At 48.1% G+C, this 57671-nt stretch carries 45 protein-coding genes and 3 pseudogenes (2 of these 48 only partly in view); 35 read left to right on the forward strand and 13 right to left on the reverse strand.

The features are described 5' to 3' along the window. Positions 1 to 444, reverse strand: the 5' portion of a protein-coding gene (locus tag PRU_RS13135) for an RNA polymerase sigma factor (RefSeq protein ID WP_013063272.1). Its footprint begins 105 nt before the window's first position; 444 of the gene's 549 nt are visible here — the first part of the coding sequence; the start codon lies at positions 442 to 444; its stop codon lies off the left edge, out of view. A gap of 149 nt (positions 445 to 593) precedes the next feature. Here PRU_RS13135 and PRU_RS13140 point away from each other — a divergent pair, with 149 nt between their 5' ends. Further along, complete coding sequence (locus PRU_RS13140; protein WP_041386877.1) at positions 594 to 1931, forward strand: serpin family protein; 1338 nt, start codon at positions 594 to 596, stop codon at positions 1929 to 1931. A 4-nt stretch (positions 1932 to 1935) separates the two neighbouring features. Here PRU_RS13140 and rnc read toward each other — a convergent pair whose 3' ends face one another. The 3 genes from rnc to PRU_RS13155 all read right to left on the reverse strand — a co-directional run bounded on the left by rnc (position 1936) and on the right by PRU_RS13155 (position 4522). Beyond that, a complete protein-coding gene (gene rnc, locus PRU_RS13145; protein ID WP_013064022.1) occupies positions 1936 to 2964 on the reverse strand; it encodes a ribonuclease III in 1029 nt (342 codons plus the stop codon). Further along, on the reverse strand, positions 2954 to 4216 hold the full coding sequence (fabF, locus tag PRU_RS13150; RefSeq protein ID WP_013064787.1) for a beta-ketoacyl-ACP synthase II: 1263 nt from the start codon (positions 4214 to 4216) through the stop codon (positions 2954 to 2956). Before fabF ends, rnc begins: the two co-directional genes overlap by 11 nt. A gap of 69 nt (positions 4217 to 4285) precedes the next feature. Beyond that, the gene (locus PRU_RS13155) at positions 4286 to 4522 is read right to left on the reverse strand and encodes an acyl carrier protein (RefSeq protein ID WP_013065488.1); all 237 of its coding nucleotides are present in this window, start codon (positions 4520 to 4522) and stop codon (positions 4286 to 4288) included. A 280-nt stretch (positions 4523 to 4802) separates the two neighbouring features. Between PRU_RS13155 and PRU_RS13160 the strand changes: the two genes are divergently transcribed. From PRU_RS13160 to PRU_RS13180, 5 genes are read left to right on the forward strand one after another with little or no spacing between them, the layout of a single operon-like run. Then, the gene (locus PRU_RS13160; RefSeq protein WP_013063500.1) at positions 4803 to 5408 is read left to right on the forward strand and encodes a DUF4254 domain-containing protein; all 606 of its coding nucleotides are present in this window, start codon (positions 4803 to 4805) and stop codon (positions 5406 to 5408) included. A 12-nt stretch (positions 5409 to 5420) separates the two neighbouring features. Then, the gene (locus PRU_RS13165; protein ID WP_013063497.1) at positions 5421 to 6473 is read left to right on the forward strand and encodes a glycosyltransferase family 9 protein; all 1053 of its coding nucleotides are present in this window, start codon (positions 5421 to 5423) and stop codon (positions 6471 to 6473) included. Between the two features lie 14 nt (positions 6474 to 6487). Then, positions 6488 to 6643: a rubredoxin gene (rd, locus tag PRU_RS13170; protein WP_013063931.1), complete on the forward strand. Its 156-nt coding sequence runs from the start codon at positions 6488 to 6490 to the stop codon at positions 6641 to 6643. Between the two features lie 5 nt (positions 6644 to 6648). Further along, entirely contained in the window at positions 6649 to 8331 is a 1683-nt protein-coding gene (locus PRU_RS13175) for an ATP-binding protein (protein WP_013064655.1), read from the forward strand. Next, on the forward strand, positions 8328 to 9779 hold the full coding sequence (locus PRU_RS13180) for a PD-(D/E)XK nuclease family protein (protein WP_013064071.1): 1452 nt from the start codon (positions 8328 to 8330) through the stop codon (positions 9777 to 9779). The genes PRU_RS13175 and PRU_RS13180 overlap by 4 nt, the downstream gene beginning before the upstream one ends. A 365-nt stretch (positions 9780 to 10144) precedes the next feature. Here the strand turns inward: PRU_RS13180 and PRU_RS13185 are convergent, their stop codons facing one another. Next, positions 10145 to 11155 (reverse strand): iron ABC transporter permease, encoded by a 1011-nt coding sequence (locus PRU_RS13185; RefSeq protein ID WP_013063449.1) that lies wholly within the window; start codon positions 11153 to 11155, stop codon positions 10145 to 10147. A gap of 208 nt (positions 11156 to 11363) precedes the next feature. Here PRU_RS13185 and PRU_RS13190 point away from each other — a divergent pair, with 208 nt between their 5' ends. The 5 genes from PRU_RS13190 to PRU_RS13210 all read left to right on the forward strand — a co-directional run bounded on the left by PRU_RS13190 (position 11364) and on the right by PRU_RS13210 (position 21110). Beyond that, positions 11364 to 13739: an outer membrane beta-barrel family protein gene (locus PRU_RS13190; protein ID WP_013063604.1), complete on the forward strand. Its 2376-nt coding sequence runs from the start codon at positions 11364 to 11366 to the stop codon at positions 13737 to 13739. 49 nt (positions 13740 to 13788) lie between these two features. Next, the gene (locus PRU_RS13195; protein ID WP_041386274.1) at positions 13789 to 16140 is read left to right on the forward strand and encodes a TonB-dependent receptor; all 2352 of its coding nucleotides are present in this window, start codon (positions 13789 to 13791) and stop codon (positions 16138 to 16140) included. A 129-nt stretch (positions 16141 to 16269) separates the two neighbouring features. Next, complete coding sequence (locus tag PRU_RS13200; protein ID WP_013065255.1) at positions 16270 to 16830, forward strand: LiaF domain-containing protein; 561 nt, start codon at positions 16270 to 16272, stop codon at positions 16828 to 16830. A gap of 126 nt (positions 16831 to 16956) precedes the next feature. Then, positions 16957 to 18969, forward strand: a complete 2013-nt coding sequence (locus tag PRU_RS13205; protein WP_041386276.1) for a M13 family metallopeptidase — start codon at positions 16957 to 16959, stop codon at positions 18967 to 18969. Next, complete coding sequence (locus PRU_RS13210; protein WP_013063378.1) at positions 18963 to 21110, forward strand: outer membrane beta-barrel family protein; 2148 nt, start codon at positions 18963 to 18965, stop codon at positions 21108 to 21110. Before PRU_RS13205 ends, PRU_RS13210 begins: the two co-directional genes overlap by 7 nt. Here the strand turns inward: PRU_RS13210 and PRU_RS13215 are convergent. Further along, entirely contained in the window at positions 21105 to 22709 is a 1605-nt protein-coding gene (locus PRU_RS13215) for a LytTR family DNA-binding domain-containing protein (protein WP_041386278.1), read from the reverse strand. The genes PRU_RS13210 and PRU_RS13215 overlap by 6 nt on opposite strands. Before the next feature lie 132 nt (positions 22710 to 22841). Here PRU_RS13215 and PRU_RS13220 point away from each other — a divergent pair, with 132 nt between their 5' ends. From PRU_RS13220 to PRU_RS13285, 17 genes and pseudogenes are all read left to right on the forward strand, one after another. Continuing rightward, a complete protein-coding gene (locus tag PRU_RS13220) occupies positions 22842 to 24056 on the forward strand; it encodes a transglutaminase-like domain-containing protein (protein WP_013063313.1) in 1215 nt (404 codons plus the stop codon). Between the two features lie 9 nt (positions 24057 to 24065). Beyond that, entirely contained in the window at positions 24066 to 24587 is a 522-nt protein-coding gene (locus PRU_RS13225; RefSeq protein WP_013065429.1) for a hypothetical protein, read from the forward strand. Between the two features lie 27 nt (positions 24588 to 24614). Continuing rightward, positions 24615 to 25184: a flavodoxin family protein gene (locus tag PRU_RS13230; RefSeq protein WP_013063986.1), complete on the forward strand. Its 570-nt coding sequence runs from the start codon at positions 24615 to 24617 to the stop codon at positions 25182 to 25184. A gap of 22 nt (positions 25185 to 25206) precedes the next feature. Further along, positions 25207 to 25593: pseudogene (locus PRU_RS16345) on the forward strand (GNAT family N-acetyltransferase); the annotation flags it as partial. Between the two features lie 234 nt (positions 25594 to 25827). After that, positions 25828 to 26097 (forward strand): zinc ribbon domain-containing protein, encoded by a 270-nt coding sequence (locus tag PRU_RS16350; RefSeq protein ID WP_224083058.1) that lies wholly within the window; start codon positions 25828 to 25830, stop codon positions 26095 to 26097. 157 nt (positions 26098 to 26254) lie between these two features. Beyond that, positions 26255 to 26428, forward strand: a pseudogene (locus PRU_RS16355) (zinc ribbon domain-containing protein); the annotation flags it as partial. 90 nt (positions 26429 to 26518) lie between these two features. Beyond that, the gene (locus PRU_RS16360) at positions 26519 to 26956 is read left to right on the forward strand and encodes a pyridoxamine 5'-phosphate oxidase family protein (RefSeq protein WP_036908274.1); all 438 of its coding nucleotides are present in this window, start codon (positions 26519 to 26521) and stop codon (positions 26954 to 26956) included. A 17-nt stretch (positions 26957 to 26973) separates the two neighbouring features. Then, the gene (locus tag PRU_RS13245) at positions 26974 to 27594 is read left to right on the forward strand and encodes an alpha/beta hydrolase (protein ID WP_013065217.1); all 621 of its coding nucleotides are present in this window, start codon (positions 26974 to 26976) and stop codon (positions 27592 to 27594) included. Then, positions 27591 to 28202 (forward strand): annotated as a pseudogene (locus tag PRU_RS16365) (DJ-1/PfpI family protein); the annotation flags it as partial. The gene PRU_RS13245 and the pseudogene PRU_RS16365, both read left to right, overlap by 4 nt. Continuing rightward, the gene (locus tag PRU_RS16370; protein ID WP_224083059.1) at positions 28185 to 28610 is read left to right on the forward strand and encodes a VOC family protein; all 426 of its coding nucleotides are present in this window, start codon (positions 28185 to 28187) and stop codon (positions 28608 to 28610) included. The pseudogene PRU_RS16365 and the gene PRU_RS16370, both read left to right, overlap by 18 nt. 9 nt (positions 28611 to 28619) lie before the next feature. After that, complete coding sequence (locus PRU_RS13255; RefSeq protein ID WP_041386281.1) at positions 28620 to 29003, forward strand: hypothetical protein; 384 nt, start codon at positions 28620 to 28622, stop codon at positions 29001 to 29003. After that, complete coding sequence (locus tag PRU_RS13260; protein ID WP_224082990.1) at positions 28996 to 29550, forward strand: GNAT family N-acetyltransferase; 555 nt, start codon at positions 28996 to 28998, stop codon at positions 29548 to 29550. The genes PRU_RS13255 and PRU_RS13260 overlap by 8 nt, the downstream gene beginning before the upstream one ends. A gap of 132 nt (positions 29551 to 29682) precedes the next feature. After that, complete coding sequence (locus tag PRU_RS13265) at positions 29683 to 30384, forward strand: flavodoxin family protein (RefSeq protein ID WP_013063243.1); 702 nt, start codon at positions 29683 to 29685, stop codon at positions 30382 to 30384. Between the two features lie 22 nt (positions 30385 to 30406). After that, positions 30407 to 31126 (forward strand): alpha/beta hydrolase, encoded by a 720-nt coding sequence (locus PRU_RS13270; RefSeq protein ID WP_049769174.1) that lies wholly within the window; start codon positions 30407 to 30409, stop codon positions 31124 to 31126. 27 nt (positions 31127 to 31153) lie between these two features. Beyond that, entirely contained in the window at positions 31154 to 31615 is a 462-nt protein-coding gene (locus PRU_RS13275) for a GNAT family N-acetyltransferase (RefSeq protein WP_218140788.1), read from the forward strand. Positions 31616 to 31875: 260 nt separating this feature from the next. Then, the gene (locus tag PRU_RS13280; RefSeq protein ID WP_080517210.1) at positions 31876 to 32412 is read left to right on the forward strand and encodes a GNAT family N-acetyltransferase; all 537 of its coding nucleotides are present in this window, start codon (positions 31876 to 31878) and stop codon (positions 32410 to 32412) included. Positions 32413 to 32423: 11 nt separating this feature from the next. Then, positions 32424 to 33545 carry a DUF418 domain-containing protein gene (locus PRU_RS13285; RefSeq protein ID WP_013063645.1) on the forward strand — a complete coding sequence of 374 codons (1122 nt, stop codon included), beginning with the start codon at positions 32424 to 32426 and terminating at the stop codon, positions 33543 to 33545. Positions 33546 to 33703: 158 nt separating this feature from the next. Here PRU_RS13285 and PRU_RS13290 read toward each other — a convergent pair whose 3' ends face one another. Then, positions 33704 to 34603 carry a LytR/AlgR family response regulator transcription factor gene (locus PRU_RS13290; protein WP_041386283.1) on the reverse strand — a complete coding sequence of 300 codons (900 nt, stop codon included), beginning with the start codon at positions 34601 to 34603 and terminating at the stop codon, positions 33704 to 33706. A gap of 206 nt (positions 34604 to 34809) precedes the next feature. Here PRU_RS13290 and PRU_RS13295 point away from each other — a divergent pair, with 206 nt between their 5' ends. Together PRU_RS13295 and PRU_RS13300 are read left to right on the forward strand one after the other, a co-directional pair. After that, on the forward strand, positions 34810 to 37179 hold the full coding sequence (locus tag PRU_RS13295; protein ID WP_041386285.1) for a TonB-dependent receptor domain-containing protein: 2370 nt from the start codon (positions 34810 to 34812) through the stop codon (positions 37177 to 37179). Positions 37180 to 37297: 118 nt separating this feature from the next. Continuing rightward, a complete protein-coding gene (locus tag PRU_RS13300) occupies positions 37298 to 39769 on the forward strand; it encodes a glycoside hydrolase family 3 N-terminal domain-containing protein (RefSeq protein WP_013063319.1) in 2472 nt (823 codons plus the stop codon). Here the strand turns inward: PRU_RS13300 and PRU_RS13305 are convergent. The 3 genes from PRU_RS13305 to PRU_RS13315 are packed head-to-tail and all read right to left on the reverse strand — an operon-like array spanning position 39759 to position 47446. Further along, positions 39759 to 42983, reverse strand: a complete 3225-nt coding sequence (locus tag PRU_RS13305) for a GH92 family glycosyl hydrolase (protein WP_013064126.1) — start codon at positions 42981 to 42983, stop codon at positions 39759 to 39761. The two genes, PRU_RS13300 and PRU_RS13305, sit on opposite strands and share 11 nt — an antisense overlap. 12 nt (positions 42984 to 42995) lie before the next feature. Next, positions 42996 to 44837 (reverse strand): sensor histidine kinase, encoded by a 1842-nt coding sequence (locus PRU_RS13310; protein ID WP_013064990.1) that lies wholly within the window; start codon positions 44835 to 44837, stop codon positions 42996 to 42998. After that, the gene (locus PRU_RS13315; RefSeq protein WP_013063824.1) at positions 44834 to 47446 is read right to left on the reverse strand and encodes a GH92 family glycosyl hydrolase; all 2613 of its coding nucleotides are present in this window, start codon (positions 47444 to 47446) and stop codon (positions 44834 to 44836) included. The genes PRU_RS13310 and PRU_RS13315 overlap by 4 nt, the downstream gene beginning before the upstream one ends. An 83-nt stretch (positions 47447 to 47529) precedes the next feature. On the opposite strand from PRU_RS13315, the gene queC reads away from it, so the two are divergent. Further along, positions 47530 to 48183, forward strand: coding sequence for a 7-cyano-7-deazaguanine synthase QueC (gene queC, locus PRU_RS13320; RefSeq protein ID WP_013063020.1), 654 nt, complete (start codon positions 47530 to 47532; stop codon positions 48181 to 48183). A gap of 1 nt (position 48184) precedes the next feature. Then, positions 48185 to 49414 carry a M16 family metallopeptidase gene (locus PRU_RS13325; protein ID WP_013064976.1) on the forward strand — a complete coding sequence of 410 codons (1230 nt, stop codon included), beginning with the start codon at positions 48185 to 48187 and terminating at the stop codon, positions 49412 to 49414. Here the strand turns inward: PRU_RS13325 and PRU_RS13330 are convergent. Genes PRU_RS13330 through PRU_RS13340 form a run of 3 tightly spaced genes read right to left on the reverse strand, consistent with a single transcriptional unit; the run spans position 49407 to position 52361 of the window. Continuing rightward, complete coding sequence (locus tag PRU_RS13330; RefSeq protein ID WP_013064192.1) at positions 49407 to 49901, reverse strand: RNA polymerase sigma factor; 495 nt, start codon at positions 49899 to 49901, stop codon at positions 49407 to 49409. The two genes, PRU_RS13325 and PRU_RS13330, sit on opposite strands and share 8 nt — an antisense overlap. Beyond that, a complete protein-coding gene (locus PRU_RS13335) occupies positions 49894 to 50895 on the reverse strand; it encodes a glycoside hydrolase family 43 protein (protein WP_013063388.1) in 1002 nt (333 codons plus the stop codon). Before PRU_RS13335 ends, PRU_RS13330 begins: the two co-directional genes overlap by 8 nt. Positions 50896 to 50912: 17 nt before the next feature. Then, complete coding sequence (locus PRU_RS13340; protein ID WP_013064130.1) at positions 50913 to 52361, reverse strand: MFS transporter; 1449 nt, start codon at positions 52359 to 52361, stop codon at positions 50913 to 50915. 164 nt (positions 52362 to 52525) lie between these two features. Here PRU_RS13340 and PRU_RS13345 point away from each other — a divergent pair, with 164 nt between their 5' ends. The 3 genes from PRU_RS13345 to PRU_RS15475 all read left to right on the forward strand — a co-directional run. After that, a complete protein-coding gene (locus tag PRU_RS13345; protein ID WP_013063474.1) occupies positions 52526 to 54478 on the forward strand; it encodes a sialate O-acetylesterase in 1953 nt (650 codons plus the stop codon). 8 nt (positions 54479 to 54486) lie between these two features. Further along, positions 54487 to 55878, forward strand: coding sequence for an MFS transporter (locus tag PRU_RS13350; protein ID WP_013065204.1), 1392 nt, complete (start codon positions 54487 to 54489; stop codon positions 55876 to 55878). A gap of 94 nt (positions 55879 to 55972) precedes the next feature. Continuing rightward, positions 55973 to 57671: the 5' portion of a PP2C family protein-serine/threonine phosphatase gene (locus tag PRU_RS15475; protein WP_049769176.1), read on the forward strand. 365 nt of this gene lie beyond the right edge of the window; only the first 1699 of its 2064 coding nucleotides appear in the window; it begins with the start codon at positions 55973 to 55975; the stop codon falls past the right edge of the window.

Here is a 57671-nt window from a genome sequence, read left to right on the forward strand (position 1 = left end):
TATTTGCCGATGCGAGTAGTCTTCAAATACATACAGATTCAGTACCGTTCTGTATCCATCAGGCAGTTCGCTTATCAGCTGGTGCAGCTGGTCGGCCGAAATCTGTTCTGTTGCAGGGGTGTCGTCTGCTATATCCGCTTGCTTCTGTTTTATCTCGTCCTGCTCTACAAACAGCAGTTTCTTCTTGGTCCTTAGGAACATCAGCGCCTCGTTTGCTACAACCCTCATCAGCCAGCCTTTGAACGCCTCTTCGCCGCGATACTCAAGCGATGGGATGGCGGTGAATATCTTTATAAAACTGTTCTGCAGCACATCCTTCGCATCGTCGCTATTGGGTATATAGCGGTAGCAGACCGATGATAGCTCACCAATATACATCTGGTAGAGCTCGCTCATCGCCCGTTGGTCTTTATTCCGTATTCGCTCAACGAGTTGATTGACCATTTTCTGCTTACGTTCTATGATTAAGAATTCAAAAGTACTGAAATCTTGTATGAGAACAGAAAGTTTTTAGTTTCTTTAACATTTTTCTATACAAGAATCGCTTAAATACTGCATTATTATAGCGAAATGAACCTAAAATACGTATGAATATGAAGAAAAAGTTTTTTTTATTATCAGCCATTATGCTGAGTGGAGTCATCCTTTCGAGCCTCCTTTCATGCAGCTCGTCAGAAGAGATTGAGCAGCTCGAACCCAAGCAAGTTGTAAACATGCTGGGTGAATCAAAGCCTATACAGCTAACTCAGGAGCAGAGTGTGTTTGTAAACGACAACAACCAGTTTACGCTGAACTTCCTGAAAGCAGTAAACAAGGCTGAACAAAACGGCCAGAGCTTTATCTATTCGCCATTGAGCATTACCTATGTATTAGGCATGGTGAACGATGCTGCCACAGGACAGACGGAACAGGAGCTGGAACAAGTCATGGGTTTCCATCAGGGTGGTATCAAGGCTGTCAACGACTACTGCAAGAAATTGATTGACGGTCTGCCAAAAGTGGATGACAAGGTAACGCTGAACATCGCTAATGCCCTGTTTGTCAATAAGAACAGGGGCACGCTGCAGCAGCAGTATCAGCAGGACATGAAGCAGTATTATGATGCTCAGGCAGAGAACCTGGACTTCAAGTTGCCATCAACGCTCAAGACCATCAACGACTGGGCCAGCGATCATACCAATGGCATGATTCCAACCATTCTCGATAAGATAGATGAGAAAGTGGTGACCTATCTGCTGAATGCCATCTATTTTAAAGCCGACTGGGCATCTAAGTTCGAGGCAAAGAATACCGAGGAAGAGAAGTTTACTGCGACAAATGGTACCATCAAGCTGCCATTGATGCACCAGAATGTGCTTATCCAATATCTGAAGAATGAGGATTATAGTGCCATCGAGATACCTTATGGTAATGGTTTATGGAAGATGACGGTAATGCTGCCTGAGGAAGGAAAGACCACCGACGACATAATCGAGCGTATAGGACAACTCGGTTTTTTAGAGGGAAATGGATTCTGCGGCACCATGGGCGACACATACATGGCACACGAAGTTGACCTGAAACTGCCACGCTTTGAAACCAGTTCGGATACAGATAAACTGACATTGAAAGGCGGTCTTGTCGCCCTACTGCAACAGCTGGGGATTAATCTGGTATTTAATCAATCCTTATCTGAGGTGCCCAATATGTGCGAAAAAGAGAATATGTATATTAGTATGATGCGCCAGAAGGCAAAGATTAAGGTGAATGAGGAAGGTTCTGAGGCGGCTGCCGTAACCATTGGTGGGGCAAACTGTACGGCTTTCACCCCTAATCCTCAACCTGTGGAATATCCTAAGGCCATATTCCATGCTAATCGCCCCTTTGTGTATACCATCAGCGAGGCCTCATCGGGTGTTATCGTGTTTGTAGGAAAATTTTCTAGGGAGTAGAACTTTACTCCCCAGAAAATGCTGCAGCTTCAGCTTCGGCTATGATTTCCTCGCGCGATTTCTCTTTATGAGAGATGTCCGAGAGGTCGAATTCCTTATCTGAAAAATCTATTGCTGGCTTCTTCGAAGGTTGTGGGGCTGGTTGTTTTACCAACTGCTCTTCAACCTGTTCTGTTTCTGCTGGCTGCTCGATGATAAAGCTCTGTTGCTCCTTTTCAGGATCGGGCACAGCCATTGCTGGCTCTTCTTCCATCTGGGTGCGGGCTGTCTTGGCAGCAAACACAGCATCTACAAACTGTGGTTCGCGCTTCAGGCGCTGCAGCGTGTCTTTCGACGCTTTCTGCTGGGCCTCTTTCTTTGAGTAGCCCGAACCGCTTTCGCCGTTAACGCCCTCGATAATTACCATATAGGTGAAAACGGGACTTCCGTTCTCATCTTTCTTCTGCTTTGTGAGCTTGTACTCCAAACGCACACGATTTTTCTGGCTCCATTCAAGCAGTTTCGACTTGAAGTTTACCTCCTTGAATGCAACCTTATCGATGTCAATGAACTTGCCCAGAACCTGATTCTCGAAGAACCACAGGCAAGCCTCGTAGCCACGATCCAGATAAATGGCACCTACCAGCGCCTCGAAAGCATTACCCTCAACATAGCTGTTGTGCGAGGTTGAATGACCTGCTGATATCAGCAGATTGCTCAATCGCATCTCGGTAGCTAACTTTCCAAGCGTTTCGCGGCTTACGAGTTTTGATCGTGTATTGGTGAGGAATCCTTCGCGCTTACCTTCGTAATGACGGTAAACGATGTAACCCACAGCAGCGTCGAGTATAGCATCACCCAGGAACTCCAGTCGCTCGTTGTTCAGCGGCTTGCCCTTGTCGTTGCGCTTGCGGATGCTCTTGTGCATCAGCGCCATCTTGTAATACTCGATATTGTGGGGGTAGAATCCCAATATCTCATAAAGAGAAGAAAAAAGCTCCTTCTCCTGACGGAAAGGGAGCTTTATTCTATCTATGATGTTATTAGGCCTCATACTTCTTGAATACTACACATGCGTTGTGACCACCAAAGCCGAAGGTGTTGCTGAGTCCAGCACGTACCTCGCGCTTCTGAGCCTTGTTGAATGTGAAGTTCAGGTTGTAATCAATCTCAGGATCCTCGTCGCCCTCCTCGTGGTTAATTGTTGGAGGAACGATATCGTTCTTAATAGCAAGAACGGTAGCCATTGCCTCTACAGCACCAGCAGCACCCAGCAGGTGACCAGTCATCGACTTGGTAGAAGAGATGTTGAGCTTGTAGGCAGCATCGCCGAATACCTCCTTGATGGCCTTAGCCTCAGAGATATCACCAACGTGGGTAGAAGTACCGTGTACGTTGATGTAGTCGATGTCCTCAGGCTTCATGCCAGCATCCTCGAGAGCGTTCTGCATCATGAGCTTAGCACCCAGACCCTCGGGGTGAGAGGCTGTGATGTGGTGAGCATCAGCGCTCATACCAGCACCTACCATCTCAGCGTAGATCTTAGCACCACGAGCCTTAGCGTGCTCCAGTTCCTCGAGAATCAAGCAACCTGAACCCTCGCCCATGATGAATCCATCGCGGCTTGCGCTGAATGGACGGCTGGCCTTCTCTGGCTCGTCGTTACGAGTAGAGAGAGCGTGCATGGCATTGAAACCACCTACACCAGTAGCGCAGATAGCTGCCTCGGCACCACCAGCAACGATAGCGTTTGCCTTACCCAAACGGATCAGGTTGAAGGCGTCGGCCAGCGCATTAGATGAAGATGTACAAGCTGAAGCGGTGATATAGTTGGGGCCATGGAAGCCATACAAAATCGAAATCTGACCTGCTGCGATATTAGCAATCATCTTGGGGATGAAGAAGGGGTTGAACTTAGGACCATCGGCCTCGTGAACACCATAGTACTTTACCTCGTCCTCGAAGGTCTTAATTCCACCAATACCTACGCCATAAACCACGCCGATACGGTTCTTGTCTTCAGTCTCCAGATCCATACCGCTATCCTCAACGGCCTGCTTGGCAGCAATCATGGCCAGCTGTGTGTAGCGGTCCATCTTACGTGCCTCTTTGCGATCCAGGAAATCGTTCACGTTGAGGTTCTTTACCTCGCATGCAAACTTTGTTTTGAAATTTGTTGTATCGAAACTTGTAATAGGTGCTGCGCCGCTAACTCCGTTGAGCAGGTTCTTCCACATCTCATCGGGAGTGTTGCCCACTGGCGTAACTGCGCCAAGACCTGTTACAACTACTCTTTTTAATTCCATAAGCTTAAATTAAAAGCATAATGGTTGCCTCTTAAAATAAGGAAACAACCATTATGTAGTAAACAAATATTATTTTGCGTTCTCCTCGATGTAAGCGATGGCGTCGCCAACGGTACCGATCTTCTCAGCCTTATCATCGGGAATTGAGATACCAAACTCCTTCTCGAACTCCATGATCAGCTCAACAGTATCCAGTGAGTCTGCACCCAGGTCGTTTGTGAAGCTAGCCTCAGCCTTTACTTCAGCCTCATCTACACCGAGTTTGTCTACGATAATTGCCTTTACTTTGCTTTCAATTTCTGACATAATTGTAATAATTTAATTGTTAATAATGATGTTGCTATCTTGAAATTTTTCCGGCATTTTGCCGAAATCGGGTGCAAAGTAACACATTTTCTTTCACTTACGCAAATTTTTTTAAGAAAAACTTACTTTCGTTTGCACATTATAGGGGCATTTGTGCAAAAATATGCCCTTTTTAGGTGTGACTAATACTATAAAAATACAAAATATGGCGATTTTATTCAATTTTAGTTGGATATTTGAAAAACTTTCTGTAGTTTTGCAAAATAAAACGAATACGAATATGACATTTACAAAAGAAGCCAATCAAATTTTTGAGAGGGCAATAAATGATTATCATGTTTTCGACGATGTCGACACGCCCTTGAAAAATCCATATCAGAAAGACAGTATCCAGTATAGCTTATATAAGAAATGTTGGATTGATACTGTTCAGTGGCATTATGAAGATATTATACGCGATCCCCATATCGATCCAGTTGAGGCACTTGCCCTGAAGCGTCGCATCGACCGCAGTAATCAGGACCGTACCGATTTGGTAGAGGAAATCGACTCTTGGTTCCGCCAGCATTACAGTCAGGTGGTGCCACAGGCTGATGCGCGCCTTAATACCGAGAGCCCGGCTTGGGCTATCGACCGTTTAAGCATTCTTGCACTTAAGATTTATCACATGCAGGAGCAGGTTAACCGTACCGATGCCGAACCAGAGCACATTGCCAAGTGTAAGGCTAAGCTTGATGTGCTGTTGGAACAGCAGGTTGACCTTTCGCTGGCTATCGATCAGCTGCTCGAGGACATCGAGGCTGGCCGTAAGTACATGAAGGTGTATCGCCAGATGAAGATGTATAACGATCCCGCAACTAATCCTATCTTATATAATCAGAAGTAAATACAAAGGCTGATGAGAAAAGAGCATATACTGGTCATCAGATTCTCAGCTCTTGGCGATGTGGCCATGATGGTGCCTGTAGTCTGGTCGCTGGCTCAGCAGTATCCCGATATACGCATCACGGTGCTTAGCCGTAAGTTCGCTCGCCCCTTGTTCGACGATTTGGCGCCCAATGTTAATTTCATGGAGGCCGATCTCACCAAGGAGTATCATGGTGTGCGCGGACTTAACGCACTTTATCGCCGATTGGTTGCCAAGCAGTTTACCAAGGTGGCCGATCTGCATAATGTTCTGCGCTCAGAGTATCTGCGCCTACGATTCAATCTGGGCCGATATCGTGTAGAGCACCTGATCAAGAACCGCAGTCAGCGTCGTAAACTGGTTTCGGGCAAGCACGATAAGCGTGTGCCATTGCCATCATCGTTCGAGAATTATGCCGCTGTGTTCGAGCGTCTGGGCTATCCGGTTGATATCAAGAATTTCCGTTCCATCTTCCCTGCCGAGGGTGGAAATCTGAACCTGTTGCCCGCCATCTTCGGACCCAAGAAGAGTTTCGAACAGTGGATTGGTATCGCACCATTTGCCGCCCACGAGGGCAAGGTGTATCCACCACGCCTGATGGAGCAGATAATCTTCCGTCTTATTCAGCAGTATCCTAATGGTCGTATATTCCTGTTTGGTCGTGGCGAGGAAGAGGAGAAGTTCTTCCAGCTGTGGTGTGCACAGTATCGCCAATGTACTTCGGTAGCCAAGCATTGCGAGGGTATGTATCAGGAGCTTATCCTGATGAGTCATCTCAACGTCATGCTTTCGATGGATTCGGCCAATATGCACCTGGCATCGCTCACAGGCGTGCCTGTGGTAAGCGTTTGGGGCGCAACACACCCCATGGCAGGTTTCCTGGGTTATAATCAGGACCCCGAAAATGCTATCCAGATCGATCTGGAGTGCCGCCCCTGCAGTATTTATGGCAATAAGCCCTGTCAGCGTGGCGATTATGCATGTCTGCAAAACATTCCGCCCGAGCGGATTGTTGACAGAATAGTAACCCTTATTAATAACTAAAAACTAGAACGCTTATGAAGTACATTTGTGAAGTGTGCGGTTACGTTTACGACCCCGCAGAAGGCGATCCCGATGGTGGCATCGCTCCAGGAACAGCTTTTGAGGATATCCCCGATGATTGGGTATGCCCCGTTTGTGGCGTAGGTAAGGATAACTTCAGACCAGAATAAGCTTCATGCAAACTAAAGGGTTCATTATCAAACGTGTGTGGGTTATAGCCATTTCGTTGGCTATAGTGCTGGTTTCGTGTAAAAACGGTGTTAGCGAATTCATTCCGGCGTTTGATGATGAACCTATTGTAAGCCCATTGGCTACGGAGCTTGGTTTCAGCAAGGACCGTCCGCTGGTAATGGGTATGAATACCAGTTATGCCCCTTTGCAATACGTAAACAGTCAGGGTTTGCCTACTGGTTACGATGTGGAGTTCACTAAGAAACTGCTGATGCGTATGGGCATTCCTTACACTTTCTCGCCAAACCATTGGGACAAAATGTCGCCAGGTATTATTGGTGGAAAGTACGACATGGGTATGCTGGTTTATTCGTCGTATCGTAAAGATACAACCAACTATTCCGATGCTGTATTCCGCATGTATTATCAGGTGGTTTACAGAAAAAAAGACTTTGCAGAGTTTGATTTCCGTCATCTTAAAGGCAAGCGCATTGCCTATATGAAGTCGCGCCCTATTGGTTTGATGCTGAAGGACGAAGAGGCCGATGGCTATCCGATAACCGACCTGAATGAGGCTATTGTTGATCTTGCAAACGGAAAGTACGATGGTGTTATCTGCTATCGATTCCAGGCAAAATATCATGTAGGACTCCTGCATCTTTCAGATCAGTTAAAGGCCGATGATCTGTCGTTAGAGCCTCGCGAATACTGTTATGCCAGTCATGATAAACGCTTGATTGATGCCATCAATGCCGAACTAAAGAAGATGGAGGCCGAGGGCATCGTCGACGAGATATATGGTCAGGAAGTGGCCGAACGCTTTGGCGATATCAAGATTCCTATGTGGGTTTGGTGGCTGCTCACAGGTCTGGTATTTTTGTTTATGGTGGTTTATGTGGTTAACAAGAACCGTTACAATCGCCGTTTGCAGAGTGCCAACGCACAGTTGCAGAAAAACAACAAAGCCCTGCAGTTAGCTACAGCCAGAGCCGAGGAGAGTACGCGAATGAAGAGCAACTTCATCAAGCAGATCTCGCACGAAATCCGTACACCATTAAATATTATATGTGGTTTTACACAGGTGTTGACAACTACTGATGCCGAACTGGATAAGGCGGAGAAACGCGATATGTCGGTGCAGATTATCGATAATGCCGAACGTATTACTGGCTTGGTCAACAAAATGCTGGCACTTGCCGAAATTAACAGTAGCGTGGTACTGGAGCGCGAAGACCATACGTCGGCTGTTGTCATTGCCCAGGAGGCCATTAAGGCGGCAGGCATCAACAAGGCATCGCATGTTCAATTCAAGCTTGTAAAGCTGTTTGGGGCCGAACAGATGTTCGATACCCATCTACGATCAGCTGTTCTGGCTTTGCAGCAGTTGCTCGATAATGCCAAGAAATTTACCGAACAAGGACAAGTAACATTACAAATAAGTAATCACGAGGGGCAGGCGTATTTTGTGGTCGAAGATACAGGTACATCCATCCCCGTATATCAGGCCGAGCGCATATTCGACGAGTTTGTGCAGTTAGACGAGTACAGCGATGGCACAGGCATCGGACTCTCGATAGCGCGTAGCTTAGCGCGCCGATTGGGTGGTGACATCGTTCTCGACACCACCTATACAGGAGGCGCACGATTCGTGATGACCCTACAAAGCCAGCAAGAAGAAACAGCATGAAACAAACATATCCCATCATAAGGTTCCCTGAAAGGGGAACCATTTTGTATCCCTTTCGTCGTCATCCTCTGGTAACTCAAGGCATGCTTGAACAGAAGCTTGCCCGCGAGCTTTCGGCTAAGTTGCCCGCTGGCGTTGAGTGCCTGTTAAACGCTTGTATCATCACTACCGACAAGCAGCCGCCATATTATCCCGATCTGGCGCTGGTGGTAGCTGGTACCCCCGGCATCCGTATCGATGTAGAGATTGATGAGCCTTACCGCAAGGCAACTCGCGAGCCCATCCACTACCAGTCGTGTGGCGATGTGTTTCGTGATCATCTGCTTAATCGTCATGGATGGGTAGTAGTGCGTCTGGCCGCTCAGCAAATCGCCCAGGAGCCTGGTATCTGTGCCGACTTTTTGGTTGAGTTGGTTACTTGTATGATGTCCGATGGTGCATCTATCCAGCAGCACGAGTTTGCATCGGTGCCCACACCTGTTGAGCCTTGGAGCCGTAACGATGCGTTAAAAATGGCCTATTGGCAGAATGTGGATGGCGAGGATAAACAATGGATTACCGATAGATATGCCCTCGATGCCGACGAGCTTGACTGCAAACAGCAGGTTAAACCCTTCAACAAAACCGATGATATGCGCGAAAAAATGGCCACCTTCCGCGATGCAGGCCATTACGAGCAGGATGCCGACATTGATTTTGAGCCTTGCGAACACATATATATATATAAAGGTATAAAGCGTATGCTGCCTGTCAGCTCGCTCATTGCCTATTTCTTTGATGAATTCCAGGCCCTGCCACAAGCCGAAAACCAGTTGCGATTTAAAGGCATACCCGTAGAGGAGAGCTTGGATAAGTGGGAGCGTGCTAGTCGTACAGCCAGCGAGGTGGGTACCTTTGTACACCTGCAGACAGAGAACTATTTTCAGCGCGGTTTCTTCGAGACCGAGTGCCAGCTGCAGTTTGGTAACGACACTGAAGTGGTGAGTGTAGAGCAGGAAAAGCTGCACTTTCTGCGTTTTATCCGCGACTACGATATCGAGCCCTATCGCCAGGAGTGGCCCGTTTACGATAAGGATTTGAACATTGCAGGTACCATCGACCTGATTTGCCAGGACGACGATGGCGAGTTTACCATCTACGACTGGAAACGCTCGTCGAAGGTAGTAAACGCCCAAGGCCAACCCATCGTCGAGGGTTTTCGTGGCAAGATGAGCCATAACGGTATCAGTCTGCCCGATACCTCGTTCTACCATTATTGCATTCAGCAGAATCTGTATCGCTACATGTTAGAGCGCCATTACGGCATCCGTGTAAAGGCTATGAACTTGGTGGTGCTCTGTCCCGATTATCCCACCTATTATGTAGCCCAAGTACCCAAGATGGACCAGCTTATCCAGCAAATCGTCACCATTTGTCAGCAGCACGATTTAGGCCACAGGTTGCTGTAAAAAATATAAGAAACTGGGAAACTGAGAAACTGAGAATCAGGTTGGTTTGAGAACGGAGAAAGTATTATGTATAAATATAATAATTAATTTAATAATCGTATCATAGATACCATTGTCAACTTTCCCCGTTTAAAACTAAAACCACCCCGATTCCCATTTTCCCAGTTTCTCATTTTCTCCTCAAAAAATCTCAGTAGTAAGCTTTCAATGAGATATCCGTAATGTATCTACCAGATATCCGTAACTTATCTCATAGATTAATTACGTTTTCCCAACGTGGGCGCTCGGCTTTGCCGCTTCGCTTGTCGAAGAATATTTGTTCCCCAACTAGGGAATTTTTGCGCCCTCACGTGGCAGCAAAATTTTCATCGCTTGCGGGCGATGACGTAGATGATAACGGGGGCGCCGATGAGAGGGGTGACGGCGTTGAGGGGGATGACACCACTCTCGCCTGGCAGATAGCAGATAAGATTACATACCAGGGCTACTACCGAACCGCAGAGTAGGGTGGCGGGTAGCAGTTGTCGGTGGTTGTCGGTGGTGAGCAATAGGCGGGCTATGTGGGGAACGGCCAGTCCGATAAAGGCTACAGGACCGCAGAAGGCGGTGGTGATAGCGGTTAGCAGACCGGTTACAATCAGTAACCAGTTGCGTACTCGCAGAATATTTACGCCTAAGTTCTCGGCATATCTGTCGCCCAGCATCAAGGCATTCAAGGGTTTTATCAACAATAAAGCCCCAATAAGGCCAGCTAACGTAACAATGGCAAACACAGGCATGTTGGTCATCGACACGCCACCAAACGAGCCCATACCCCATACCATATACGATTTTACGCCCTCGTCGGTAGCAAAAAAGTTAAGCAGCGATATGGCCGAGTTGCTGATGTAGCCAATCATGATACCTATGATTAATAGCATCACACTATTGCGAACCAAGGTTGAGAAGAAAAAGATGATGGTCATCACCGTCATGGCGCCCACAAAGGCAGCCAGCAGGATGGCAGCAAAACCTGTGATGCTGACCGAACCTACGGAAAGTCCGCCACCTAAAAACAGCATCACCAATGCCACACCCAGCCCGGCACCGCTGTTTACACCAAACACACTGGGACCAGCCAGCGGGTTGCGGAAAGCCGTTTGTAGCATCAGTCCGCTTACAGCCAAAGCGGCACCACACAGGGTGGCTGTGATGGCTTGGGGCAGTCGCGACTCCAAAATGATGAACTGCCACGAGGCTTTGGCGGTTTCATCGCCCAAAAGTATGCTTACAACATCACCTGCTGGAATCGATACCGACCCCAACAGCAGATTGAGCGCGAAGAGTACCATGACCACTAATCCCAATCCTAAGCAATAAACCGAACCTTTGTTCATACTGTGGGCAAAAGTACAAAATAATTATCAATTATCAATTATCAATTTTCAATTTTCTGCGCCATTCGTCACAAATTTACCGTTTATCACACCATTCGTCACAAAATGTCACAGAATATCCCTAAAATTTGGAGTGTGTTGCAACTATATCTACTTTTGCAACGTCAAAACGACAGAGCTCGAGTTGAAAAATTAAATTGATGAAAGTATGAAAAAGTTAAGTTTTAGACTGATGGCCCTGATGGCCGCAATGATGATGACGCTGACAAGTTCCGCCAAGACACAAGACTGGGGCGGACGCGTGATAGATGAGAATGGCGAACCCATGCCGTATGTAAATGTAGTGCTGCTGTCGCTGCCCGACTCGGCTTTTGTGCAGGGTGCAATGACCAACGAGCAGGGTGTGTTTAAGATTGTAACCGATGTGAACGAGGGCTTGTTTAAGGTTACCAGCGTGGGCTATCAAACCTTATATATGAAGGCTGGTCAGGATCTTACCATCCAGATGAAAGAGGATAACCAACTGTTGAAGGAGGTGGTAGTAAAAGGACAGTTGCCTAAAACTCATGTCAAGGGCGATGCCATGCGTACAACTGTGGCAGGAACCATCCTTGAGAAGGCTGGAACCGTGAGCGATGCTTTGGCAAAGATTCCTTCGCTCGAGGCTGAGCGCGATGGTGCCGTAAAGGTGCTGGGTCGTGGCGATGCCGAGGTGTATATCAATGGCCGTAAGGTACAGGATATCTCCGAACTGTCGCGTTTGCGTTCCGATCAGGTGCTGCATGTAGATGTGGTTCAGAATCCAGGAGCCCGTTATGCTGCATCAACCAAGGCTGTGGTTCGCATTACGCTGAAGAAGGCGCAGGGCGAGGGTATCAGTTTCCGGGATAATGCGGGTGGCATGTATCAGTATGGTCACACGTTTACCAATAATCTGGATGTGAACTATCGTACTGGCGGACTGGATGTAACAGCATCGTTCTGGGCAGGTCGCTATGGTCATAGCAAGAGTCTGCAGGAGGATGATATGTACTATTTAGTACCAAATGGCCAGGGTAAAGATGCGGTTACCGGCTATACCAAGCAGGAAACCAAACAGATATGGAAAGGTCTCTCGCCTCAGATTCAGCTTAACTATATGTTCAACGAGAACCATGGCTTGGGTGCTTTCTACAAGTACGACTATCACCCCAGTGGTAGCCTGACCAGCGATTTTAATACCGACGAGTATCAGAATGGCGCCTTTATGGAGCGTTCGGAGAGCAAAATATGTCAGGATGATAAGTTTAAGAAGCATATCTTTAATGCCTATTATAATGGAAAGTTAGGAAATTTGGGTATCGATCTGAATATCGACGGACTCTTCGACGATACCGAAACCCCGGGCAATACCATCGAGTTAGCCACATCGCCTGCTGGCGAGAAAACGCAGCGCACTATCAATAGCAATACCAAGAGTGGTAACAACTTCTGGGCTTCGAAGCTTATCTTCAGCTATCCTTTGTTTAAGGGTAACCTCTCTATTGGTGGTGAGTATAGCTATAATCATCGCACCGATGCCTACTCGTTTGCTGCCTCTGAGGCTGTGCCTGTAACAGCTACCGATACAGAGATTAACGAGAAGTCGGAAGCCGCCTTTATCGAGTACGGACATCAGTTCGGAAAGCTGTTTGCTCAGGTTGGTTTGCGTTACGAGCACCTGAAGAACGACTATTATAACTATGGTAAGCGTATGGACGACGAGAGCCGCGACTATGGCGACTGGTTCCCCACCGCTACCCTCTCAGCGCCTATCGGTAAGGTACAGCTGGCACTCTCATATCGTCGCGATATCAAGCGCCCGGCCTATAGCAGCTTAACAAGCTCTACCATCTATCTGAACCGATATGCCTATCAGAGTGGTAACCCATATCTCCGCCCCACTTACACTCACAGCTTAGAGCTGAACGTAAACTATAAGTGGATGGGAATGAGTATGAACTACTCGCGTATCAAGGATTTGGAGACGATGTCGTCAGAACCCTTCCCAGGTGCCGATGATCCACTGGTATGCCTGGTTCGTCCCATCAATACCGAGGAGGACTTCAATCAGCTGAGCTTTAATCCCTATGCCAGTCCGGTTATTGGCTGTTGGCATCCTACCTGGTACGTCTATGTGCAGTTCCAGGATTACAAGGCGCCTCGTGCCGATGGTTCTACCATTACCCTCAATCACCCATATTGTCAGGTAGGTTGGAATAATACCATTACGTTGCCAAAGGGCTGGCGTATTAATGCCGGATTGAGTTATGTGCCTAAGGGCGATGCTAGTAACTTCCGCATTCACAAGCAGCAGTTCCGTTCTAACCTCGGTGTTCAGCGCGATTTCAACCTGCGCCGTTTGGGTACACTTACTGCCGATGTACGTTGCAACGATATCTTTAATACCGATAAGACTAACGCCACCCTGTTTGGCCAGCGTGAGTTAACTGTTCGTAATCCAGCCCGTCGTACCTTCATGCTCGACCTGACTTGGAAGTTTAACGAGGCTAACAGTAAGTATCGTGGAAAAGGTGCTGGCGAAAAGCAGAAAGCACGTATGTAATTTGTAATTAATAATTTTGCGTTTGTAAGTTGAACATATTTAAGTTTGTATGAAAAGATTGTTTTTAGGTGCAGCTATTGCCATGCTGCTCATCCCTGCAGTGGCAGGGGCACAGACCAATCAGGCTGTCCAGACTGTTCGTGGTCAGGTTTGTGATGTTGCGTCGGGCGAGCCCATGATTGGTGTAACGGTCACAGTAGAGAACGGTAGTACTATGGCTACCGTCTCTGATGTGGACGGAAATTTCGAAATCAAGAATGTGCCCGTGGGGCGCCATTCCGTCAGAGCCAGCTATATTGGTTACGAGTCTGTACTGCTTAAGGAGCAGATGGTTACCTCGGGTAAGGAGTTGGTACTCAATCTGCGTATGCGTGAGAGTATCTCCGAACTGGGCGAGGTGGTTATCAAACCACGTGTAAACAAGCAACAACCATTGAACGAGATGGCTCAGGTGGGTGCCCGTATGTTCAGTGTCGAGGAGGCTAGTCGCTATGCTGGCGGCATGGCCGACCCTGCCCGCACGGCTTCGATGTTTGCGGGTGTGGCTACAGGTGGCGCTACCAACGGTATCTCTATTCATGGCAACTCACCTCAGATGTTGCAATGGCGAGTTGAAGGCGTTGAGGTCGCCAATCCCAACCACTTTGCCGAGATTACCGAGGCTGGTGGTGGTGTGTTTACCTCGCTCAACGGAACCGTGCTGGCTAATAGTGATTTCCTCACTGGCGCCATGCCAGCTGAGTATGGTAATGCCCTTTCTGGTGCCTTCGATATGAAGATGCGCGTGGGTAACAATACCAAGTACGAGCATGCCATCCAGGTGGGTACACTTGGTGTCGATTTCGCTTCCGAGGGTCCGTTGGCAAAGGGTTCTAAGGCCTCTTATCTGGTAAACTATCGCTATAGTTTCCTCGAGATAGCCAAGAAGCTGCATGCCATCAATATGGAGAACGAGACACTCGACTATCAGGACCTGAGCTTTAAACTCAACATGCCTACCAAGAAGGCAGGTACCTTTGCCGTGTGGTTCACCGGACTGATCGATCGCTACGAGAATAAGGTTCCCGATGTGTCGGAGTGGGAAACGCTTTGGGACATGAACGACTCGTGGTCGCGCCAGCGCAACTGCGCTTTGGGCGTAAACCATACCTACCGCTTTAAGTCGGGTGGTACGCTGCACTCAAGTGTGGCTTTTACAGGCGCCTATCGCAAACTGGGTGTTAACGATTACGACGCAGATATGAACCAGATGCCACAAATGGCAGGACGTAGCTCACAGTGGAACGTCATCATCAGCACCCAGCACCAACACAAGTTTTCATCAAGATATACCATGCAGAATGGCTTTGAGCACCAGCACTTAGATTTCCACACTTGGATGGATTACATCCACTATACGGGTGGTCCGCTCTATCGTGTGTACGATTCTGAGGGCAATACAGGCCTTACCCGCTTTTATACCAACCATAAGGTGGCGCTCAGTCGTAAGCTTTCGGCTGTGGCTGGTGTCAACGTCATGTGGTTTAACCTCAACAACCAGTGGCTGGTTGAGCCTCGTATCAGCATGCAGTACAAAACTTCGGCATCAAGCACGCTCTCGCTGGCCTATGCCATGAACAGCCGCAAGGAAACTACCGATACCTATTTTGTACTGATGGACGGTAAGAATCCTAATAAGGATTTAGGATTGACACGTTCGCATCACATCTCAGCCTCGTTCGCTCAGCGTTTAGGCGACAACGCCATGCTGAAGATTGAGCCCTACTGGCAGTGGTTGTTCGATGTGCCTGTAGAAATGGGTAGTACCTATTCTATCCTGAATCATCGCAAGTTCTTTCAGGATCGTGCTTTGGTTAACGAGGGTGCAGGTCGTAACTATGGTATCGACTTCACCTTGGAACGTTATCTCAAGGACGGGTTCTATGGCATGATAACTGCCACTCTGTTTAAGTCGGAGTACCGCGATGCACAGGGCCAGTGGCACCACTCACGCCATGATCGCCGCTACATCACCAATATTCTGGGTGGTAAGGAGTGGATGGTAGGCAAGGCCAAGAAAAACGTGTTTGGTATCAATGGTAGATTAACCATGATGGGTGGCGATCGCTACACCCCAATTCCCGATGGTATCACTTTCGACGAGGTGATGATGCGCCCTGATAAGTCGATTCCTGAAGACGAGGGTTTGGATCCCTTTACCAAGCAAAAGGGTATGAACGTAGGTTATGCTTTCTCGATTAAGTACACCATCAACAAGAAGCATACTTCGCACCACTTCATCCTCGAATATCTGCAGATGAAGACGTTCCAGGGTCAGACGTTCGACCTGCACACCCACGAGACTGTGGATAAGTTCACCTCGCTCACATTCCCCAATATTGCCTATCGAGTAGAGTTCTGATGATGGAAAAAGGGCCCATTCGTCACATTTTTGTACAGAATATCCCTAATATTTGGCGCGTGATGTAGTTTTTTATATCTTTGCAGCGTCAAACAATCGAAATGTAGAATTTCAAATAATAAGAGAGTTATGAAACCAAGAACGATTATCGGATTAGTTTTAGTTGTAGGCGGTTTGGTTAAGCTTGCCACCATCTGGGGACTTATTCATTGGGAGTGGTTTGAAACAATGTCTGAAGGGCCATGGTGCATGTATTTCAGCATCTTTGTTATTATGTGGGTAGGTGCGCATCTGATTGTAGATAGTTATCGTCGCGACCCAGACCAGTGGTTGCAGCGCCCTCTGCCCATCGGCGAGGATGGCAAGCGCATCTGCTGTTGCGTGCATTATGGTGGCGACGAGTATATTTTCCGTGGCGAGCCGTTCCATGGTGCCCGTCTCGATGCCTTCTGTGGTGGTCTCCGTATGGACTTGCGCGAGGCTGTGATTACCGAGGACGAGGAGATTGATATCCACACCTTCTGTGGTGGTGTCGAGCTCTTTGTGCCTGCTCACGTCAATGTTTTGGTAAAGAGTCGCAGCTTTATCGGAGGTGTAGGCAACTCAACCGTGCATGTGCCTGATAAGGATGCCCCTTGCCTGCACATTGTAGCCAGCAATTTCTTTGGTGGCGTTGATGTTAAGAATTAAGAAAACCAAGTTTTGTTAATATTAAGTTAGAATTAATTTTCTAATAAAAGCAACGTCCGTCGCGATGACGCATGTTGCTTTCATGGTAAGAACAAATATCGTTTAACTAATTATAGATTACGAAGTATGAAAAAAATGTTTTTTGCTGTAGCTATGGCCCTTGTTAGTTTGGCCAGCTCGGCACAGGATCTGAAAGCAAACATGGACCCGAGTGTTAAACCTGGCGACGACTTCTGGCTGTATGCCGTTGGTGGTTGGCTCAAGGCCAATCCGCTGGATAAGCAGCATGCCGAGAACGGTGCGTTTACCGACTTGGAGGAGCTGAACAACGATCGTATTAAGGAACTGATTATGAAGTACGCCGAGAAGCAAATGCCTCAGGGAACCGACGGGCAGAAGATAGGCGCTCTCTATCGCTTATATATGGATAGCGTAAGCCGCAATAAGATGGGCTACGAGCCAATTAAGCCCTACCTCAAGCAGGTACGCGAAGTAAAGACTCGCGAGGAGTTGCTTAAGCTGATGTGCGATTTCGACGCTAAGGGATTCAATACCGCTCCATTCGGTATCGGTCTGTCACTCAATCCATTCAACTCTTCCGAGTATATGATTGGTGGCGGTCATGGCGGTGCCTCGCTGCCACAGGAGTACTATGCTAACCCTAATGAGCAACAGAAGAAGACAGTTGAAGCCAAGAAGGCCCTGTTTAAGGATTTCTTCAAGATGGTAGGCTATAGCGAAAAAGAGGCTCAGAAAAAGATGGAGGCCGAGTGGGCCATCGAGCATGCCATCGGCATAAAGACCCTGAATCAGGTTGAAAGTCGTAACCCCATGGCTACTATCCACATCATGCCTTGGCAGCAGTTGTTGAACGATTTCAAGGGTATCGACTGGGAAGGTTATCGCGATGCCTTGGGCATGCCAAAGGATATCGATCAGGTAAACATCAGCCAGTTGGAGCCTTTGCACGAGGTTGAGAAGATTATGGCCAACACCAGTCTCGACGATCTCAAGTCGTATGTCGAGCTTCAGATTATTCGCTCTTACAGCGGTTTCCTGAGCGATGCTTTCGAGGATCGTGCTTTCGAGGCTCAAAAGGCCATCAGTGGTGTACAGGAGCAGCAGCCCCGTTGGAAGCGTGCTGTGGCTACCATCAGTGGTAGTCTGGGCGAAACTATTGGTAAACTGTATGTTCAGGAGTACTTTCCCGAGAGCAGTAAGCAGCGTGTGGTACGATTGGTAAAGGATTTGCAGCAGGCCTTCGAGGATCGTTTAAACGAGAATACCTGGATGAGCGATAGCACCAAGGCCAAGGCACTTGAGAAGCTGCATGCCATGCATATTAATGTAGGCTATCCCGATAAGTGGGAGGATATGGAGAAGTTTGTGGATATCCGTGAGAACGAGAATCTGGTCGAGAACTTCATCCGTATCACTCAGGAGGCCCGTGCTGCCATGTTCCGTAAGTACTGGCACCAGCCGGTTGATAAAACCCGCATGGTTTGCACACCTCAGACGGTTAACGCTTTTTATCATCCCCTCTTCAACAGCATCAACTTCCCTGCAGCCATCCTGCAACCACCATTCTTTGATGTAAATGCCGATTACGCCAGCAACTACGGTGCCATTGGTGTAGTAATGGGACACGAGATGACCCACGGATTTGACGATCAGGGTTGTCAGTTTGATAAGGATGGTAACCTGAAGAACTGGTGGACAGCTGACGATAAGACCAATTACGACCAGCGTACCAAGGTGATTGCCGACTGGTTTAGCGAGCAGGAGGCTGTGCCTGGTTTGAAGGTTAACGGACAGAAGACGCTTGGCGAGAACGTGAGCGATAACGGTGGTTTGAAGATTGCTTATCGTGCTTACGAGAACCGCATGAAGCAGGAGCCACTGAGCAATATCGAGGGCTTTACCCCTGCTCAGCGTTTCTATCTGGCCTATGCCCGTGTTTGGGCTTGCAACAGCACCCCTGAGTACACGGCCATGCTGGTTAATAGCGATGTGCACTCACCTGCCCGTATCCGTGTTATGGCTGCTCTGCCTATGATCGATACCTGGTACGATGCCTTCGGTATCAAGCAGGGCGACAAGATGTTTATCCCTAAGGAGAAACGTGCATTAGTATGGTAAAGAAATATGTTGCGGCAACTGCCCTGGCTCTTGTATGTACAACAAGCTGGGCGCAGGAGCCTCAGGACTCGATAGAATCTGTAGACAAGTATTTAAATCTGAAGGAGGTCGTCATTAAAGGCGGCCTCCCTCACACTCGCCTCAAGGGTAACGCTATGGTTACCCGTGTGGATGGTACGGCGCTGGCATCAGCAGGTACACTGGGCGACTTGCTGGTAAAAGTGCCAGGTATGACTGGTACCGACGAGGCACCTGAGGTTTTAGGTAAGGGTACACCTCTTATATATATAAACGGTCGCAAGATGCGCGACGACAGCGAACTGAAGCGCCTACGCAGCGAGGACATTCGCGATGTAGAGGTGATTAACAACCCAGGTGCCCAGTACGATGCGCAGATACGTGCCGTGGTGCGTATCAGAACCAAGAAGCTGAAGGGCGAGGGTCTGGGACTGAATGCGACACTCTCGAACGAACGCGACCTGCGTTACGATTTCGACCGTCCACAGGTAAAGCTGGGGGCCAACTACCGCAAGGATGGGGTAGATGTGTTCGGACAGGTATATTTCTACCATCAGGACTATCGCCAATACAGTACGATAGAGGATAAGACCATGACTGACGTGAAGACATTTTATCAGCATGGCCCTTACACCATGACGTGGAAGTACAACCAGCTGAACTATAGCGCTGGTGTGAACTGGCAGTTGAACGAGAACCACTCGATGGGTGCGCGAATAGACCTGACACACCGCCCCAAAAGCGGTACCAACCAGGTGATTTACGATGAGGATGTGATAGAGAATGATGTGAAGATAGACCATCTGTACTCGCACCAGACCAGCAAAGAAAGCAAACCTCTGGGTATACTCACCAATACCTATTACAATGGTAAGGTGGGTAAGTTAGGTATCGACTTTAACTTCGACTTTATGAAGGGCGGCACCGATACCAATCGCGAGAATGTGGAGCTGAGCCAGATACAGAACGACTATGTGCTCAGTAAGTCGGGTACCAACAGCCATCTGTATGCTGCCAAGCTGGTGCTGTCGTACCCTATCTGGAAGGGTTCGTTGGATGCAGGAACCGAGATGAGTTTTGTGAAACGTAATAACACCTACTGGATTGACAAGGCTACCATTGCCAATACCGATGCCGACATTAAGGAGAATAACATTGCGGCCTTTGCCGAGTATGGTTGCGACTTTGGTAAATGGGGACAGGCCAGTGCCGGTTTGCGCTACGAGCATACGCTGTTGGATTACGACGATGCCAGTAACAACGACTATCTGCACCGTTCGATGGACGAGTGGTTCCCCACAGCATCGTATGCAGTAACGTTAGGCAAGATTCAGGCGGGTCTCTCATACAGTTTGAAGACCGAGCGCCCCAGCTTTTTTGCCATGAACGATGCCGTAACCTACATCAGTCGCTACACCCTGCAGGCTGGAAACTCGCAGTTGAAGAACGAACGTATCCGCGACCTGACGCTGAATCTGGCCTGGAAGTGGATTAACCTCTCGGCCTCGTACGAGCACACCAATAACGCCATTATCCAGTGGACGGAAATCAATACCGCCCAGAAGGATGCCACACTTGTAAAGCATCGTAATCTGGATAAGCCCATCAAGACGCTGAGCGCCTATCTGTCGCTCACACCACATGTGGGCATCTGGTCGCTCAATGCTACGTTGGGTGTTGAGAAGCAGGATTTGTATCTGGATGTAGAGGGGCCGCACAACCACCAGTATCGTGTGTATTGCAACAAGCCCACTTACACCGTAAACGCCTTTAATACGTTTGCACTCAAACATGGCTGGCAGTTTGATGCCAACGTGATGTTCCATTCAAATGGTAACTCGTATATTTTCTACAACGACACCTACAGTCTGCGTTTGGGATTGATTGTACAGAAGAGTTTCCTGAAGGACCGCTCGCTCATTGCCCGTGTGGGTGTGCTCGACTGCTTGCAGCGCCATCATGTGAACGAGGTGTGCGATTTGGGTTACAACTGGTTCAAACAAACCAACCGTTACTCAACCCATAAGTTGGTAACAACGCTCATCTATCGCTTTAATGCCACCCGCAGTAAGTACAAGGGTACAGGTGCTGGTAGGGACGTACAGGCCCGTATGGGATCATAATAGGTCCTTGATGGCAGCCTTGATTTGTGCCATGTTACTGCGCGAAACAGGTATAGTATCATGACAATTCTTCATTACAAGCTGGGTGGTGCCAGTGTGCGAGATAATCTGCTCAACCTGTTGGAGATTGATTATAAAGGCACGATGGCAGCGCACCATCATAGGATAGGCGCTTAGTTGTTCCTCAATCTGTTTTAAGGTAGCGCGTAGCATATCGTTTTTAATTTTCCCATCAAACAGTTGGTAAACTTTTACATAGTTGCCAACTGCTTCTATATATACCAGGTTGGCAATGTCGAGCGATAACGTATCGCTGGTCGATCCCGTTAGCGTGATATGTGTAGGCGCAGGTTGCTCGGCTGTGGCAACGGGTGTTTCCTTACGCCCTTTTTGCAGGCTCTTTAACTGCTCGTTCAGCAGTTTCAGCTCCTCTTCCTGCTTAGCCAGCAGTTTTTTACGCTTGCCTGCCAATACCGACAGTCCGAATATAACGCTTATCAATGCTAAGGTGAGTGCCAGAAAGAAGATGAGTTGGCGCTGGCGCGAAACGGTTAGCATCAGCTCATGGTCGCGCAGATTATGCATCGACCACTCCTTGGCTTCGGCCACAGCTTCGCTCTTTTCGCGTTTATCGCGTTTATTGTTGGCATACTCGGCTATTTCGGTCATATCATATCGCCCTGTAGTGGCATAGTTCAGTACCATGCGGTGGGCTATCATGCAGAATCGGGTGGCATCGGTAGCTTTTTCTTCATCTACCATATCCATATACTGCCGGGCCTTCTGTTTGTCGCCCTTCAGCAGCCAGGCATGCGACAGCGAGAAGAGTGCGCCAATCTTGTTGTCTTCAAGAATCGTGGAATGCTGATAGTGATCTAATATATACTCTTGCAGCTGGATGCCTTTATCCAGCTGGCCCATGGCTACAAGCATATCAGCATAGTTACGCATCACATCATTCCAGATATAGATGGAGTCGGCGGCTGTATCCCTATAAGCTACGATACGTTCCATCGTGGCGATGGCTGCATCGTAGTTACCATGATAGAAATATTCGATAGCCAGACTGTTAAGCAACTTGGCCTGATTCTTATCGCCGCCATCCAGTTTCACCACCTCTTCGGTATAGCGTTTCAGTCCATCCAGATTACCTTCGAGCGATTCCATGCGGGCCAGGCTTCGGAGTTTTGAGATGGTGCCTTCGCGATCGTTAGCGCGTTTACTCTCTTCTACCGACAGGTGCATCATGTCCTTGGCCTTGGCAAAGCTGTCGCGCCACCAGTAGTACGACGATGCCAAAGCATGGGCCTTGCACAGCATGGCGCTATCCTTGTCCTGATAATATTCGGCAGCATAAAGCACCAACGAGTCTTCCGACAACGCTTGGTAGGTGCCAATGTGTGCCTGGGCCATAGCCATCCAGTAACGAGCCTTCCATTCGCCCTTCAGTCGGCTGGCATCTTCTACCTTATTTAGTACGCACAAGGCGCTGTCGGCGTGTTCTCCAACAAGTGTCTCTGCTTCGATAATAAACTGTTTGTCTGTTTTGCTGCATGCAGCCAGCAGTAACGTAATGAGTAGCCAATTAATTCGTTTCATGCCGCAAAAATAGTGTAATTCTGCGATTTGACCAAGCGATTCATCACAAAAGTACGCAGATTATCCCAAAATTTTGCTTATTCTTGCAACTATGCTTATCTTTGCAACGTCAAATGATAAAAACTGGAGAGTATGAATAAACTTAAATTATTGATGGCATTGACCATTGTGATGATGAGTGCTATGAACACAAAGGCTCAGAATCAACGAATGATGGACTTTCAAAATGAGTTCTCTAAGTATCAGACACAGTATCGTGACCAGATGCATAGTGGAAAGCACAAGGATGCGCTGGCCCCACTGGCAAGTTGTATCGCGATGCTCGACACCACCACGATTTTCAAAGTGGCCCCCATCCCCGAGGGAGCCATTCTGGAGCAGAAAGGACTGCTTTACTACGACCAGGCATGCTGCTATGCGATAGTGGGACAAAAGAAACAGGCGCTTGCGGCATTGGGGCAGTCTGTCGAGCTGGGCTATAAGGATTATAATAATATGGTGAACGACAACGACCTCGTCTCGCTGCGCAAGGACAAGAAATACCAGGCGCTACTGGCGCAGGTGAAAGACCGTCAGCCGCTGAATGTGCTGAAGAAGTCGGCCCCGTATGCAAAGGATGATGCGAAGGTAGAGTTCCGTTATCAACCCAAGAGATCGAACAATCTCTGCAAGGTTCGCGATTACTTTAAACTCGATTCTGTAGCAGGTCAGGGCGATGAACTGTCGAAGATTATCAATCTGCTGCACTTTGCCCACGACAACATCCGCCACGACGGCAGCAACCAGGCGTTTGCCGAGTTGGATGCCATCGACCTTTACAACTATTACAAGGCTACTGGCAAGGGGGTGAACTGCCGCCAGCTGGCCATATCGCTCTGCGAGATGTACCTGTCGATGGGCATTCCTGCCCGCTACGTGACCTGCATGCCTGCCGATTCGCTCGATTATGAGTGCCATGTGATTAACACGGTGTGGTCGAGCCAGTTGCAGAAATGGCTTTATATCGACCCCACGATGGATGCCTGGGTGACTGATGAGAACGGCACGCTGCTTAGCATCGCCGAAGTGCGCGAACGACTCATTAACGACCAGCCCTTGGTGCTTTGTGAAACAGCCAACTGGAACCATGAGTCGCAGCAGACAAAGGAATACTATTTGGAAACCTATATGGCGAAGAACCTGTACTACTTTGTGTGCAAGAAGCTTAACCGCTTTAATCCTGAGAGCGTCTATCGCGACAACGATCCTGAAGGTGACGTCAGACTTATACCAGTAGGCTTCGTTAACAACAATTGGAAGTGTGATACCACAACCGACCCAGAGGTATTCTGGGCAAAACCAGAATAAATAGTTACAATGGCGATAACAAGTGAGAGATTGAACCAGACTTTTAGTGAGGGCGGAGCTCAGGAGATATACCAAGAGATTAAGGCGAAAGGGGATTTTCTGGGCTTTGCCCAACGCTATGCCTTCGACACCGACTATCGTGTGGCGAGAACTGCTTTGTGGGGTCTGACCAAAGCTAAGGACGAAGAGTTGTCGGAATTGAAGGTGATATACAATGAGCTGATAGATCAGGCCATGCAGACGGAGAATTCGTCGGTGAGGCGGCTAACGCTGAACATCATCGAAAAGCTGAAAATGAACGAGGATGATTTGCGGACTGACTTCCTTGATTTCTGTTTCGAGCACATGGTCAGCATCGAAGAGTTTCCTGGCATCCAAACGCTCTGCATGAAACTCGCCTTTCGCATGTGCACCTTCTATCCAGAACTGATGGACGAGTTGAAACGTACCCTCGAAGCGATGGAGATAGATTATTATAAACCCGCCATAAAGTGTCTGCGTAAAAGGATTTTCTGTGGGCGATACAAATAAAATAGATTTTTGAGTACAAAAGAGAATATGAACATTCTGATTATAAATGGCAGTCCTCGGAAGAAGGGGCTGATTTCCCAGATGCTAGGCATCATGCAGGAGGAGGCTGAAACGCGAGGCGATACGGTGGAGATGGTCTATACCAACGACCTGACCGTGAAGCCTTGCAAAGGCTGTATGGCGTGTCGCACGAAGCAGAAATGCGTTCTCGCAGAAGATGATTCGCAGCGGGTGTTGAAGATGATGCAGCAGGCTGATGCGATCATCATGGGTGCACCTTGCTACTGGGGCAACATCCCTGGACAGATGAAACTGATGTTCGACCGTCAGGTGTATGGCATGATGCGTGATACTAATCGTTTTCCAGAACCGCTGATGAAAGGTAAGAAGGGTATCCTTATCAGCACCTGCACTACGCCATGGCCTTGGAACATTCTGTTCAAACAGTCGCGCGGAGCTATCCGTGCCATGCGTGAGATAGCCCGCTATGCAGGTTTCAAAATCGTAAGTACCATCGAGCGTGGCGGAACAGCCATGCATCCCGCGCTGACCGAGAAAGACAAACAAAAGTGCCGTAAGGCTATCAATAAGTTGTAAATAATTAAAATCAAAAATAACAATGATTATTAGATTAGAAGATACAAAAGACTATCGTGAGGTAGAGAACCTGACGCGTGAGGCATTCTGGAACGTATATCGTCCTGGATGCACAGAGCATTACGTGCTCAATCATTATAGAACCAATCCCGACTTTATATCAGAGCTGGATTTTGTGATGGAGGTAGATGGAAAGATCATCGGTCATGTGATGTTTTCGAAGGCCGAACTTGTGCTTGATGATGGCTGCAAGAAAGCTTCGTGGACATTCGGCCCCATCAGCATTCATCCTGCCTACAAGCGCAAGGGCTATGGTCAGAAGTTGCTGCAATATGCCTTGGATAAGGCTCGCGACATGGGTATCGGATTTATCTGTATGGAGGGTAACATCGAGTTTTACAAACATGCAGGCTTCGACCTTGCCAGCAAACTGAACATTCACTATCATGCCGAGCCGAAAGATGCCGAAGTGCCTTATTTCCTGGCTCAGGAACTAATTCCTGGTTGGCTTAAGAACAATGGTATCGCCGAGGCAACCTATTGCCCTCCCAAGGGCTATTTTGTAGCCGATGAAAACCCAGAGGCTTTCGAGGCTTATGAAGCCAGCTTCTCTCAGAAGGAGAAAGCATTCCAAGAGGGCCAACTGCCACAGTTCTGCCAGAGTTGCGGCATGCCATTGACGCGTATCGAGGATTGCGGTACAAACGAAAACGGCAGTACCAATTTTGATTATTGCCAGTATTGCTACAAGGATGGCAAGTTTGTGCAGGACTGCAACATGGACGAGATGATTGAGCATTGCACCCAGTTTATTGATGAGGTAAACAAGAACATGCCCAAGCCTATGACCAAAGAAGAGTATAAGCAGATGATGCAAGGTTTCTTCCCGATGCTAAAACGATGGAGAAAATGATGAGTTATGGCTTAGGTTATGCTAACCCCCATTCGTCACAAATCGATGCTGTTTATCCCAGAAATTTGTTGCTATCTGAAACAATGTGTACTTTTGCAGCGTCAATAATCAACATAAGAATATGAATAAAGAACAAAGATTTTGTCAGAGTTGCGGAATGCCACTCACAGAGGAAGTCCTCGGTACTAATGCCGATGGCAGTAAGAACGAAGATTACTGTATGTATTGCTACAAGGATGGAAAATTCTTGCAGGACTGCACGATGGAAGAGATGATTGAACATTGTGCACAGTTTGTTGGCGCAGTAAACGAGGGATTGGAGAAACCCATTACAAAAGAGGAATATATCGGTATGATGAAATCGTACTTTCCCCAGTTGAAGCGCTGGCGCCAAACGTTGGATGTTAGTAACGATGAAGTGATGAATGTTAACCCTGCTTTGGCAGGCGTTAAAGAACTTATTGCACAGATGGCCGACAAACAGCCCATCGCTTACATCTCATCGGTCGATCAGGACGGATTCCCTTGGACCAAGGCCATGTTGAAGCCACGCAAGCGTGAGGGTATCAAAACCTTCTACTTTACAACCAACACATTCTCAATACGTGTGGCTCAATACAAGGCCAATCCCAAGGCAAGCATCTATTTCTGCGATGCTAAAGGATTTAAGGGCATGATGCTCAGAGGTACAATGGAGGTGCTGACGGATGCAGCCTCGAAGGAGATGATCTGGCGCGATGGCGACACAGAGTACTATCCAGGCGGCGTCACCGATCCTAATTACTGCGTGTTGAAGTTCACTGCTACCGATGGCCGTTTCTACAGCGATTTCTATCCACGTAGTTTCGTAATTGAGTAAATGATGAACAACAAAGCATGAAGGTTGTTGAATTAAATATTGACTCTACGCCGGCGCTGATTATTGGCGAGAAGAGCGAGAAAGTGTTCCTGTTTGTGCATGGGTTGCATGGACGCAAGGAAGAGGCATTGGCCTTTGCAGAGGTGGCTGTGCCCAAAGGTTATCAAGTTCTGGGTATCGACCTGCCTGTAGAGCGCAAGCCTTGGGAGGTACTGCCTTTGCTGAATGAGATACGTGATTATCTATATGATAATTGGCAATCGGTATCTGTTCGTGCTAACAGTATAGGTTCGTGGTTTACGTTGTTGGCTTTCCAGAGCAAGAAAGTGGAGCAGGCATTGCTTGTTTCTCCAATTCTCGACATGAAGCGGTTTATTGAACTGATGCCACAGCGCGAGGACGACTATTACGAGTGGGTTGTTAATAATCCAATTACAAGTTGGGTTGCGCCCACATACATTCTTCGCCCAGAAGTGGATCTGATTGTCAACGAGGAAGTAGGTTACGACTTCATCAGTCAGCATCAGTGTCAGGTCACCATCATGCCTGATGGAGAACATTGGTTTCATACGCCAGAACAGCTTGCTTTCCTGAAAGCATGGGAAGAGAAAACGATAGAAAAACATTGTATAAAATGATGAAAGAAATATTGTACATATTGCTGGATAATTATGCCGAGCACGAGATCGGTTTTATGCCAGGTGCAGTGAGCACCAATGCCACAGGCTTTCGTAAGGAACCAAAGTATATTAACAAGATGGTAGCCCCAACGATGGAGCCTGTAAAATCGATTGGTGGTATGCGAACCCTGCCCGACTATTCGTTCGAAACCATGCCTGAAGATTATGCTGCCTTGGTACTGATAGGCGGTTTTGGTTGGATGAATTCCGAAGCTGAGCGTGTATTACCCATTGTTAAGGATGCGCTGAGCAAAGGTGTTGTTGTGGGAGCTATCTGTAATGCCGCTTCGTGGATGGCCAAACAGGGATTGCTGAACAACATCAAGCATACAGGAAATGGTATCAACCAACTGAAATTGTGGGGTGGCAACAACTATACCAACGAGACCGGTTATGTGAACGAGCAGGCTGTAACAGATGGTCGTATCGTTACAGCCAATGGTTCGGGATATCTTGAGTTTACACGCGAGTTGCTGAAACTGCTTGAGAACGATACGCCAGAAATGATTAATGGCTGGTACACGTTTATGAGCGACGGACTGGTAAAGTTGTACTCGCCACGTCCTCGATTCAAATTCAACACCGTTGGCCTTTTTACCAGTAATAATAAGGCTACTGTTGATTTCTATACAAAAGCTTTTGGTTTTACCACCGACTGGGATGGCATTCAGCCAAACGTGGAGATGATGTTGGGCGACATGCGTATCATTCTCTATCCTCGTAGTGATTTCGAACAGATGGTGTCTTACAAATTTCAATATCCTATGGGGCTCAACGGCACTGTAGAATTAGCATTCGATGTTCCTTCGTATGCCGATGTTGACAAGGAATATCAGCATGCACTCCGCCATGGAGCAATATCTGTTCTTCCTCCCACCACAGAGCCATGGGGCCAGCGCACATGCTATGTGGCCGACCCTGATGGAAACCTGATAGAGATTGGCTCGTTTACAATCGAGCAGAATAATCATTGATTAGAGATAATGAAGTCTATCCGTATTTTTGCGATGGCGCTTGCAACAATGGGTGTCATCCATATCGTAGCTACTTTTACTCCATTAATTAATGGTGGTTTGGAGTTGCTAAGTCCGGCCAAGCAGCAGGCTATAATTTATATGAGTCTAATGTGTGGCATGCTATTAATAGTGTGCGGCTTGCTTATAGCAATGCTACATAAGAAAGTAAAAGAACATCCGTTTCTACGTAGGCCATATATGTTGATATATGGTGCACTGAGCGTTGATGGCATAGCGGCTGTCGCTTTCATGCCTCATAACCCGTTTGCGTGGCTGGTGTTTATACTTATTTGCTGTTTGGCTATTTCCCAAAAAGCATGGGAAGAGAAAACGATAATATCAAATGAATAGAATTACAATGGAAACAAATCGTATCATATTGCGCCCTTGGCGCGAATCGGATGCGGAGACACTGTATAAATGGGCTTCTGATCCTGATGTGGGGCCTCGTGCAGGATGGCCACCTCATCAGAATGTGGAGGAGAGTCTGGAGATTATTCGCACTGTATTTAATGACGTGCTGCACACATGGGCTATCGTTCTAAAAGAGACTGACGAGCCTATTGGCGCTATGGGGTACGGCCCGTCGTGCGAGTGCGATCTGCCGGCCCGCGAGGGTGAACCGCTCATTGGTTATTGGGTGGCCAAGCCCTATTGGAATAAGGGCATCTGCACAGAGGCACTGCGCCTGATGTTAGACCACATCCGAGAATCGACGGACATCCAATCGCTCATTAGCGGCCACTTCGTAGATAATCCAGCTTCTGGTAGAGTAATGGAAAAGTGTGGTTTCGTTCCCACAGGCGAGATTTGCATAGACGAAAACCAGTATCAAGGTGAGAACAGGCCTATCAGAGTGTTGAGATTAGAATTGTCATCATTGCATGGTGCTACATAGATGCGCGCTCCTGTAACTCACGATTAGCGCTCCCTTTCGTCACAAATAACTGCGTTTTATCCCAGATATTTGGCTGTCTCAGCAATTATGCGTTCCTTTGCAGCGTCAAATCATATTAAATAAAATATAATAATGAAAGTATTAGTCATTAACGCATCAGCAAATAAGGAGCGCAGCACAACGCTTAAACTTACCAAAACATTTCTGGAAGGTCTCGAAGTAGAGGCTTCGGAAGTGGAGTTTGTAACAACCATTGGTCTTAATATCAATCCCTGCAGAGCTTGCTATGCCTGTTGGTTTAAGACATCAGGCGAGTGTGTGCAGAAGGACGATGCAACAGAAGTGATGGAGAAAATTCGCCAAGCCGACCTGGTTATCTGGTCGATACCTCTCTATGCCTATGGCGTACCCTCTCATTGTAAGGCACTGATGGATAGAACAGTATCGTTTAACTCGCCTTTGATGTATATCGATTCTGATGGCATTGCCCATCACTATGGTTATGAGGAAGGCACCAAGAAAACGGTACTGATTTCGACAGCAGGACTGCCTAACATGAGGGGAAACTTCGATGGACTTCTGTTTGCCATGCGCCACATGTATGGCAAGAATATCAGTTACATCTGTTGTGCTGAGGGTTCGCTCTTCATGAATCCCGATACCGAGATTTTTACTGCTCCTTACTTAAAAAAAGTAAAGCAAGCCGGTGCAGAGTACAAGGAAACAGAAAGAATCTCTGACGAGACACAGGCGTATCTTGATACACCGATGCTCCCTGCAGATGCATTCGTCAAGACCGTGAATGGCATTTTTGAAGGAATGCTGGCACGCTAACTAGTTTTGTAATTGAATAATTATGAAGAGGATGATTAAATCAAGAATTGATACAATAGAAATACAAAGCCGAACTTTAGGTAAGACTATGGTTGTTACGATTTATATGCCAACCAATTTTTGCGAGGGATTACCTGTTCTCTATTTTATGCACGGGCGTAGTGGCGACGAGTCTATTATTCATGCTTTGTATATACAAACCGTTGCAGACAGAATGATTGCAGATGGCAGGATGAAACCAATGCTAATTGTCTGCCCAAGGATGGAAGATGCGCTAGGATTAGGTGCTTTCGAAGATTATTTCTTTAACGAGGTGATGCCAATTGTAGAGAAACAATACAAAACGAGTGTACGTTGCATTGGAGGGGTTTCGGCTGGAGGCTTCATTGCCTTGAACTACGCTTTCCGCCATCCTTATTTATTTGAGCGAGTAGGCGGTCACATGCCTGCCATCGAAGACGTATTGGATGATGACGACCTGCATTATTTCGGAACCAGTGAGCAATGGAAAGCAAATAATCCGCTTTTTCTGGTTCAGAAGTGTACTTTGCCTTCAACTATGGAGATTTATCTTGACGCAGGAAGTGAGGACGAAGGTGGATTTTATCGAGGATGTGCGCAACTGGCAGAAAGATTGGCAGTCCGTGGCGTTCTGGTTCAGAATCATTTAAACGAAGGACATCATACCATTGATTATATCAAAGCTCATTTGGAGGAATATCTTATGTTTTATGCAAAATAAATAGACTATGAGTGATCTAATAGAAATATGATGAAAGACAGTATCAGTAAGGCCAACATGGACGATTTGCAGGAGATTCTCAATCTGCAATACCTTGCTTATCAGAGTGAGGCTGCCTTATTTGGCAACAAAGATATACCACCCTTAAAGCAAACACTAGATGAGGTGATTGAGGAATACCACAAAGGTATTATCCTGAAGATGGTGGATACAGATAATCTCATTATAGGTTCTATTCGTGCATGGGAGATGAAAGAAACCGTCTTTGTAGGAAAACTGATGGTTCATCCCGATTACAGACATCGTGGCTATGGCACGAAACTTCTGAGTGAGATAGAGAAGTATTGCCCTCAAAAGAGATATGAGCTGTTTACGAGCACCCGTAGCATTGACAACATCCGACTGTATCAGAAGATGGGCTATCAAGAGTTTGACCGTAGGCGCGTTGATGATCAATTAGAATTTGTATATATGGAGAAAATTGTATGATGAGAACATTAGACAATTAGATACGCCAGAGATGGGCACTTACGCTCGCTGGCAAAAAGGCATAACCAACCACATTCCCGTTTACCATTGCCACTATCCAGGGATATCATTGAGGATATCAGTAATCACGCCCTCACCGTAAATATAGGGTTCGTTTTTTAACGTAACTCATCACAAATATGTGTAATTTATCCCTAATGTTTGTTTGTCTCGGCAACAATTCGTAATTTTGTAGCGTCAAAACATTAAAAAGAAAGAAAATGCAAGATTTCATGACACCCCCGAAGCACGTAAACTGTCGTGCCAAAAAATCATCATTAGATATGACTCTTCGACCATTTCTGTCTGATGATGCAGCAACAATTCTGAGTTGGTGTAAGGATAAGCATGCCTTCCGACTTTGGAGTGCCGACAGGTATAAGGATTTTCCTGCCAAGCCTGAGGAGATGATGGCGCAATACAATGGCGACAACATATATCCACTGACGGCAGTAGTGGGTGATACGATTATCGGCCATATTCTGTTACGACGTCCTTCTGAGGATAAAAGCATCATCCGTTTCGGCTTTGTGATTGTAGATAATACGAAGCGAGGCTATGGATATGGTAAGCAGTTGTTACGACAGGCTATCGAATATGCAAGGGAGAAACTCGGCGCTAAGCAGATTACGCTCGGTGTGTTTTGCGAGAATATTTCTGCCGTAGAATGCTACAAATCGGTAGGCTTCCGCATCAAAGGCGACGGTTCCTATTTGATCGACGGTGATAAATGGAAAGAATTTGAAATGGAATTATAAAAGTAAAGACTATGTATCAATCTCGTCATCTGGCAAACACTCGAATCGATGTGGCTGATGCTCTGAGAGGCATCGCTGTAGCCGGCATTATCCTGTATCACTCGGTGGAACACTTTAATATCTTTACGCAGGAGCCGATAACCCATACGCTAGCGACTGACCAGATGGTGGCCGATGTACTGGCTTGGCTGCTGTCTGGCAAGATGTACGGTATCTTCGCCATGCTCTTCGGCTTGAGTTTCTTCATCATGAACGATAATCAGCAGCAGAAAGGCAATAATTTCTCTGGGCGCTTTGCTTGGCGCATGTGCCTGTTGTTCCTCTTCGGCATAGTCAATGTGGCTTTCTACGATGGCGACATCCTGATGCTTTATGCCTGTTATGGTCTGCTGCTCATCCCAATCAGTTATCTGCCGTCGAAGTGGGTGTGGTGTATAATTGCCTTATTAGCCATCCAGCCTGTAGAACTATTCTGCCTGCTGACTGGCACCACCATCGACCACAGCACCTTGTGGGAAGTGTACAGCAAGATCAACAGTGCCCATGAGCATGGTACATTCTGGGAGAATACCCTTACCAACCTGCGATATGGATTTGAGGTGAATTTCCGCTTCAATATCTTCAGCGGGCGACTGACCCAGCTGCTGTGCCTGTTTATTTTAGGTATGCAGTTGGGCCGCCAGCGTATGTTTTATAACGAAGGGCGTAATTTGCAGATATGGCATCAACTGTTATGGCGATCGGCGTTGGTGGTAGTTGTGCTGAGTATTGTGGATTTTAGCGAGATAGCCTCGTGGCTTAACCCGATCTACAATCTGATGATATTGATGATGATTGTGTCGGCCATCGTTTCGGCATGGTATGCTTCTGAGGGCGTGCGCAAGGTGTTGCATCATTTGTGTATTTTCGGACGTATGAGTCTTACCAACTATCTGCTCCAGTCCATCATCGGCTGTGCTATCTTCTGCGGCTATGGCCTGGCTTGCTATCGCCATTTAGGTGTTACCTATGCTGTGATGGTTGGATGTGGCATGGTTGTTTGTCAGTATCTCTTTGCCAGATATTGGTTCTCCAATCATCCTCGCGGTCCGTTAGAGGGGCTTTGGAGAAAACTGACATGGATGAGGTTGTGACTGCTGACGGATGTTTTACCAACCGTTCCGACCTTTCACTGCAGTATATGATCGACCATGGGTTACGTGGCCGTTCCGACATTCCCAATCCCTTCCATCCGGGAAGCACTTACGATAATTCCCAGGCTTCTCGCATCGTGCCTGATGCTGTCAAGACATTAGAGAGGCTGGGCTATCTGTATCGCAGCTCTAACTTGTGCCATATTGCTGCGCGAAACGGGGAGTGATTCGTGACAATGCTTGATGAGCAGCTGGGTAGTGCCAGAATGTGAGATAATCTGCTCTACCTGACCTAGGTTGACCATGAAAGCGCGGTGGCAACGGACTATCATTGGATAGGACTCAAGCGTTTCCTCCATGAGTTTCATCGTGGCGCGAAGCATGTCGGTATGTACCTGATTGTTGCGCAGATGACTGACCCTGACGTAATTGCCCACAGCCTCTATATATAATAGATCGGAAATCTGTAACGTCACCGATTCGTTAGTGGTACCAGTGAGTGTGAGCTCTTGCGGTTGAGAATTCTCAACGGAGTGTTCTGCTTCGTTCGGCAATGATTGTTCGGGCTCCTGCATCTTCTTCAATTCCTCGTTCAGCAGTCGCGTATCTTCCAGTTCTATCGCTAAATATTTGCTACGGTATTTGAAGCGCCAATAGAGTCCGATGGCGAACGAGCAGAAGGCAATGATGGCAAGGGTTTCAAGGAAATTGACAACTGAAAGCTGGTTGCCTGCATCATGTTCGTTCAGCACGAAATGGCGATAGAGGCAGATGCTCAATGCCACGAGCGGTGTATTGATAAGTTGAAATCTGAGGTTGCGGCGGATGATGTATTCAGCGCCTTTCTTGAATGACCTCGGCATCTTGACAACATATTTCAGGATGATGTCCGTCATCATGCAGATGAGGAAGCCAATCACTCCCAACACTATCAGATGTGCATATCCCTGCCATTGCCAATCCGACATCCAGAAAGGCTTGAACACTGCCAGTGCCACTACTGTAAACGTAGTGCTGATAATTCTCGTTGTTATCGTTTCTTTGCGTCCTTGTTTCATACAAGCCGCAAAGATACAAAGAAGCGAGTAAAAAAACAAACAAATTCTCACATTTTTAAAAATTGTCGTACTCTCTGTTGCATTTCCATGCTGTTATCCCTGTTATTCGTCACAAAAAGTTGCAATTCGTCCCAAAATAGGGGAGGATTGCAACTTTTTAATAACTGTGTGCCGTCAAACAGACAAAAAATAAATTGAATTGAAAAATGAAACAGATTAGTTTGAAAATGGTAGCTTTGATAGCTGCAATGATGATGTGTTTATCAGCCGAGGCTATGACCGAGGATGTAGGCGGACGAGTAATTGACGCGCATGGTGAACCTTTGCCATTTGTGAGTGTGGCACTGCTTACAGCCGACTCTACTTATATACAAGGTGCAACGAGCGATGTGGATGGTTTCTTCCAGATTAAAGTCTCTGAGGTCTGTTGCATTCTACGATTCTCGTATATCGGATATCGTACCAAGTATGTTGACGTAAAGGGAATGGAAATCGGTACCATCCAGATGGAGGAAGATCAGGCGATGCTCAGTGAGATAGTGGTGAAGGGCCAAATGCCTAAAACCAAACTGACAGGCAACTCGATGATAACCACCATTCAGGGTACTGTCTTGGGCAAGTCGGGTACTGCTCAGGAAATGCTGGCCAAGGTACCAGGTATGACGCTGAAAGGTGAAGACTTGGAGGTGCTGGGAAAGGGTACACCTATCTTTTATATTAATGGAAGAAAGATGCAGGATAAGGATGAACTGAAACGACTGCGTTCAGAAGAGATACAGAGCGTAGAGGTGATTACTAATCCTGGTGCGCAGTACGATGCCACCATTTCGGCTGTAGTACGTATCAAGACTGTTCGCCGGGAGGGAGCTGGTTTGGGTTTCGACCTGATGGCTGCCAACAACCAGAACCTGACGTTCGGCTTCAGCGATCCCAGTAGCACGCTAAACCTGCGTTATCGTCACAACAATCTGGACCTGTTTGGTATGGTTAACTATTGGAAATGGGATAGTCCTAACGATCTGCGTATTACGCAATCTACCTTCCTTAAGACTGATGAAGGCATTAGGAATATTCTTCAAGATAGCTACATTCGCAATGACTGGCAGGGGCAGGGCTTGAATTATAATTTCGGATTCAACTTGCAGATTAACGACAAGCACTCGCTGGGTGCCAGAGTGGAACGTCACAACCAGTTTAAAACGCATAATGATATGTGGGTGAATACAGAGAACAATCTTACTGGCCACGACCTCTCGCATCAGGATGATCATACCCATTATCCATATAACTGGCAGAGCAATGCCTATTATAACGGTCTGGTGGGCAAACTGAACATCGACTTGAATGTAGATTTTGCAACAGCTAAGGAAACTACCGACAACCAGATAGATGTGTATTTGCCTGAAGCCCAAACCATGCAGCAGAACTCGCATACATGGTCACGCCTCTGGGCTGCTAAACTGGTGTTGAGCTATCCTGTGTGGAAAGGACAGTTGCAGGCGGGAACGGAGATGAGTTTCGTGAAGCGACAGAGCAGTTCGGCTATCACAAATTACCCTCTCCCTTCTACTGATACGGATGTAAAAGAAAACAATGTGGCTGCTTTTGTGGCTTACAATGCCAACCTGGATAAATTTGGTACCGTAAGCGCCGGACTGCGTTATGAGCATGTGGGTTTTGACTATATGGACAATCTGGATGCCAATAATAATATGACACGCTATCAGGATGAGTTCTTCCCCAATATCACCTGGGCAAAGCAGTTTGGTGCTATCCAGACTTCGCTGAGCTATACTATGAAAACCGTTCGCCCGAACTATAGTGCACTGAGCGACCATATTTATTATCTGAATTCGTTTACCCTGCAACAGGGCGACTCGAAACTGAAGAATGCTACGATGCAGGAGGTGAGCATCAATGCCAGATGGAAGTGGATCAACCTGTTTGCTGCCTACGAGCGTCGCGACAACACCATCACTCAGGTACCAATGGCTTATAACAACGAAGGTATCATGCTACTGAAGCAGGCCAATCTGCCTGACCCCGTTCGCAATTTGGCCATCTTCCTGTCGGCCAATCCCACATGGGGCGTATATAGCCCAAGCTGGACTATCGGCGGGCAGAAGTTCTGGAACACGATGACGTTCGACGATCCTCGTAGTGATACAGGTAAGACGGATGTGACCTTCACTAAGCCTATCTTCTTCTTCGATCTGAATAACACTTTCCGCTTCAAGTATAGTTGGCAGTTGGAGGCCAATACCAACATCCAGACCAAAGGTGACGTGCTGAACTTCCGTATGCTCTCACCCTCGTATAATGTTTGTTTTGTGGTACAGAAGTGCTGGCTGAAAAACGATGCTTTGTGCTTGCGTGCCAGCATCAGCGATGTGTTCCAACGTAGCGTACAGGATGTAGCACAGGACTGTGGTTTCTTCTACGGTGTGCAGAAAACACGAAGCCGTAGCCATCGTCTTGACATCTCTATCCGTTACACTTTCAATGCCCAGAAGAGTAAGTATAAGGGAACTGGCGCAGGTAAAGCCGAGCAGCAGCGCATGAGCAACAGCAACTGATATGGATTAATAAAATGAGCGAAACGCTATAAAGGTGTCTTAAAAATGGCAAAAAGGGATGGATATTAAAATGTTTTTACTATCTTTGCAGGCAGAATTCATTAACTCAACACAATTTATGAAGAAAACAATTTTATCGATTACAATGATTTGTGCTGCAACCATGATGCAAGCACAGCAGCCTGCCATCCCCCGTGATGCGGTGCTGGAGGCGAAGATTGAGAAGACTCTGGCTAAGATGACACTCGACGAGAAGATCGGTCAGATGCTGGAACTTAACCTCGACATTATTGGCAAGATGACTGTAGAGAATGCCAAGGTGGATCGTGAAAAGGTTCGTTCAGTGATGCAGCAGTATGGCAGATCGGAAGCAGAAATCAAGGATCTGCTGAAGATGACCGACCAGCAGATTATCGACAAGTTGGGTGGATTCCCAGTAGATATCTATCAGGGTGATACCAAGCGTGTTTGGAAACTGAACGAGCAGATGCTCGATACACTTATCTCTAAGTGGAAGGTGGGATCTATCCTGAATGCACCAGGCACGAAGGCTCCAACAGTAGCCCAGTGGCAGCAGTGGATTCAGCTGATTCAGAAAAAGTCGATGAAGTATCTGGGTATTCCTGATATCTATGGACTGGATCACAACCACGGCGTAACCTATACTCAGGGTGGAACACTCTTCCCACAGCCCATCAACTTAGGTGCATCGTTCAATACCGAACTGGCTCGCAGAGGTGCTGAGATTACAGCTTACGAGAGTCGTGCAGCTAACTGTCCTTGGGTGTATAACCCAGTGGTTGACCTGAGTCGTGACCCACGTTGGCCTCGTGTATATGAGAGCTTTGGCGAAGATGCTATCGTAAACTCAAAGATGGTTACTGCTGAGATTAAGGGTTATCAGGGCGATGATAATAACCACATCGACCAGTATCACGTAGGTACCAGCACCAAACACTACTTTGCCTATGGTGCCCCCTGGACTGGAAAGGATCGTACTCCAGCCTACCTCTCGCCACAGATGATTCGCGAGAAGTATTTTGAGCCATTCAAGGCAGCTGCTTTGGCTGGTACACTCACCATGATGGTTAATTCGGCTTCAGTCAACGGCGTGCCTGTTCATGCCAGCTACGAGTATCTGACCAAGTGGCTGAAGGAAGACCTGCAGTGGGATGGATTCCTGGTTACCGACTGGGCTGATATCAACAATCTGTTCTCTCGTGAGCATGTAGCTAAGGATAAGAAAGATGCCATCCGCATTGCTATCAATGCTGGTATCGATATGTCGATGGATCCCTATAGCGTTGAGTTCTGTATCCTGCTGAAGGAGCTGGTACAGGAGGGTAAGGTGAAGATGAGTCGTATTGATGATGCTGTTCGCCGTATCCTGCGTGCCAAGTATCGTCTGGGCCTCTTCGAGAAGCCAAACACAGGTGGAAAGGGCTTTGAGAAGTTTGGTAGTGCTGAGTTTGCAGCCGCTTCGTTGAAGGCTGCTGAGGAGAGCGAGGTGCTGCTGAAGAACGAGGGCAATATTCTGCCTCTGGCAAAGGGTAAGAAGATTCTGTTGACTGGTCCTAACGCCAACCAGATGCGTTGTCTGCATGGTGGTTGGAGCTACACCTGGCAGGGTTCGAAGGCAGAGGAACTCTCAGAGAAGTACAACACCATCTACGAGGCTCTGTGTAATAAGTATGGTAAGGAGAACATCATTCTGGAGCAGGGTGTGACCTATAATGAGAATGGAGCTTACTATGATGAGAACGAGCCACAGATTGACAAGGCTGTAGCCGCTGCCGACAAGGCCGATGTGATTATCGCTTGTATCGGTGAGAACTCATATACCGAGACACCTGGTAACCTGAACGACCTGTGGCTGTCGGCAAATCAGCGCAACCTGGTAAAGGCACTCGCCAAGACTGGCAAGCCCATCGTCATGGTGCTGAACGAGGGTCGTCCTCGTCTGATTGCTGATATCGAGCCATTGGCTAAGGCTGTGGTAGATATCCTGATTCCTGGTAACTACGGTGGCGACGCGCTGGCTAACCTGTTGGCTGGCGATGCTAACTTCTCGGCAAAGATGCCTTACACCTATCCTCGCGAGATTAACTCGCTGAACACCTATGATTATAAGGTATCAGAAGAGGTGGGCACCATGGCTGGCGCTTACAACTACGATGCAAAGGTAAGTTTGCAGTGGCCCTTCGGCTATGGCATCAGCTACACCACCTACGAGTACAGCAACCTGAAGGTTGACAAGAAGCAGTTTACTGCCGCTGATGTGCTGACAGTAAGCGTAGATGTAAAGAACACTGGCGCCAAGGCCGGTAAGGAGGCTGTTCTGCTTTACAGCAGCGATCTGGTTGCATCTATCGTACCTGACAACAAGCGTCTGCGCGACTTCACTAAGATTGAGTTGCAGCCAGGCGAGGTAAAGACTGTTACCTTCCAGTTGCCTGCCAAGAACTTAGCCTTTGTAGGCGCCGATGGTAAGTGGACCCTTGAGGAGGGCGACTTTATCCTTAAGGTTGGCAACCAGACCGTAGGTACTGCTTGCACACAGACAAAGATCTGGGACGAGCCTAATATTTAATCTCGTCCTGAGTAATATAGTTCCGATTAAGGGGCAGGGAGTTTGGCGTTATCGTAAACTTCCTGCCTTTTTCCATGTTCAGTGTTACCTTCTGGAATCTGGGGGCGGCTAACATATAACGATCGGTAGCCGGACAAACAGGATAGAATCCGATAGAACCAAACACATACCAAGCCGACATCTGACCAGCATCGTCGTTACCCGACAAGCCGCCTGGGGTATCGTTATACTCTGTATCAAGGATATGGGCTACACGCTCGATGGTCTTTTCGCGCTTGTCGATAAAGTCGTAAAGCCAGGCTATCTGATGACAAGGCTCGTTGCCGTGCCAGTAGCGACCTTCTGAGAAGAGTGAGTCGAGCTTGGCCTCGAACTTCTCCTTGCCACCAAGCACATCGATGAGGCCTTCTACATTCTGTGGTACATACCAGGTATAGTGACAGGTTGCCCCCTCGGTAATGTACGACTTGCGATGGATAAAGTCGGTGTTGTTCTCAAACTTTCCGTTCTGATGGCGACCGTCGCAATAGCCTGTCTTGGGATTGATCACGTTGCGCCAGTTTTCCGAGCGACGCATCAGTTCCTTGTAATCCTGCTCCTTACCCAAAGCCTTAGCCAACTGGGCTACAGCAAAATCGTCGAACGCATATTCAAGGGTTCGTGAGGTCTGCTCATCCTGGTGGAAAGCCTCTTTCACACCATCCTCCAAGGGGATATAACCGTATTTCAGGTACGAGGTGAGGGCTCTGCGACCCATGCCGTTCTTGTAGTCGTTGAAGTTGGCAGGTGTTTCAAACGCATTCTTACGCATGGCCTCGTAGGCTTTTTCGTAGTCGAAGTTCCTGATACCTTTGATATAGGCATCGGCCAGTACAGCGCTACAATGGTCGCCAATCATAGCGGCGGTATATGAGTTCCAGCAGGGGAATATGGGTAGCCAACCGCCTTCGGTGTACATGGTTACCAGCGATTGCATCATGTCTGCCGCCTTATCGGGTGCTATCAGCGTATAGAGCGGGTGCAGGGCACGATAGGTGTCCCACATCGAGAAGTCGCCGTAATAGGTAGGGTGATGGGTGGCAGGTGATGGGTGTTGGATGCTACCATCAGCAAACTTGGGATAAGCGCCATCCACATCGCTCATCTCGCGGGGGAGGAACGAGCAGCGATAGAGGGCACCATAAAACTGATTGATGCGTGCTGTGTTGCTATCCTCTACATCGATGGTATGCAAGCGGTCGATCCATTGCTGGGCTGTTTGCGCCATTATGGTTTCAAAGTCGAAAGCTTCTACTTCTGTAGCGAAGTTTTTCTCGGCGCCTTGTTGGTTGGTAAACGAGGTGGCGGCCTTCAGGATGATGGGCTGATAGGCTTTGCCCTCGAAGGTAAACCAGGCGCAAAGGCTATCTACACCACAGTCCTTTATTTCATCGTAAGCCTTTAGCAGATAGTGCCCATCGAAGCCAGCCTGCTCGCCCCAACCTTGATAAATACGATGCACAGGGTTGCGGCCATAGATAGTCTTCGTCTGCGGGTCAATCTGCAGATAGCCCACCTTCTCGTCGCTATTATGATTCAGTACGATGTGTACTGGTCCGTCCTGCTCAGGTGTGATGCGGAAGATGGCTGCATGGCTGCTACCTGTCATCTCTATCTTCAGATGTTCCTTGGGCAGACGTACGGCATAGTAATGGGGATGCGATATCTCTTGCTGATGCGAGAATGGGGTGGCGCGTTGTTCGGGCTTTAAACGAAGTTGACCGCTGAGAACGGCCAAAGTAAACGATCCATAATCCTGTGTGCAACCACCTACTATCCAATGACTGTTGCGAATACCCTGAAACAGCGAGTCGGTATAATAATAAGGTGCAATGCACTTCTGCTCAGTATCGCGGGTCTGGGGTGTCCAGAAGTTCTGTCCGTTGGGTACGAGTACTGCTGGCAGTGTTTGCCCGTGCTCTTCCGATCCTTTGCCAAACAATCCTGCAGTCTTAGTGTTGGCAGGCGCTGTGCCCACCATGGTGTTTAAGGCACATAGCTGGCGCAGATGCTCAAAGTGGTGCAGGCGGTCGGCTACCTGTTGCTTCAGCGCCTGCCAGTTCATAAAGCCTATCGAGTGCTCGTTATGCAGCAGTTGCACCTGCACGTCGCCCTGTGCATTCTTGTAGAATATCATCTGCAGGTTAGCCGCCATGGGCAGAATCTCGTCCATGTAGTTATAATGCTCGCCTCTGAACTTAATACCCATCAAAGAAAGCAGACGGTACAGGTTTGAGTCGTGTCCGAATCGCAAGTCGGCACCCACGCCGCCACGGGCGATGGCTGCATCAGCATCGGCCTCGATACGTTGCCAAAGCGAGATGGCGCTGCGGGCAGCTATGCCATTGTTCTCAATCACGTCGCCATGAACAATCGTCATGCTCTTATTGTTCTTCTCGTAAACAGCCTGAAATTCTTCGGCTGTAAAGATATCGTAGAGCGATACGTTCAGCTCAACATCCTGCATATCCGATGCGATGGTGTGTATCTCCATCAGCAACTTGGCTGGCTCTTTTATTTTCGAGGCATCTATGAACAGGGCTTTGATAAATCTGTCGGGCGAGATGGTGAGTGGCACGTTGGTGCTGTTCTCTAACGCTTTTTCCTCTGGCGAGGTATAGGCTATCCATGCCATATCTTCTTCGCGGGTGATAGGTGTAAGGTGTTGGGTGTTGGATAATAGTTTTAGTTCATCCACAAAATTCTCCATGCTCACCTTGCATCTGTTTACGGTACTGCTATGTGCCGTTAAGTGGGCATCGTTAGTAAACAGTTGGGGGAAGTTCTGGTACATTCTGCGGGCTATGCCACGATGCTGTCGGGCACCAAGTGTTGTAAGCTGTCCGCCGTTGCCTTTGGCGTTCTTCCATATTTTTTCCAGTCGCTTACGCACATCCTTACCTAACTTTGTCAGGTTCTTGGTGTCGGCAAAATGCTCGTTCACCCAGGTGTAACGTGCATCGTTGGTAAGCCAGCGTGAACCATGCCTGCCATAATGCGAAATGTAGAACGGCTCGTAACCAGCAGGGGCCGACTGTAACTGAGGCTTATCTGTACCCGTTTCGATGGGATAGGCATAATACACGCCGCCCCATTTCTCGTATTGTGCAAACACGGGGTTAGCTATCATGCATGCCAACCCTATCAACATCATTGTATATAGTACTTTCTTCATATCTTAATTATATCAGTATCTTAGTAGTTCAAAAATAAAACGTGCACCTTGCTTATAATCGGTGTCAACCCGCAGGTCGCCGCCCAATCGCAGGGCAACAGAGCGTGCTACAGTAAGTCCGATGCCAGTACCATCGGCAAACTCGTTCAGTTGTACAAACTCGTCAAAAATATGTTCGCTCTCATCAGCAGGAATGCCGATGCCTGTATCTTCTACGATAAAACGAACCAGACCATCGATAGCCTCGGCTTGGAGGCTGATGGTGCCCTCGTGTGTAAACTTTGCGGCATTCTCCAGCAGCTGTGCAAGAAGTCGTGAGGCATGCAACTTGTGGGTTAGCACACTAAGTGCATTGGTAGCTGCATCTATCTGTACTTTGAGCGTTACAGCAGCCTCTTTGTTTGTGGGGCGTGTGCGCTGTTCGATGCCAGAGTAACTAATAGCCTGAGCCACAATGGTTTGAATGTCGGTGTGGTCCTCGCGTTCAATCTTTGCATCGCTGTGAATGTTGCTTATCATCAGCATGCGGTCTATCAGCTTGGTAATGCGGTCGGTATTCTCGGTTACCCGCTCCTGAATATCTTTCTTTTCCGTCTTAGGCAGATCCATTTCGGGCGAGGTGAGTACCTGGGTAAAGCCCGATACGATGTTAAGCGGCGTACGTATTTCGTGAGAGATATTACGGATAAACTCGCTTTTCATCTTTGATGATACTTCGGCTTTCTCGTTGGCTATGCGCAGTTTGTCGTTTATGCGCTTTAGTTTGATAGCTGTTCGCCAGCCAAACAGCATCAGTATCAGGAGTGCAACCACCACAGTAGCTGAGGCCAGCACGGTATAGAAGAACTTGGCGTGCTGCTGCTCTTCCTTGAGCTCATCTACTTGGAAGATGGTGTTCAACTCGTCGAGGTGTTGACGTGCTTCGTGACTGAACACCGAGTCTTTTTCCTGATACAGGCGCTGATAAATCTGTGCCGCGTCGTTCCCTCGTCCTAACTGCATCAGGGCCTGGGCTCTTATCTCGTCGTTATGATCGTCCTTTTCGTTGGTAATAAACTTTACGCTGTCGGTATAAAGGAGTGCGTTGGCTGCATCGCCTGCTGCCATATAGTAGCGGGCCTGCATTTTATAATAGTGGTGCAGACTGAGCGAGGTGTTAATCAGGTGGGCATGATGATGGGCGGTGTCAAGCGCCATTTGGGCATCATGAAGTCTGTTCAGTCCGATAAAGGCGGCAGCACGGGCCAGATAGCAGGCGTTATAGCATTCGCGAACATGTGGTTTCTTAACCTTGCCAACCTTGGTAAGCAGAAAGTGCATCCATTCGTTGGTTTCCTGCAGTTCCTGCTTGTATTGCTTGTTATAATCGTAGGCCTTGGCAATGCGGTAGTAGATGTTGCTGATAGAATTAAAGTCGTCCTCGTCCTTCATCAGTTCGGCATAGTGCTTCAGTGCCTCAACGGCAGGCTCAGTCTGTTTCATGTTCAGATAAATCACACCTATCTGTTTATAGGCCATCGCACGTCCTAACTTGTTGTCGCGCTCCTGGGCATCGCTCAGCATGCGCTGTGTTTCCTGCAATGCTGTCTGTAGTTTGCCTTGTGCACTCAGGGCGTTGGCTTTTAGTTGCCAGGTACGATAGTAGTTGTCCCACTCGTCATGCGAGCCGAACCACTCCATTTGAGCATTGGCCTCTTGGGCCAGCTGTTGGGTTTGCGATGAGTTCTTAAGTGCCACAATCTTCTGCCATCGCGCTTCACTCTCTTGTTTTACATCCGTAGCGCCGCCACGAACAGCATAGAGTGCAAAGCCCCATGTTAGCAGAGCGATAACTATTAATAGCCGTTTTGTCATTCCATACGCCAATTGATACCTAAAGGATTATTACGCATTTCGAGCACGAGAGGCAGATTGTGTTTCAGTGAGATACACATTTCTGTAAGATCGATATCAGCACGTACTTTTATTGTATCGTTTGTTGAGGCTGTTTTTCGCCAGGTAATACCATCGTAGATAAAGTAGCCTTTTTCCTGTAATGTTTTTAAGGCCTTCTGCGAGATAAAGGCAAACGTACCTTTGGCCTCGTAGATGGCACCATCGGCAGATGGCATCTCCCAGCAGAACCCGTTACCATTCTCTACCACAGCACGAGGTATCTTGTAAGTAGCTTCTTTGCAGGTAAATATTAAGGTGTCGGCCTGCCAGGCGTAGGCCCAAGGCCAGGTACGGTGCTGCTGGTTGAGTGTAAAGCTGATGTTGCCGCAGGGGGCGAGGGTAGCTTTTAAGTTGTTTCCAACTTGGAAACTGGTTGTTTCTGTCTTGGAAACACTTTGTTTCTTACTTGGAAATACTTTGTTTTCCCCTTCTACACGCTTCTTCGATACATAGAACACCAGCTCGCCACCTTGCATCAGGTCGGCGTGTTCCAATCGGGCATCGTTAAGCAGTTGGCCATTCAGGGTTACCTTCTCAAAGTGGGTGCCCTTGCCTTTCAGTACACCATGCAGTGTTTTGCCATTGGATAACTGCAGGGTCCATTCTGGTATCAGTGGGGCGTGCAGCAGATAGTAGCTCTGACCGGCATTGGGGTAGAGGCCCATCATGTGGAAGGCTAACCACGACGACATGGCACCGCTATCATCGTTGCCAGGCAGACCATCGGGCTTATCGTTATAGTTTTCGCTGATAATCTGGCGGACACGATCCGAAGTCAGGTCGGGTCTGCCAATCCAGTGATACAGACAAGGTGTAAGGAACGAGGGCTCGTTACCCACATTGTAACGCTTGCGATCAAAGAACATATCCAATCGCTTGCGGAAGGTGGCGGCGCCGCCACAAGCCTCTATCAGTCCTGGCACATCGTGAGGGATGCTGAGCGAATACTCGGCTGAAAGCGCCTCGTAGAAGAAAGTGCTCCACCAAGGCAGATACCAAGGTGCCACTTTGGTGATAGGGGTATAAGGTATGAGTGGATGATAAACCTTTGATTTGCCCCAGGGTACCGAATCGAGCCATTGGCCGTTGGCATCCTTGGGCATGATATAACCTTTCACATCGTCCCACTCATAGTCGGCACGCCACAGGTTCTTCCAGTTCTGCGACTGTTTCATATAACGGTCGTAAACATCCATGCGGCCTAAGCCTTTGGCCACCAGTGCAATGCAATAATCGTTGTAGGCATACTCAATGGTACGCGTGCCAGCACGATCGATTCCATAAGGCAGATAACCATATTTCAGGTATTCGTGCAGTCCACCACGACCATGTTTCTCGTGGTCGGCACCAGGATCCACTTCGGCATCCTTCAGCATGGCCTGTAGGGCGTAGTTATAATCAATGCCCTCTACACCTTTGGCAAAGGCGTCGGCAATCACCACCTCGGCATTCGAACCGCCTTGGGTGCGTCCGTTGCAATCGCCGCTGCGGGCATCGGGCATATAACCTTCGCGTTTATAGATGTTCAGCAGCGCATTGACGATGTCCGCCTCGCGCTGAGGGTCAATCAGGGTGATCAGTGGTGAGCTGGAACGATAAGTATCCCAGATAGCATAGTAATCGTCGTAGTAAGGTTTCTCAGTCCACTTGGGGTTTTCGCCCGATTTGTCCACAGGCATAATCATGGTGTGATAAAGGGCTGTGTAGAACATGCGCTTATCAGCCTCTGTGCCTTTTATCTGGATACGACTCAGCAGTTGCTCCCAGCTGTTGCGCAGGGTGCTTAACTGGGTGTCGAAATTGTTATCAGGAATATTACGTTTGGCTTGCTGCTCGCTCACGTACGATATGCCTATCTTGATGTTTATTAGGGTATCGGTAAAAGCGATGGTATTTTCGCTCGCCTGCTTAAAAGCCTTATCTGTTACCAAGCAGAAGTACACCGTATAGGCGTCGCCATTGTTCCAACCGCCACGAACCCTTGTGTAGCCGCGTACCTCGTGATTGCTCACCACTTCTATCTCGCCACCAATAAACTGCTGTTGCTCGCGCTGGTCGGGGATAGGGCTCTTACCCAGGTAATGTGTGGCATCAATCAGCAACGAACCATTTGTAGGGTAGTGTATGCGATAAAAGGCGCAACGCTCCGAGGTGGTAATCTCTGTGCGGATACCATTCTCAAAGGTGGTGGCATAATAGCCCAGCGCAAACTCCTCGTTTGTGCGCTTCTGGGGTGTAACGCCTGGCTGTATCAGTATGTTACCATATTTCTGACCGCCGCCTGTGCCGCTCACGTGGGTTTGCGAAAAGCCTGTTACCACTTCGGGCATCTTGGCCCAACCGGCATTGGGCTTAACGGTGCAGTCGGGACCTGGTTTGCACATACCAAAAGGCATCGACGGACCAGGGAATGTTCTTCCCACACCTTCGCTACCAATACGTGGATCAACATATTGCCAAACGCCAGCCATACTCACCATCGAACACAGCAGCAAGCATACGGTTATCGAAATTGTTTTTAGTTTCATGCCGCAAAGATAAACAATTTTTCGTGTAATTCGTGTAATTCGTGTCTTTTTTTTCGTACCTTTGCATCCAAAATATTAAGAAGATGAAAGACAGTATCATCATTTTGAGCGGTGGTATGGATTCTACCACACTGCTCTACGACTATCAGGAGCGTATTGCGCTGGCCATATCATTCGATTATGGCAGTAATCATAATGCCAAGGAGATTCCCTTTGCCAAGTATCATTGCGAGCAGTTGGGCATCAAGCACCTGGTTATCCCCTTGAAGTTTATGGGAGAGTATTTCCGTAGCTCATTGCTGTCGGGTGATGAGGCTATCCCCGAGGGCCATTATGCCAGCGAGAATATGAAATCTACGGTGGTGCCTTTCCGTAATGGCATTATGCTGGCCGTTGCCACAGGTATGGCCGAGAGTAACGATCTGCAGTATGTGATGATGGCCAATCATGGTGGCGACCACACCATCTACCCCGATTGTCGCCCTGAGTTTGTTGATGCTTTCGATAAGACTGCCCAGGCTGGTACCTTTAATGGTGTGCGCTTGCTCTCGCCTTACTGCAATATGACCAAGGGTCAGATTGCTGCCCGTGGTAAGGAGTTGGGTATCGACTACAGCAAAACCTGGTCGTGCTATCGTGGTGGCGACAAGCATTGCGGCAAGTGCGGCACCTGTGTTGAGCGCAAGGAGGCCTTGGCCGATGCTGGTATCGACGATCCTACAGAATACGAAGATTAATATGGCAAATTACAATACTTATACCCTTGACAATGGCTTGCGCATTATCCACAAGCCCTCGGTGGCCGAGGTGGTTTACTGCGGTTACCAGATAGCTGCCGGCACACGCGATGAGTTGCCTGGCGAGGAGGGTATGGCCCATTTTTGCGAACATCTGACGTTTAAGGGCACCGAGCATCGCAACGCCATCCAGATTATCAATGGTTTGGAGCAGTTGGGTGGCGACCTGAATGCCTTTACCAATAAGGAGGATACCACGTTTTATGCAGCCATCCAGAAGGAGCATATAGCCAAAGCCATCTCGCTGCTTACCGATATGGTGTTTCACAGCACCTATCCCCAGCACGAGATTGATAAGGAGGTAGAGGTTATCTGCGATGAGATTGAGAGTTATAACGACTCGCCTGCTGAGCTGATTTACGATGAGTTCGAGAATATGCTGTTCGAGGGTCATCCCCTGGGGCATAACATCTTGGGCAATGCCGATCAGCTGCGTACCTATAAAACCGCTGATGCCTTACGATTTGTAAAGCGTAACTACCGTCCTGACAACGCCATTTTCTTTGTGTATGGCAATGTGGATTTCAAACGTCTGGTAAAAATGGTAGAGAAAGCGCAGACTTTTGGTCAGGCGCCAACCGAACAGCAACCCACGTTGGTTGACAAGCCCACAGCGGTTCCTGCCAAATCGCTTACCAAGGATATTGGTTCGCACCAGGCACATGTGATGTTAGGCACACGTAGCTACGACATCCACCATCCTTTGCGTATCCCTTTGTATCTGTTGAATAACATTCTTGGCGGACCCAGCATGAATGCCCGCTTGAACCTGGCTTTACGCGAGCGTAATGGCTTGGTTTATACCGTTGAGAGTACCATGGTAAGCTACAGCGATACTGGCATGTGGAGCATTTATTTTGGTTGCGACCCACACGATGTACGTAAATGCCTCCGCCTGGTGCGCCGCGAATTGGATAAGGTGATGCAGAAACCATTGAGCGACAACGCCTTACAGAAAGCCAAGCAGCAGTTGAAAGGTCAGATAGCCATTGCCTGCGACAATCGCGAACAGTTTGCACTCGACTTTGGTAAGAGTTTCCTGCATTATGGTTGGGAGAAAAACGTTGAAAAGCTGTTTGACAGTATTGATAAGGTAACGGTTGACGACGTACAGAAGGTTGCAAACGAGTTGTTTGCTGCCGATAAGCTTTCAACCTTGATATTTAAATAGCTCGCAAATACTGGCGCATGGCCTTGCGGGCTGTACCTAAGCGATACTCTACGCTCTTGTAGTTCTCGCCTAAGAAATCGGATATCTCGCTCACCTTCATACCATCGTAGATATGAAGACGATACACCTCGCGACAGTTCTCTGGCAGTCGTGCCAGTCCGCGTTCCAGCTGTTCGGTTATCTCTCTGATAGAGTAAACCGAATCGGCCGAAAGTTCCTCGCTACACACCTCTCGGATATAATGCTCGTAGTCGTTGGCGTAGATACGTCGACGGTAAAAGTCGCATATCATGTGGCGTGCTGTGGTATATGCTAAGGCTGGTAAGGTGGTTTCGGTGATTAATTTGGTGGAAGTGAGCAGACGCAGAAACACGTTCTGAACCACGTCTTCTGCCTCTGCTCTGCCACCAAGACGAGTACTGACGTAAGTCAGCAACTCGTCGCGATGAGTAATGTAATAATTGGTTATAAATTGGTGATTAATCATTCACAACCTTTTGAATAGTTCCATCCTCGTTATAGAACAAACGCTGAACTTTGAGCGAACGCAGATGGGTAATATCGTTAGAAGGTACGCAGTCGTGATAGAACAGGAACCACTCGCCCTTGTACTCTACGATAGAGTGGTGGGTAGTCCAACCTACAACGGGATCAAGAATCACACCCTGATAGGTGAATGGTCCGTAAGGATTGTCGCCGATACCATAGCACAGCATGTGGCTGTCGCCAGTTGAATAGCTGAAGTAGTACTTGCCGTTGTATTTGTGCATCCATGAAGCCTCGAAGAAACGGTGAGGATCGCCAGCCTTCAGGGGCTGTCCGTCCTTATCTACCACTACTACGCTACGTGGAGCCTCAGAGAACTGCAGCACGTCGTCGCTCATCTTAACTACAAAGCTCGACAGGGCAGGTACATCAGCAGGTGCAAACAGCTGAGTCTTCTTATCAGCAGCAGGGCCCAGGTCAACACCTTCCTTCACCAGTTTCTCAGGAGCCTGATACCACTGCAGCTGTCCACCCCACAATCCGCCAAAGTAGCAGTAAATCTGTCCGTCGTCGTCTTTAAACACGCTGGGGTCGATAGAGAACGAACCGCGGATAGGTTGATCCTGTGGAATGAATGGACCTTCGGGTTTATCAGCAACAGCTACACCCAGGTGGAATACACCATTGTAGTCCTTAGCCGAGAAAATCAGGTAGTACTTACCGTCCTTCTCTACGCAGTCGTTATCCCACATCTGCTTTTCGGCCCACTTTACGTCGGCAACATCCAGAATCTTGCCATAGTCGGTTACCTCGCCATTCTCTACGTCTTCCATAGAGATAACGTGATAGTCTTTCATCTGGAAGTGACCGCCGTCGTCGTCGAAGGCAGCACCAGCCTCCCAGTCGTGTGAGGGATATACATAAAGCTTACCATTAAACACATTAGCAGATGGGTCTGCATAATAATCTTTTGGATAAAGATAGCGTGGTTTCATATTCACATTTTTTATAGTTAATAATCATTATTCTGGTTGGCAATCCTGCGGCGTGCCGACAGTTCTGCCTGCATATTCTCGTTATACTCTTTCGATATGGGGTAATAGTGCAGCGCCACCACACCTACCATGAACAGCATGGCTGGCACAATGCTCGATACCAATCGGATACCCATAGTGGCACTCTCGTTCTGTATGGTAGTTTCGCCACCAGCTACATAGCCGAACATCGAAATGATGATGCCTGCGATAGCGCCTCCAAAGCCTAATCCTAACTTCAGGGCCAGCACGATGCCTGAGAAGCAGAAGCCTGTGGCACGGCGATGACTCTCGTATTCGATATGGTCGGCCACATCGCCAATCATAGCCCACAGCAGTGGGATGGTAGGCGCATAAGCCAATGAGCGCAGGAAGTTAATCACAAACAGCAATCCTACATCGGTGGGCTCTGGGATATAGAACAGGGCAGTAAGGAATGCCGTCAGACTCAGACATACCTTGAAGGTCTTCTTCTTACCAAACTTGTTGGCCAGATAGCGCGACAAGCAGATAACACCTACAAACTGCACGATGGCGCCCGTCATGTTAAAGGCCGAGAAGCCGATAGAGTAGGCATTATTAAAGTCGAGACTGATGAAATGCGACATGAAATCGTATAGTGACTTCTGATCCACATTGTATTGGAAGTAGAAGTTCATGGCCGATCCCCACATGGCTAACGTTACGAACAGCGCAAATGTGAGTAATGCCATTGCATTCCACGATACATTCGAAACCGTATTTTTAATGTCCTCTTTCACACTGAGCTGTTGGCGTGGAGGCGGCTGTATGCGCTCCTTCGACACAGCAAACGTGATGATAAAGAACACAAAGGCGATGCAGGCAAAGATGGCGATGGTGCAACTCCAGCCATGCTGCAAGGTGTGCCCCTCGGCAAAGTGATCTACCAAAGGTAATGTAAGACCCTGTACCACGAACTGCGCAATGGTTACTACCACAAAACGGATGGTGGTAATGCTGGTGCGTTCGCGAATATCGCTGGTCATCACACCGCCTAAAGAAGAATAAGGTATATTATTAAAGGAGTAGGCCGTCATTAGCAACACATAACTGATGGTTGCGTAGATGGCTACCGAACTTTTCTGGTGAATGCCTGGATTATAGAATGCCAACATATAGAATACGCAGAAGGGGATAACGGTCCAAAGCATCCAAGGACGGAATTTACCCCAACGGGTGTTGGTATGATCAGTAAGCAAACCGATGGCAGGATCAACGATGATGGCCGAAATGCTGGCTATCATCAGCACCGAACCAGCAACAGCTCCGTCGAGTCCAAATACATCGGTATAGAACTTCAACTGGAAAATCATCATCATTTGGAATACCAAGTTAGCAGCGGCATCTCCTAACGAATAGCCGACCTTCTCACCTAATGATACCTGTTGCGATGATAATTTGTTCATATCTGTTGAAAATAAAACTGCTGCAAAGGTAGTGAAAAATCGGCGAGTTTATATTTTAAATTGTTACAGATGTTTTTCAAAATGTGTCATTGCATAACAAAATGACTCATTTTGGCGGTTTCATCGCAGATTTTTCTTAATTTTGTGACCTCAAAGCAACAATTATGAAGAAAATTATATTTTTTTGCGCAACACTATTTTGTTTGTCAGTTGCCGATGCAAAAGTAACCATGCCTAAACTGTTCCAGTCGGGTATGGTGGTGCAACGTGGCAAACTCATACCTGTTTGGGGCCATGCCGATGCCGGCGAAGCCGTAACCGTACGCTTCAACAAGAAGGTGTATCAAACTACCGCCGATGCCGATGGCCGATGGCGTGTTGACCTGCCTAAGATGAAAGCAGGTGGCCCTTATCAGTTAACGGTCAACGATCAAACGATTGATAATATTCTGGTGGGTGATGTATGGCTGCTCTCTGGTCAGTCGAACATTGATGTAACCATCGAGCGTGTTTATCCGCAGTACACTCAGGAGATTGATAACTACGAGAATAATGAAATCCGCTTGTTCCGTGTGCAGAACGAAACCAGCACCCATGGTGTAAAGGAGGATATCCGCCATACTAACATCAACTGGAAACCTGTGAACAAGCAGAATGCCTGGTTGTTCTCGGCTGCCGGCTATTTCTTGGGTAAGCGCATGTTCCAGACCAACAAGGTGCCTCAGGGCATTATTGTTAACAGCTGGGGCGGCACACCCATCGAGGCTTGGATTAGCGAGGATTCGCTGAAGGCCGACTATCCCATGCTGATTAAAAAGCTGCAGATGTATCAGAACGATAATTATGTACGCGCACAAATGCAGGCCAATGGCGCTGCCAACCAGCAGTGGGAAAGCATTCTGAACCAGACCGACCCAGGTTATGCCGATGTGGCTGTAGATGAAACCTCATGGCAGCAGATTGATCAGAACAACTGGACCTGGCGCGGCACAGGTAGCGTTTGGCTCCGACAGCATATCACGATTGATAAGGAACACGCAGGAAAACCTGCCCGCCTGTTGTTGGGTACCCTGTTTGATCGCGATGTAACCTATCTGAACGGCAAGCAGATTGGACAAACGGGTTATCAGTATCCCCCACGCCGCTATGATATCCCCGAGGGTATGCTGAAAGAGGGCGATAATGTAATTGCCATCCGTTTTATCAATAAGTTCGGCGCTGTACATTTCATTCCCGAAAAGCCTTACATGTTGTGTTTTGGCGACGACCGCCTGTCGCAGAACCCCATGCCCAAGGATGTGCAGCCACTCAGTCAGCTGTGGAAGATGAAGGTGGGTGCCGAAATGCCCCAGTGCCCCAGCAGCGACGTATCGTTACAGAACCTGCCCACCACACTGTATAATGCCGTGCTGTATCCATTGGCACCTTATGCCATCAATGGCGTGGTATGGTATCAGGGCGAGTCGAATACTGGCAATCCTGCCCCCTATGCCGACCATCTGAAAAAGCTGATGGGTAGCTGGCGCGATCGCTGGAACGACCTGCAGATGCCGTTCGTGATTGTGCAGTTGGCCAACTACGACGGTCGCCAGCAGACAGGCTTCCCACGTCCCATCACCCCACAGACAGAGCCTGTAAACAGCGGTTGGGCACAGTTGCGCGAGGCTCAGCGTGTAGTGGCTAAGGCCGATGCCAAAGCCGAACTGGCTGTGATTAACGACCTGGGTGAGACGGTTGACATCCATCCCCTTCGTAAAAAAGAGGTGGCCGAGCGTATCGGCTTGTGTTTTGATAAGCTCTTATATAATAATAAGGTGAAGCTGTCGCCCGAGGTGGTATCTACCCAGGTGAGTGATGCAGCTATCCAGCTCACACTCGACCAGCCCATACAGGAAGGCGACCTCTATACATTCGAGGTTTGCAACAATGGTAACAATACATACCAGAATGTGCCTGCTGTCGGCAAGGGTAATGTGATAACCCTTCTCGTACCTCAAGCTTCGCAAGCATCAGCCTTGAAAATCCGCTATGCCTGGAAGGACGATCCCAAGCAGGCCAACGTTCGCTCGCTGAGCGGACTGCCCATGAGTTCATTCGAATTATCAATTAATAACTAATAAATAATATGAGTACATCTAACGAAACCAAAGGCTTCTACAAGCTTTCGTGGCTCCAGCGCATCGGCTATGGATCGGGCGACCTGGCGCAGAATCTTATTTTCCAGACAGTAGCATGTTACCTCATGCTTTATCTGACTACAGTACTGAAGATTAATCCGGCATTTGTAAGCGGACTGATTCTTTCTGTCCGACTCATCGACTGCTTCTGGAGTCCTGTAGTGGGTCGTTATATCGACAACCGTAACCCCAAGTTGGGTAAGTATCGTGCCTATCTGCTGTATGGTGGTATCCCCTTGACGGTTGCTGCCTGCCTGCTTATGCTGCCACAGGCCGCTACCTGGTCGCCCAGCGTGAAGCTGATTTATGCCACCGTTAGCTATACCGTGCTTAGCATGATCTACTCGGTAGTAAATATTCCTTATGGCTCTATCATGGCCAGTATGACTCGCGATAACGACGAGGTGCTGAAGCTTACATCTACCCGTATGGTATGTGCCAACATCGGTCAGATTGTGGTTCAGGCTGGTTTCCCCATCGGTTTGGCTATGGTAGCTCATACCATGATCGACTGGAACCAGGCTCTGTTCATGGCCATTGGTACCATTCCTGCCTTCGTTATCCTGCCCTCGCTGCCTATGCTGAAGAGCTGGTTGGGTAAGAAGGGCTTGTATTACCTGCTGCTCACCATTGGTTTTGTAGGTTTTGTCATCCTGTTTACCATTGGTAAGTTCTTCGATGTGGCCGAGCTCAATACATTGGTACAGACAGCTAAGGTGATGACAGGTGTTGGTTTGCTGGTTGGTTCGCTCATGTGGGCCCTTGTGCCTGAGGTAATTACCGAGGCCGAGTATCGTACAGGCAACCGTCCTGCTGCTACCGTTAACGCCCTGGCTGGTGTAGCCTTCAAGGCAGGTTTCTCAATCGCTGGTTGGATTACCCCACTGGTAATGGGTATGATTGGTTTCGACCTGGCCAGCGAGGAGTCGGCTCTGCCTATCGATCCTACAGCTTGGTTTACCGTTACCTGCGTATTTGCTATTGTAGGTTTTGTACTGTTGCTTTACTGCTTCACAGGTTGTAAGGAGCGCATTGCCACTACACCCGAAAAGCCTGTTACCTATGGCGAGATGTTTGCCGAGTTCAAGGCCAACAAGTGCCTGCAGCTGGTGCTCAGCATCTTTGTAACGGTGTTCCTGGCTTCGTTCATCAGCGCACCTGTAAACGCTTATTATACCCACCTGGCCGAGTATTCGGTAACAGCCCAGAATGCTATTCTGGTGTTCACCTGTATCATTCCTGCCGTTCTGTTGATTATCGTTGGAGGTCTTATCTACAAGTATCCTCTTACCGATGAACGTCTGGACGAGATTAACAAGGAAATCGAGGCTCGTGGATAAAAGAGCGATATTTATAAATTTTTGATTGAATAACTTGCAAGTTTCAAACTTTTTCCGTATCTTTGCCCACAATAAATGATTATTGGGCAGAAGAATGAGCCACAGAACTATTAAACTACTGGCTTGTTTCTCACTGGTGGTGATGCTGGTGGTTGCATGCGGCGAACGGAAAGAAACAGGACTTGAAAAGAATACAGCCGACGGATTAGTCCTTGATGCGTATAAGCATAAGGACTATCCGTTGTTGTTGTCTTTAGCCGATAGCCTTGGTAAGATTGGTGCTATTTCCGAAGTTCAGTCGCACTATTGGAGTGGCTATGCCAGCGACCGCATGGGTAAGAAGCGCACAGCCGAGTATTACTGGAAGAAGGCCGAGAGCGAAGTAGAAAACTTTAATAATTCCGAGCAGGTAGATTATTACGCCAAGGCGGCCAGTCATCTGGCTAACCTGCTGAACCTGAAGGGCGACTACGACGGTTCGCTGAAAGAGGCCATCAATGCAGCCGAAAAACTCGAGGTGTTAGGTTGCGATACCACCACCGATTATGTAAACCTGCTGGTGTTTATCGGTTGCGGACAGGCCCGTTTGCCTGGCATGGAAGAAACTACTAAGAAATCGTTCGAACGCGCTTATAACAAGCATCTTGAGCGCATCAGCGCATCACCTACCGAATCTACTTACAAAGGTGCCATTGCAGGCATTGTAAATATGGCTTACTCGTGCAATGCCACCCATCAGTATCAGCAGGCCCTGTATTGGTGCGACCGCTATGAAGAGCTGGTACACAAATACGAGAGGCTATATTCTGCCGACGAGGACTATATCGACAAGCAGCTTGCCCGTTGTAGTATCTATCGTGCCACAGCGCTTGTATCGTTAGGGCAATCGCAGGAGTCGTATCTGGCTTATCTCGACTTCAGAAACACCAAGTTCAGTAAGAGTCCTGAGGGTATCTACGATGCTGGCGAGTACCTGATTGAGGCCAAACAATGGAAAGATGCAGCCGTTTGTTTCCAGCGACTCGATGAGTTGGTAAACAAATATCGCATGGAGTTTTCGATCGAGAATCTCGAGACCTATTATCTGAAGAAGTACGAGGCCAACCTCAAGGCAGGTCGCAAGGACTCGGTTTATGCTATCAGTACCTTTATCTGCGACTCGCTGAGTGTAGCTATCGATCGTGCAAGAGCCGACAATGCAGCCGAACTGGCCACTATCTACAATACCGAGCAGAACGAAACCCGACTGGCCGAGAACAAGGCCAAGCTGATGCGCGAGCGTCAGATAGCCGCTGTTGTCACTATTATTCTGATTATCGGCTTCTTTATTGTTTATGCTCTTTACAAACAGAAGGCTGCCGCCAAGTTGCACAAGGCGCATAACGAACTGAAGGCGGCTTACGACCAGCTCGAGGAAACCACATCGGCCAAGGAGCGTATCGAGAGTGAGTTGCGTATCGCCCGCCACATTCAGGAGTCGATGGTGCCTAACGAGTTCCCACAGCGCTCCGATTTCGATCTCTATGCCTCGATGACAGCTGCCAAGGAGGTAGGAGGCGATTTGTACGACTATCTGATTATTGGCGATAACCTGTGCTTCTGCGTAGGCGACGTATCAGGTAAGGGAGTGCCCGCAGCGCTCTTCATGGCTCAGGTTATCAGGTTGTTCCGTGCTATGGTTAAGCGTAACTACACGCCAGCCAAGTTGGCTACCGAGCTGAATGCCGAACTGAGCGAGCATAACGACGACGGCATGTTTATTACCATGTTTATCGGTATGGTGAACCTGCGTA

It is taken from the genome of Xylanibacter ruminicola 23 (assembly GCF_000025925.1).
Lineage (GTDB): Bacteria > Bacteroidota > Bacteroidia > Bacteroidales > Bacteroidaceae > Prevotella > Prevotella ruminicola.

Coding starts and splice junctions, on each gene's coding strand:
- PRU_RS13140 (WP_041386877.1), top strand. CDS start 594: ATGAAGAAAAAGTTTTTTTTATTATCAGCCATTATGCTGAGTGGAGTC.
- rnc (WP_013064022.1), bottom strand. CDS start 2,964: ATGAGGCCTAATAACATCATAGATAGAATAAAGCTCCCTTTCCGTCAG.
- fabF (WP_013064787.1), bottom strand. CDS start 4,216: ATGGAATTAAAAAGAGTAGTTGTAACAGGTCTTGGCGCAGTTACGCCA.
- PRU_RS13155 (WP_013065488.1), bottom strand. CDS start 4,522: ATGTCAGAAATTGAAAGCAAAGTAAAGGCAATTATCGTAGACAAACTC.
- PRU_RS13160 (WP_013063500.1), top strand. CDS start 4,803: ATGACATTTACAAAAGAAGCCAATCAAATTTTTGAGAGGGCAATAAAT.
- PRU_RS13165 (WP_013063497.1), top strand. CDS start 5,421: ATGAGAAAAGAGCATATACTGGTCATCAGATTCTCAGCTCTTGGCGAT.
- rd (WP_013063931.1), top strand. CDS start 6,488: ATGAAGTACATTTGTGAAGTGTGCGGTTACGTTTACGACCCCGCAGAA.
- PRU_RS13175 (WP_013064655.1), top strand. CDS start 6,649: ATGCAAACTAAAGGGTTCATTATCAAACGTGTGTGGGTTATAGCCATT.
- PRU_RS13180 (WP_013064071.1), top strand. CDS start 8,328: ATGAAACAAACATATCCCATCATAAGGTTCCCTGAAAGGGGAACCATT.
- PRU_RS13185 (WP_013063449.1), bottom strand. CDS start 11,155: ATGAACAAAGGTTCGGTTTATTGCTTAGGATTGGGATTAGTGGTCATG.
- PRU_RS13190 (WP_013063604.1), top strand. CDS start 11,364: ATGAAAAAGTTAAGTTTTAGACTGATGGCCCTGATGGCCGCAATGATG.
- PRU_RS13195 (WP_041386274.1), top strand. CDS start 13,789: ATGAAAAGATTGTTTTTAGGTGCAGCTATTGCCATGCTGCTCATCCCT.
- PRU_RS13200 (WP_013065255.1), top strand. CDS start 16,270: ATGAAACCAAGAACGATTATCGGATTAGTTTTAGTTGTAGGCGGTTTG.
- PRU_RS13205 (WP_041386276.1), top strand. CDS start 16,957: ATGAAAAAAATGTTTTTTGCTGTAGCTATGGCCCTTGTTAGTTTGGCC.
- PRU_RS13210 (WP_013063378.1), top strand. CDS start 18,963: ATGGTAAAGAAATATGTTGCGGCAACTGCCCTGGCTCTTGTATGTACA.
- PRU_RS13215 (WP_041386278.1), bottom strand. CDS start 22,709: ATGAAACGAATTAATTGGCTACTCATTACGTTACTGCTGGCTGCATGC.
- PRU_RS13220 (WP_013063313.1), top strand. CDS start 22,842: ATGAATAAACTTAAATTATTGATGGCATTGACCATTGTGATGATGAGT.
- PRU_RS13225 (WP_013065429.1), top strand. CDS start 24,066: ATGGCGATAACAAGTGAGAGATTGAACCAGACTTTTAGTGAGGGCGGA.
- PRU_RS13230 (WP_013063986.1), top strand. CDS start 24,615: ATGAACATTCTGATTATAAATGGCAGTCCTCGGAAGAAGGGGCTGATT.
- PRU_RS16360 (WP_036908274.1), top strand. CDS start 26,519: ATGAATGTTAACCCTGCTTTGGCAGGCGTTAAAGAACTTATTGCACAG.
- PRU_RS13245 (WP_013065217.1), top strand. CDS start 26,974: ATGAAGGTTGTTGAATTAAATATTGACTCTACGCCGGCGCTGATTATT.
- PRU_RS13255 (WP_041386281.1), top strand. CDS start 28,620: ATGAAGTCTATCCGTATTTTTGCGATGGCGCTTGCAACAATGGGTGTC.
- PRU_RS13260 (WP_224082990.1), top strand. CDS start 28,996: ATGAATAGAATTACAATGGAAACAAATCGTATCATATTGCGCCCTTGG.
- PRU_RS13265 (WP_013063243.1), top strand. CDS start 29,683: ATGAAAGTATTAGTCATTAACGCATCAGCAAATAAGGAGCGCAGCACA.
- PRU_RS13270 (WP_049769174.1), top strand. CDS start 30,407: ATGAAGAGGATGATTAAATCAAGAATTGATACAATAGAAATACAAAGC.
- PRU_RS13275 (WP_218140788.1), top strand. CDS start 31,154: ATGATGAAAGACAGTATCAGTAAGGCCAACATGGACGATTTGCAGGAG.
- PRU_RS13280 (WP_080517210.1), top strand. CDS start 31,876: ATGCAAGATTTCATGACACCCCCGAAGCACGTAAACTGTCGTGCCAAA.
- PRU_RS13285 (WP_013063645.1), top strand. CDS start 32,424: ATGTATCAATCTCGTCATCTGGCAAACACTCGAATCGATGTGGCTGAT.
- PRU_RS13290 (WP_041386283.1), bottom strand. CDS start 34,603: ATGAAACAAGGACGCAAAGAAACGATAACAACGAGAATTATCAGCACT.
- PRU_RS13295 (WP_041386285.1), top strand. CDS start 34,810: ATGAAACAGATTAGTTTGAAAATGGTAGCTTTGATAGCTGCAATGATG.
- PRU_RS13300 (WP_013063319.1), top strand. CDS start 37,298: ATGAAGAAAACAATTTTATCGATTACAATGATTTGTGCTGCAACCATG.
- PRU_RS13305 (WP_013064126.1), bottom strand. CDS start 42,983: ATGAAGAAAGTACTATATACAATGATGTTGATAGGGTTGGCATGCATG.
- PRU_RS13310 (WP_013064990.1), bottom strand. CDS start 44,837: ATGACAAAACGGCTATTAATAGTTATCGCTCTGCTAACATGGGGCTTT.
- PRU_RS13315 (WP_013063824.1), bottom strand. CDS start 47,446: ATGAAACTAAAAACAATTTCGATAACCGTATGCTTGCTGCTGTGTTCG.
- queC (WP_013063020.1), top strand. CDS start 47,530: ATGAAAGACAGTATCATCATTTTGAGCGGTGGTATGGATTCTACCACA.
- PRU_RS13325 (WP_013064976.1), top strand. CDS start 48,185: ATGGCAAATTACAATACTTATACCCTTGACAATGGCTTGCGCATTATC.
- PRU_RS13330 (WP_013064192.1), bottom strand. CDS start 49,901: ATGATTAATCACCAATTTATAACCAATTATTACATTACTCATCGCGAC.
- PRU_RS13335 (WP_013063388.1), bottom strand. CDS start 50,895: ATGAAACCACGCTATCTTTATCCAAAAGATTATTATGCAGACCCATCT.
- PRU_RS13340 (WP_013064130.1), bottom strand. CDS start 52,361: ATGAACAAATTATCATCGCAACAGGTATCATTAGGTGAGAAGGTCGGC.
- PRU_RS13345 (WP_013063474.1), top strand. CDS start 52,526: ATGAAGAAAATTATATTTTTTTGCGCAACACTATTTTGTTTGTCAGTT.
- PRU_RS13350 (WP_013065204.1), top strand. CDS start 54,487: ATGAGTACATCTAACGAAACCAAAGGCTTCTACAAGCTTTCGTGGCTC.